General features: G+C 71.0%; 56 protein-coding genes and 1 riboswitch (2 of these 57 cut by a window edge). Of the genes, 32 read left to right on the top strand and 24 right to left on the bottom strand.

Annotated elements, in window-relative coordinates:
- Positions 1-31 carry the 3' end of a carbohydrate kinase family protein gene (locus FXF51_RS30000; RefSeq protein ID WP_148438041.1) on the top strand. Its footprint begins 956 nt before the window's first position, so the window shows 31 of its 987 coding nt (coding positions 957-987); the start codon falls outside the window, past its left edge; it ends in the stop codon at positions 29-31.
- A 95-nt stretch (positions 32-126) separates the two neighbouring features.
- Here FXF51_RS30000 and FXF51_RS30005 read toward each other — a convergent pair whose 3' ends face one another.
- The 3 genes from FXF51_RS30005 to FXF51_RS30015 all read right to left on the bottom strand — a co-directional run bounded on the left by FXF51_RS30005 (position 127) and on the right by FXF51_RS30015 (position 2,032).
- Positions 127-561 (bottom strand): CBS domain-containing protein, encoded by a 435-nt coding sequence (locus FXF51_RS30005; protein ID WP_148438042.1) that lies wholly within the window; start codon positions 559-561, stop codon positions 127-129.
- Between the two features lie 86 nt (positions 562-647).
- Complete coding sequence (locus FXF51_RS30010) at positions 648-893, bottom strand: sulfurtransferase TusA family protein (RefSeq protein WP_148438043.1); 246 nt, start codon at positions 891-893, stop codon at positions 648-650.
- Positions 890-2,032: a cysteine desulfurase family protein gene (locus FXF51_RS30015; protein ID WP_187414643.1), complete on the bottom strand. Its 1,143-nt coding sequence runs from the start codon at positions 2,030-2,032 to the stop codon at positions 890-892. The genes FXF51_RS30010 and FXF51_RS30015 overlap by 4 nt, the downstream gene beginning before the upstream one ends.
- 187 nt (positions 2,033-2,219) lie before the next feature.
- On the opposite strand from FXF51_RS30015, the gene FXF51_RS30020 reads away from it, so the two are divergent.
- The 4 genes from FXF51_RS30020 (at position 2,220) to FXF51_RS30035 (ending at position 6,451) form a co-directional block, all read left to right on the top strand.
- Positions 2,220-3,017: a cytochrome c oxidase subunit II gene (locus FXF51_RS30020; RefSeq protein ID WP_262379926.1), complete on the top strand. Its 798-nt coding sequence runs from the start codon at positions 2,220-2,222 to the stop codon at positions 3,015-3,017.
- 17 nt (positions 3,018-3,034) lie between these two features.
- The gene (ctaD, locus tag FXF51_RS30025; RefSeq protein ID WP_411268387.1) at positions 3,035-4,687 is read left to right on the top strand and encodes a cytochrome c oxidase subunit I; all 1,653 of its coding nucleotides are present in this window, start codon (positions 3,035-3,037) and stop codon (positions 4,685-4,687) included.
- Positions 4,687-5,100, top strand: a complete 414-nt coding sequence (locus FXF51_RS30030; RefSeq protein ID WP_148438045.1) for a cytochrome c oxidase subunit 4 — start codon at positions 4,687-4,689, stop codon at positions 5,098-5,100. Before ctaD ends, FXF51_RS30030 begins: the two co-directional genes overlap by 1 nt.
- Before the next feature lie 145 nt (positions 5,101-5,245).
- Complete coding sequence (locus FXF51_RS30035; RefSeq protein WP_148438046.1) at positions 5,246-6,451, top strand: Ig-like domain-containing protein; 1,206 nt, start codon at positions 5,246-5,248, stop codon at positions 6,449-6,451.
- 128 nt (positions 6,452-6,579) lie between these two features.
- Here the strand turns inward: FXF51_RS30035 and trpD are convergent, their stop codons facing one another.
- Both trpD and FXF51_RS30045 read right to left on the bottom strand, forming a co-directional pair.
- Positions 6,580-7,629: an anthranilate phosphoribosyltransferase gene (trpD, locus tag FXF51_RS30040; protein WP_148438047.1), complete on the bottom strand. Its 1,050-nt coding sequence runs from the start codon at positions 7,627-7,629 to the stop codon at positions 6,580-6,582.
- Between the two features lie 6 nt (positions 7,630-7,635).
- Positions 7,636-8,061, bottom strand: a complete 426-nt coding sequence (locus FXF51_RS30045; protein WP_148438048.1) for a hypothetical protein — start codon at positions 8,059-8,061, stop codon at positions 7,636-7,638.
- Positions 8,062-8,240: 179 nt separating this feature from the next.
- Here FXF51_RS30045 and FXF51_RS30050 point away from each other — a divergent pair, with 179 nt between their 5' ends.
- From FXF51_RS30050 to FXF51_RS30065, 4 genes are read left to right on the top strand one after another with little or no spacing between them, the layout of a single operon-like run.
- Entirely contained in the window at positions 8,241-8,897 is a 657-nt protein-coding gene (locus FXF51_RS30050) for a heme-copper oxidase subunit III (protein ID WP_148438049.1), read from the top strand.
- Positions 8,898-8,911: 14 nt separating this feature from the next.
- Positions 8,912-9,721 carry a c-type cytochrome gene (locus FXF51_RS30055; protein WP_148438050.1) on the top strand — a complete coding sequence of 270 codons (810 nt, stop codon included), beginning with the start codon at positions 8,912-8,914 and terminating at the stop codon, positions 9,719-9,721.
- On the top strand, positions 9,718-10,830 hold the full coding sequence (locus tag FXF51_RS30060) for a ubiquinol-cytochrome c reductase iron-sulfur subunit (RefSeq protein ID WP_148438051.1): 1,113 nt from the start codon (positions 9,718-9,720) through the stop codon (positions 10,828-10,830). The genes FXF51_RS30055 and FXF51_RS30060 overlap by 4 nt, the downstream gene beginning before the upstream one ends.
- Positions 10,827-12,485: a cytochrome b gene (locus tag FXF51_RS30065; protein ID WP_148438052.1), complete on the top strand. Its 1,659-nt coding sequence runs from the start codon at positions 10,827-10,829 to the stop codon at positions 12,483-12,485. The genes FXF51_RS30060 and FXF51_RS30065 overlap by 4 nt, the downstream gene beginning before the upstream one ends.
- A 414-nt stretch (positions 12,486-12,899) precedes the next feature.
- On the opposite strand, the gene FXF51_RS30070 is transcribed toward FXF51_RS30065, so the two are convergent.
- Together FXF51_RS30070 and FXF51_RS30075 are read right to left on the bottom strand one after the other, a co-directional pair.
- Positions 12,900-13,187, bottom strand: a complete 288-nt coding sequence (locus FXF51_RS30070) for an Lrp/AsnC family transcriptional regulator (protein WP_148438053.1) — start codon at positions 13,185-13,187, stop codon at positions 12,900-12,902.
- A gap of 17 nt (positions 13,188-13,204) precedes the next feature.
- Positions 13,205-14,929: a DEDD exonuclease domain-containing protein gene (locus FXF51_RS30075; protein WP_148438054.1), complete on the bottom strand. Its 1,725-nt coding sequence runs from the start codon at positions 14,927-14,929 to the stop codon at positions 13,205-13,207.
- A gap of 75 nt (positions 14,930-15,004) precedes the next feature.
- Between FXF51_RS30075 and FXF51_RS30080 the strand changes: the two genes are divergently transcribed.
- From FXF51_RS30080 to FXF51_RS61040, 3 genes are all read left to right on the top strand, one after another.
- Positions 15,005-16,501 (top strand): protein kinase domain-containing protein, encoded by a 1,497-nt coding sequence (locus tag FXF51_RS30080; protein ID WP_148438055.1) that lies wholly within the window; start codon positions 15,005-15,007, stop codon positions 16,499-16,501.
- A complete protein-coding gene (locus tag FXF51_RS62055) occupies positions 16,491-17,963 on the top strand; it encodes a serine/threonine-protein kinase (RefSeq protein ID WP_222871531.1) in 1,473 nt (490 codons plus the stop codon). The genes FXF51_RS30080 and FXF51_RS62055 overlap by 11 nt, the downstream gene beginning before the upstream one ends.
- A gap of 88 nt (positions 17,964-18,051) precedes the next feature.
- Positions 18,052-19,851, top strand: a complete 1,800-nt coding sequence (locus tag FXF51_RS61040; protein ID WP_187414645.1) for a hypothetical protein — start codon at positions 18,052-18,054, stop codon at positions 19,849-19,851.
- Between the two features lie 176 nt (positions 19,852-20,027).
- Here FXF51_RS61040 and FXF51_RS30100 read toward each other — a convergent pair whose 3' ends face one another.
- From FXF51_RS30100 to FXF51_RS30110, 3 genes are read right to left on the bottom strand one after another with little or no spacing between them, the layout of a single operon-like run.
- On the bottom strand, positions 20,028-22,073 hold the full coding sequence (locus FXF51_RS30100) for a PH domain-containing protein (protein WP_148438056.1): 2,046 nt from the start codon (positions 22,071-22,073) through the stop codon (positions 20,028-20,030).
- On the bottom strand, positions 22,070-22,561 hold the full coding sequence (locus FXF51_RS30105; protein WP_148438057.1) for a PH domain-containing protein: 492 nt from the start codon (positions 22,559-22,561) through the stop codon (positions 22,070-22,072). The genes FXF51_RS30100 and FXF51_RS30105 overlap by 4 nt, the downstream gene beginning before the upstream one ends.
- Positions 22,558-22,800, bottom strand: a complete 243-nt coding sequence (locus tag FXF51_RS30110; protein ID WP_148438058.1) for a hypothetical protein — start codon at positions 22,798-22,800, stop codon at positions 22,558-22,560. The genes FXF51_RS30105 and FXF51_RS30110 overlap by 4 nt, the downstream gene beginning before the upstream one ends.
- 111 nt (positions 22,801-22,911) lie before the next feature.
- Between FXF51_RS30110 and FXF51_RS30115 the strand changes: the two genes are divergently transcribed.
- On the top strand, positions 22,912-24,231 hold the full coding sequence (locus FXF51_RS30115; protein ID WP_262379927.1) for a sensor histidine kinase: 1,320 nt from the start codon (positions 22,912-22,914) through the stop codon (positions 24,229-24,231).
- Between the two features lie 28 nt (positions 24,232-24,259).
- Positions 24,260-24,928: a response regulator gene (locus FXF51_RS30120; RefSeq protein WP_148438059.1), complete on the top strand. Its 669-nt coding sequence runs from the start codon at positions 24,260-24,262 to the stop codon at positions 24,926-24,928.
- A 4-nt stretch (positions 24,929-24,932) separates the two neighbouring features.
- Here the strand turns inward: FXF51_RS30120 and FXF51_RS30125 are convergent, their stop codons facing one another.
- Positions 24,933-26,000, bottom strand: coding sequence for a phosphotransferase family protein (locus FXF51_RS30125; RefSeq protein WP_148438060.1), 1,068 nt, complete (start codon positions 25,998-26,000; stop codon positions 24,933-24,935).
- Positions 26,001-26,144: 144 nt separating this feature from the next.
- Between FXF51_RS30125 and FXF51_RS30130 the strand changes: the two genes are divergently transcribed.
- From FXF51_RS30130 to FXF51_RS30155, 6 genes are all read left to right on the top strand, one after another.
- Positions 26,145-27,467, top strand: a complete 1,323-nt coding sequence (locus tag FXF51_RS30130; RefSeq protein WP_148438061.1) for an NYN domain-containing protein — start codon at positions 26,145-26,147, stop codon at positions 27,465-27,467.
- An 84-nt stretch (positions 27,468-27,551) separates the two neighbouring features.
- Positions 27,552-28,526 (top strand): NlpC/P60 family protein, encoded by a 975-nt coding sequence (locus FXF51_RS30135; protein ID WP_262379928.1) that lies wholly within the window; start codon positions 27,552-27,554, stop codon positions 28,524-28,526.
- A 431-nt stretch (positions 28,527-28,957) separates the two neighbouring features.
- A riboswitch (cyclic di-AMP (ydaO/yuaA leader) is annotated at positions 28,958-29,121 on the top strand.
- 73 nt (positions 29,122-29,194) lie between these two features.
- Complete coding sequence (locus FXF51_RS30140) at positions 29,195-29,719, top strand: C40 family peptidase (RefSeq protein WP_148438062.1); 525 nt, start codon at positions 29,195-29,197, stop codon at positions 29,717-29,719.
- Positions 29,720-29,818: 99 nt separating this feature from the next.
- A complete protein-coding gene (locus FXF51_RS30145) occupies positions 29,819-30,637 on the top strand; it encodes a hypothetical protein (RefSeq protein WP_148438063.1) in 819 nt (272 codons plus the stop codon).
- A gap of 11 nt (positions 30,638-30,648) precedes the next feature.
- Entirely contained in the window at positions 30,649-32,259 is a 1,611-nt protein-coding gene (locus FXF51_RS30150; protein WP_262379929.1) for a M48 family metallopeptidase, read from the top strand.
- Complete coding sequence (locus tag FXF51_RS30155) at positions 32,256-33,365, top strand: glycosyltransferase family 4 protein (RefSeq protein WP_262379930.1); 1,110 nt, start codon at positions 32,256-32,258, stop codon at positions 33,363-33,365. The genes FXF51_RS30150 and FXF51_RS30155 overlap by 4 nt, the downstream gene beginning before the upstream one ends.
- On the opposite strand, the gene FXF51_RS30160 is transcribed toward FXF51_RS30155, so the two are convergent.
- The 4 genes from FXF51_RS30160 to FXF51_RS30175 form a co-directional block, all read right to left on the bottom strand.
- Entirely contained in the window at positions 33,366-34,283 is a 918-nt protein-coding gene (locus FXF51_RS30160; RefSeq protein ID WP_148438065.1) for a carbohydrate ABC transporter permease, read from the bottom strand.
- On the bottom strand, positions 34,280-35,152 hold the full coding sequence (locus FXF51_RS30165) for a carbohydrate ABC transporter permease (protein WP_148438066.1): 873 nt from the start codon (positions 35,150-35,152) through the stop codon (positions 34,280-34,282). The genes FXF51_RS30160 and FXF51_RS30165 overlap by 4 nt, the downstream gene beginning before the upstream one ends.
- The gene (locus tag FXF51_RS30170) at positions 35,152-36,441 is read right to left on the bottom strand and encodes an ABC transporter substrate-binding protein (RefSeq protein ID WP_148438067.1); all 1,290 of its coding nucleotides are present in this window, start codon (positions 36,439-36,441) and stop codon (positions 35,152-35,154) included. Before FXF51_RS30170 ends, FXF51_RS30165 begins: the two co-directional genes overlap by 1 nt.
- A 413-nt stretch (positions 36,442-36,854) precedes the next feature.
- Positions 36,855-37,241, bottom strand: a complete 387-nt coding sequence (locus tag FXF51_RS30175) for a hypothetical protein (protein ID WP_148438068.1) — start codon at positions 37,239-37,241, stop codon at positions 36,855-36,857.
- Between the two features lie 252 nt (positions 37,242-37,493).
- On the opposite strand from FXF51_RS30175, the gene FXF51_RS30180 reads away from it, so the two are divergent.
- The gene (locus FXF51_RS30180) at positions 37,494-37,859 is read left to right on the top strand and encodes a MerR family transcriptional regulator (protein WP_148438069.1); all 366 of its coding nucleotides are present in this window, start codon (positions 37,494-37,496) and stop codon (positions 37,857-37,859) included.
- Positions 37,860-37,958: 99 nt separating this feature from the next.
- Here the strand turns inward: FXF51_RS30180 and FXF51_RS30185 are convergent, their stop codons facing one another.
- Complete coding sequence (locus FXF51_RS30185) at positions 37,959-39,707, bottom strand: AMP-dependent synthetase/ligase (protein ID WP_148438070.1); 1,749 nt, start codon at positions 39,705-39,707, stop codon at positions 37,959-37,961.
- Positions 39,708-39,871: 164 nt separating this feature from the next.
- Here FXF51_RS30185 and FXF51_RS30190 point away from each other — a divergent pair, with 164 nt between their 5' ends.
- The 7 genes from FXF51_RS30190 to FXF51_RS30220 all read left to right on the top strand — a co-directional run bounded on the left by FXF51_RS30190 (position 39,872) and on the right by FXF51_RS30220 (position 45,654).
- Positions 39,872-40,639 (top strand): metallophosphoesterase, encoded by a 768-nt coding sequence (locus tag FXF51_RS30190; RefSeq protein WP_148438071.1) that lies wholly within the window; start codon positions 39,872-39,874, stop codon positions 40,637-40,639.
- A gap of 60 nt (positions 40,640-40,699) precedes the next feature.
- Complete coding sequence (locus FXF51_RS30195) at positions 40,700-41,134, top strand: SRPBCC family protein (RefSeq protein ID WP_148438072.1); 435 nt, start codon at positions 40,700-40,702, stop codon at positions 41,132-41,134.
- Position 41,135: 1 nt separating this feature from the next.
- Entirely contained in the window at positions 41,136-42,344 is a 1,209-nt protein-coding gene (locus tag FXF51_RS30200; protein WP_148438073.1) for an ArsA family ATPase, read from the top strand.
- 48 nt (positions 42,345-42,392) lie between these two features.
- The gene (locus tag FXF51_RS30205) at positions 42,393-42,809 is read left to right on the top strand and encodes a DUF5304 family protein (RefSeq protein WP_148438074.1); all 417 of its coding nucleotides are present in this window, start codon (positions 42,393-42,395) and stop codon (positions 42,807-42,809) included.
- Positions 42,810-42,822: 13 nt separating this feature from the next.
- A complete protein-coding gene (locus FXF51_RS30210) occupies positions 42,823-43,755 on the top strand; it encodes an ROK family glucokinase (RefSeq protein ID WP_148438075.1) in 933 nt (310 codons plus the stop codon).
- A 23-nt stretch (positions 43,756-43,778) separates the two neighbouring features.
- Positions 43,779-44,474: an endonuclease/exonuclease/phosphatase family protein gene (locus FXF51_RS30215; protein ID WP_148438076.1), complete on the top strand. Its 696-nt coding sequence runs from the start codon at positions 43,779-43,781 to the stop codon at positions 44,472-44,474.
- A gap of 76 nt (positions 44,475-44,550) precedes the next feature.
- Positions 44,551-45,654, top strand: a complete 1,104-nt coding sequence (locus FXF51_RS30220) for a hypothetical protein (RefSeq protein WP_148438077.1) — start codon at positions 44,551-44,553, stop codon at positions 45,652-45,654.
- A gap of 7 nt (positions 45,655-45,661) precedes the next feature.
- Here the strand turns inward: FXF51_RS30220 and FXF51_RS30225 are convergent, their stop codons facing one another.
- Both FXF51_RS30225 and FXF51_RS30230 read right to left on the bottom strand, forming a co-directional pair.
- Positions 45,662-46,129, bottom strand: coding sequence for a hypothetical protein (locus FXF51_RS30225; protein ID WP_148438078.1), 468 nt, complete (start codon positions 46,127-46,129; stop codon positions 45,662-45,664).
- Between the two features lie 46 nt (positions 46,130-46,175).
- Entirely contained in the window at positions 46,176-46,934 is a 759-nt protein-coding gene (locus FXF51_RS30230; RefSeq protein WP_148438079.1) for an alpha/beta hydrolase, read from the bottom strand.
- 178 nt (positions 46,935-47,112) lie between these two features.
- Between FXF51_RS30230 and FXF51_RS30235 the strand changes: the two genes are divergently transcribed.
- Positions 47,113-47,826, top strand: coding sequence for a lysophospholipid acyltransferase family protein (locus tag FXF51_RS30235; RefSeq protein WP_148438080.1), 714 nt, complete (start codon positions 47,113-47,115; stop codon positions 47,824-47,826).
- Positions 47,827-47,837: 11 nt separating this feature from the next.
- Here FXF51_RS30235 and FXF51_RS30240 read toward each other — a convergent pair whose 3' ends face one another.
- Positions 47,838-48,299 carry a MarR family winged helix-turn-helix transcriptional regulator gene (locus tag FXF51_RS30240; RefSeq protein ID WP_148438081.1) on the bottom strand — a complete coding sequence of 154 codons (462 nt, stop codon included), beginning with the start codon at positions 48,297-48,299 and terminating at the stop codon, positions 47,838-47,840.
- Between the two features lie 84 nt (positions 48,300-48,383).
- On the opposite strand from FXF51_RS30240, the gene FXF51_RS30245 reads away from it, so the two are divergent.
- On the top strand, positions 48,384-48,812 hold the full coding sequence (locus tag FXF51_RS30245; protein WP_148438082.1) for a DoxX family protein: 429 nt from the start codon (positions 48,384-48,386) through the stop codon (positions 48,810-48,812).
- A gap of 380 nt (positions 48,813-49,192) precedes the next feature.
- Here FXF51_RS30245 and FXF51_RS30250 read toward each other — a convergent pair whose 3' ends face one another.
- Entirely contained in the window at positions 49,193-50,140 is a 948-nt protein-coding gene (locus tag FXF51_RS30250) for a LysR family transcriptional regulator (protein WP_148438083.1), read from the bottom strand.
- Positions 50,141-50,251: 111 nt separating this feature from the next.
- Here FXF51_RS30250 and FXF51_RS63850 point away from each other — a divergent pair, with 111 nt between their 5' ends.
- Together FXF51_RS63850 and FXF51_RS30255 are read left to right on the top strand one after the other, a co-directional pair.
- A complete protein-coding gene (locus FXF51_RS63850) occupies positions 50,252-50,614 on the top strand; it encodes an MFS transporter (protein WP_222871532.1) in 363 nt (120 codons plus the stop codon).
- On the top strand, positions 50,608-51,603 hold the full coding sequence (locus FXF51_RS30255; RefSeq protein WP_222871533.1) for an MFS transporter: 996 nt from the start codon (positions 50,608-50,610) through the stop codon (positions 51,601-51,603). The genes FXF51_RS63850 and FXF51_RS30255 overlap by 7 nt, the downstream gene beginning before the upstream one ends.
- On the opposite strand, the gene mmuM is transcribed toward FXF51_RS30255, so the two are convergent.
- The 4 genes from mmuM to FXF51_RS61045 form a co-directional block, all read right to left on the bottom strand.
- A complete protein-coding gene (gene mmuM, locus FXF51_RS30260; RefSeq protein WP_148438084.1) occupies positions 51,575-52,441 on the bottom strand; it encodes a homocysteine S-methyltransferase in 867 nt (288 codons plus the stop codon). The genes FXF51_RS30255 and mmuM overlap by 29 nt on opposite strands.
- Complete coding sequence (gene otsB, locus FXF51_RS30265; RefSeq protein WP_148438085.1) at positions 52,442-53,260, bottom strand: trehalose-phosphatase; 819 nt, start codon at positions 53,258-53,260, stop codon at positions 52,442-52,444. It abuts the gene before it with no gap.
- Between the two features lie 170 nt (positions 53,261-53,430).
- Complete coding sequence (locus FXF51_RS30270) at positions 53,431-55,902, bottom strand: VIT domain-containing protein (RefSeq protein ID WP_148438086.1); 2,472 nt, start codon at positions 55,900-55,902, stop codon at positions 53,431-53,433.
- Positions 55,899-56,065, bottom strand: the 3' portion of a protein-coding gene (locus tag FXF51_RS61045) for a MerR family transcriptional regulator (protein WP_187414647.1). 583 nt of this gene lie beyond the right edge of the window; 167 of the gene's 750 nt are visible here — the last part of the coding sequence; the start codon falls outside the window, past its right edge — the gene reads right to left on this strand; the stop codon is at positions 55,899-55,901. Before FXF51_RS61045 ends, FXF51_RS30270 begins: the two co-directional genes overlap by 4 nt.

A 56,065-nucleotide genomic window follows, 5' to 3' on the forward strand; every position in this document is an offset into this window, starting at 1 on the left:
CGGCGAGCACGTCCGCTGCTACCACGCCTGAGCACGCCTGAGCACGCCTGAGCACGCCTGAGCACGCCTGAACATATCGAAGGCCGTCCCCCAGGAATACGGGGACGGCCTTCGGGCGTGCTGTGGTCAGTGGAAGGCGTAGACCCGGTGCACGAACTCGGCGAGCTGGTCGTCGGGCAGGTGCCTGGCCAGGTCGGCCTCGCTGATCATGCCGACGATGTGACCGTCGTCCATGACCGGCAGCCGCTTGATCTGGTGCTCCTCCATGCGCGCCAGCGCGTCCTCCACGGTGGCGTCCGACGGGACCCACACCAGCCCGGTGGCCAGCTCACCGGCCGTCACCTGGGCGGGGTCGTGACCGGCCGCGACACACTTCACGACGATGTCGCGGTCGGTGATGATGCCCGTCACGCGGTCGTCGGGACCGCACACGGGCAGGGCGCCCACGTCGCTGTTGCGCATCATCTGCGCCGCCCGGTCGAGGGTCTCGTGCGCGCCGATGCACTCCGCTCCCGTGCTCATGACGTCGCGGGCGGTTTCGTTGGGTTGTCCGCTGATCATGGCTTCCCCTGCATGTAGATGGACTCGTACGGGAAGCCCCTACCCACCGTGCGGAGCTGAATCGGGGATTTGCGGACGACCGGAAATCAGTAGTTCCGCATGACGTGGATCGCCCAGCCGCCGTCGGGCAGCTCGTACGAGCCGACGTGCCGGTGCGACTTCAGCCTGCACCACGCCGGCACGTCCGTGTACGCCGCCGGATCGTCGGCCAGCACGGCCACCACGGCGTTCAGCGGGACGTAGTTGATCTGCTCGGCGAGCATGATGATCGGGATCGGGCACTTCTTCCCGAGCGCGTCGATCGTCAAAGCCGGCTGTGTCACCTCGGTCATGCGACTCCCGCGTCCTGGCGGATGCGGCGCACCAGATCGGGCAGCACGGCGAGGAACGAGTCGACCTCGGCCGCGGAAGTCCCCCTGGGTAGCGACACCCGGACATTCCCATGCGTCAGCACGCCCATCGCCTCAAGGACGTGCGATGGACGAAGCGTACTAGCGGTGCACGAACTTCCGGACGATACGGCGAATCCGGCCTTGTCCAGCTCCGTCAGCAGCGCCTCCCCGTCAACGTACAGGCACGAAAAGGTCACGATGTGCGGCGCCCGGTCAACGGGGTCGCCGATGACCTCCACGTCCGGCACGATCTCCGGGACGGTTCGCCTGATCTTGTCGACGAGCCGGGAAAGCCTGGCCTGCTCCTGCTCCGCCTCGGCCGCGGTCGCGCGCAGGGCCGCCGCCGCGGCGACGACGGCGGGCACGTTCTCGAAGCCGGGCACCCGCCGCCGCTCCCGCTCGTCCTCGGGCAGGTACGAGCGGAACCGCGTGCCCTTGCGCACCACCAGCACGCCCACCCCGGCGGGGCCGCCCCACTTGTGCGCGCTGGCCGTCAGCACCGACCAGCCCTGCGGCGGCGGCATCCGGCCGGCCGTCTGGGCCGCGTCCACCAGCAGCGGCACGCCGTGCTCGCGGCACGCCTCGGCGGCCCGCGCCACCGGCTGCAGCGTGCCCACCTCGTGGTTGGCCGCCTGGAGGCAGGCCAGCGCCGTGCCGGGCCGCGCCACCGCCTCGGCGAACGCGTCGGGATCCACCCGCCCGCTCAGCGTCACGCCGACCGTCTCGACCGTGCCGCCGTCGCGCTCGTGCACCTCGCCCGCGTGCAGCACGCTCGAGTGCTCGACCGCGCTGGTCACGAGATGGCGTCCGGCCCTGCGCCTTCCGTGTAGGGTGCCGAGGACGCCGAGATGCACGGCCTGCGTGCCGGACGAGGTGAACACCACCTCGTCGGGGCGCGCGCCGAGCACCTCGGCCACCTCCGTGCGAGCCTGCTCCAGCAGCAGGTGCGCGCGGCGGGCCTGGCCATAGAGTCTCGCGGGGTCGGCCCAGCCGGTGTCGATCGCCGCCACCAGCGCCTCGCGCGCCTCGGGGTGGAGCGGTTCGCTCGAAGCCGCGTCGAAGTAAGCCACGAGACTCATCGTCCCACTTGCGGCGCCACCGAGGGGTCGCGCGGTGGGGCGAGGCCCCTGCACGCTAATGTGTCTGCTTGTCAGTCTGTGCTTGATGCAGAAAGAAGCAATACGAGCGCCCAAGGGAAAGACTCTTGGGCTTCATCTGTGGGGTAGGCGATCCGTGAGTCCGACTCGCCGTACGACGCGGCGTTCGTTGGCCCGGCGCAGGGTGCCGCGCGCCGCCGCTTTGGCGTTGCTGCTGGCCACTGCTACGGCGTGTGCTAATGACGTCCCCGAGGCCAACTGGTCTCGCGGCCTTCTTCCCGACCACATCACCGAGCAGGGCGAGATCGTCCAGAATCTGTGGAACGGGGCCTGGATCGCCGCACTCGCCACGGGTGCCGTCGTCATCGGCCTGATCATCTGGGCGTGCATCTTCCACCGTAAGCGCAGGGCCAAGGCAGAGCTGCCGCCGCAGGTTCGTTACAACCTGCCGATCGAGATGCTCTACACCTTGATCCCGCTGGTGATGGTGTCGGTGTTCTTCTTCTTCACCGCCCGCGACAGCGAGGCGCTGGCCCGGGTCGACGGGAACGCGCCGGTCAAGGTGAAGGTCGAGGCCTTCCAGTGGAGCTGGCGCTTCACCACCACGGTCCAGGGCAAGGGCACCAAGCCCGTCGCCGGCGTGCCGGTGAGCGACTACAAGGCCGGCCCGCAGCTCGTCCTCCCGGTGAACACGAAGGTCGAGTTCGACCTGCAGACCGACGACGTCATCCACTCGTTCTGGGTGCCGGAGTTCCTGTTCAAGCGGGACGTCATCCCGGGCATCCCCGAGGGTGACCCCGGCCGGAAGTTCCAGATCACGACGCTCAACAAGCCTGGTGTCTACGCCGGCCGCTGCGCCGAGTTGTGCGGTGTCGACCACAGCCGGATGTTGTTCTCCGTGAAGCTCGTTCCGCAGGCTGAGTTCGACCAGTACGTTGCGACCAACCAGGCTGGGAGTGCCCAGTGACCGCCATTCACGAACCCCTGACGACCGCGCCGGTCAGGCCCACGGGTAGCCCCAAGGGTCAGATCATCGCCAAGTGGCTGTCCTCGACTGATCACAAGATCATCGGGCACATGTACTTGATCACGTCGTTCGCCTTCTTCCTCATCGGCGGCGTGATGGCCCTCGTCATGCGGGCCGAGCTGGCGCAGCCGGGGCTGCAGTTCACCAGCAACGAGCAGTTCAACCAGCTGTTCACCATGCACGGCACGATCATGCTGCTGATGTTCGCGACGCCGCTGTTCGCCGGCTTCGCCAACGAGCTGATGCCGCTGCAGATCGGCGCCCCCGACGTGGCGTTCCCGCGGCTGAACATGGTCAGCTACTGGCTCTACCTGTTCGGCAGCCTCATCGCCGTCTCCGGCTTCTTCACCCCGGGCGGCGCGGCCTCGTTCGGCTGGTTCGCCTACACGCCGCTGTCCAACGCGATCAACTCGCCCGGCATCGGCGGCGACCTGTGGATCATGGGTCTGGCCCTGTCGGGCCTGGGCACGATCCTCGGCGCGGTCAACTTCATCACCACGATCATCTGCATGCGCGCGCCCGGCATGACCATGTTCCGGATGCCGCTGTTCACCTGGAACATCCTGCTCACCAGCATGCTCGTGCTGATGGCCTTCCCGGTGCTGGCCGCCGCGCTGCTGGCGCTGGAGTCCGACCGCAAGCTCGGCACGCACATCTTCGCCTCCGACAACGGCGGCGCGCTGCTCTGGCAGCACCTGTTCTGGTTCTTCGGCCATCCCGAGGTGTACATCATCGCGCTGCCGTTCTTCGGCATCGTGACCGAGATCATCCCGGTGTTCAGCCGCAAGCCGGTCTTCGGCTACATCAGCCTCGTGGCCGCGACGATCTCGATCGCCGGTCTGTCCATCACGGTCTGGGCGCACCACATGTTCCCGACCGGGCAGGTGCTGCTGCCGTTCTTCTCGTTCATGACGTTCCTCATCGCGGTACCGACCGGGGTGAAGTTCTTCAACTGGATCGGCACGATGTGGCGCGGCCACCTCAGCTTCGAGTCGCCGATGCTGTTCTCGGTCGGCTTCCTCATCACCTTCCTCCTGGGTGGTCTGACGGGCGTCATCCTGGCCTCGCCGCCGCTCGACTTCCACATCAGCGACACCTACTTCGTCGTCGCCCACTTCCACTACGTGGTCTTCGGCACCGTGGTGTTCGCGATGTTCGCCGGGTTCTACTTCTGGTGGCCCAAGTTCACCGGCAAGATGCTCGACGACAAGCTGGGCAAGCTGCACTTCTGGCTGCTGTTCGTCGGCTTCCACACGACGTTCCTCGTCCAACACTGGCTGGGCATGGCCGGTTTCCCGCGCCGTTACGCCGACTACAGCGCGGCCGACGGCTTCACCGACCTCAACCTGCTCTCCTCCGTGGGCGCGTTCGTGCTGGGCGCCTCGACGCTGCCGTTCTTCTACAACGTCTGGAAGACCTGGCGCAGCGCGCCCAAGGTCACCGTCGACGACCCGTGGGGTTACGGCAACTCGCTGGAGTGGGCCACGAGCTGCCCGCCGCCGCGGCACAACTTCACCTCGCTGCCGCGCATCCGGTCCGAGCGTCCCGCGTTCGACAAGCGGTTCCCGCACGCCACCGCCAAGTCCGACCACCCGGAGGTTGAGTCCTGATGAAGGTGCAGGGATGGTTGTTCCTGCTGTGCGGCGTCTTCTTCGCCGGCGTGGACATCGCCTACTGGTTCTGGACGAAGGCCGCCACGGGCAAGGGTGAGCCGGTCGGCACGACCGCCATGGCCATCTCCGTCGGCTTCGCGTTCATGGTCGGCTACTACCTGATGTTCACCGCGCGGCGCATCGGCGCCCAGCCGGAGGACAACAAGCAGGCCGAGATCAGCGACGGCGCGGGCGAGCTGGGCTTCTTCAGCCCGAGCAGCTGGTGGCCGCTGTTCCTGTGCCTGGCGGCGGCCTTCGCCTTCGCCGGGTTCGTGATCGGCTTCTGGATGTTCCTGATCGGGGTCTTCCTCGTGATCATGGCCATGATCGGGTTCGTCTTCCAGTACTACCGGGGTCACTTCTCGCACTGACCCCCACCTGCCTGGAGCGGGCGTCCTCCCTTGAGGGAGGACGCCCGCTTTTTGGTGTTCTTTGCCAGTGTCCGGATGTGGTGATTCAACCACTCAGGGTAATAAAGGAGGCAGAAGTGGCTCGATCGTGGACGAGGGAGTACTCGTGGGGCGCGGAGCGTATGGAACGGCCGGCCTGCTGGCCCTGGCGCTGCTGACAGCGTGCTCGGCGGCCCCCGCCGAGAAGCCGAGCGGGGTGGCCATGGCAGGCGGGGCGCGTGGCGCCCCTGTAGGCGTCTCTCCGGCGGACAAGAGCGCGAACGTGCCCACGGACCAGCCCGTGGTGGTGTCGGTCCACGGGGGCAGGCTCAAGAGCGTCCAGGTGGACGGCGGCAAGGCCGGCCCGCTGCGAGGCGTCCTGAGCTCCGACGGCTCCCGCTGGCGCAGCCTCGGCACCGCCAGGCCCGGCACCTCCTACACGGTCACCGCCGTCTCCCTGGACGCCTCAGGCCGGTCGCTGGAGACCAGGAGCGCGTTCACGACGGCCAAGGGCGACAAGATCTTCGACATCGAGACCATCACCCCGAACAAGGACGACACCGGCCTGACCGTCGGCGTCGGCATGCCCGTCATGATCGCCTTCGACAAGCCCGTCACCGACCGGATCGCCATCGAGCGCAACCTCACCGTGCACAGCTCCAAGCCGGTCGAGGGCGCCTGGCACTGGTTCGACAACCAGCACGTGGACTTCCGGCCAGAGAAGTACTGGCCCGCGCACACCAAGGTGCGGGTCGAGGCCAACCTGGCGGGGGTGCGCGGCGCGCCCGGCATGTACGGCAAGCGGAACGTCCGCGTCGACTTCAAGATCGGCCGATCGCAGATCACCAAGGGCAGCACCGACGAGCACGTCCTCGTCGTCCGGCGGAACGGCAAGAAGATCCGCACCATGCCGATGAGCGCCGGGCAGGGCGGGCAGTGGAAGTACTACACGACCTCGGGCATCCACCTGGCCATGTCCCGCGAGCCCGTCACCGTGATGACCTCGCCGGGGATCGGGCCCGGGTCGGCGGGGTACTACCGGCTCACCGTCTACAACACGGTGCGGATCTCCAACAGCGGTGAGTACGTGCACAGCGCGCCCTGGTCGGTGGGGTCGCAGGGGAACTCGAACGTCAGCCACGGGTGTGTGAACATCAGCCCGGACAACGCTTCGTGGTTCATCAAGAACACGTTGATCGGGGATCCGATCATCATCACGGGGACGCCGCGGAAGCTGGAGCCGACCAACGGGTGGGGGCACTGGCAGGAGAACTGGAGGCAGTGGCTCAAGTGGAGCTCGCTGAAGGCCGGGCCGACGCTGGCGCTGCGCTGAGGGCCTCCTGACGGCCCTCCGCGTGCCGCGTGCGTGTGCGGCGTGCGCGAGCGCCGTGCGTGTCCGGCGTGTGCGGGCGGCGGGGCCGGGCTCCGGAGCGGTGCGGAGCCCGGAACGGCCGTGTTCCGTCAGGACCCGGGCCGGAAGGACCCGCTGGCCTCGATCCACCGATCGAGCACGGTCGCCGCGGCCCCGGAGTCCACCGCCTGCACCGCCCGCGCGTACCCGTCGATCATCGCCGAGTCGAGATCCTCGCCGGGCCCGTTGAGCGCCACCAGGGCGGCAGCCGTGTTGAGCAGCACGGCATCGCGCACAGGCCCGGTCTTGCCGCGGACGAGATCGTGCACGGCCTGCGCGTTGAACGCCACGTCGCCGCCGCGCAGCGCGCCCACGTCGGCGCGCGGGATGCCGAGCACCGCCGGGTCGAACGTGGTCTGGGTCGCGGTGCCGTCCTTGACCACCCAGACGGTGGAGGTGGCGGCGATGGTCAGCTCGTCCAGGCCGTCGTCGCCGCGGAAGACCAGGGCGGAGACGCCGCGCTCGGCGAAGACGCCCGCGAGGACCGGCAGCATGCCGGCGTCGTAGACGCCGATGGCCTGGGCGGCAGGGCGGGCCGGGTTGGTGAGCGGGCCGAGGAAGTTGAAGATCGTGGGAACGCCGATCTCCTTGCGCGTGGGGCCGGCGTGGCGCAGCGCGGGGTGGTAGACGGGCGCGAAGCAGAACGCGATGCCCGCGTCGCGCGCGACCTGCGCCGTCTGCTCGGGCGTGAGGTCGAGCCGGATCCCGAGGTGCTCCAGCACGTCGGCGGCGCCGCAGGAGGAGGAGGCGGCGCGGTTGCCGTGCTTGACGACCCTGGCCCCCGCCGCGGCGGCCACGATGGCGGCCATGGTGGAGACGTTGACGGTGTGCGCCCGGTCGCCGCCGGTGCCGACGATGTCGACCACGGGCCCCTCGACGGTCAGCGGCGTGGCCAGGTCGAGCATGGTGCGGGCGAGCCCGACGACCTCGGCCACGGTCTCGCCCTTGGCGCGCAGCGCGATCACGAAGCCGGCGATCTGGGACGGCGTCGCGGCGCCGGACATGATCTCCCGCATCGCCCAGGCCGACTCGTCGGAAGTGAGGTGCTCTCCGGACAGGAGAGCGGAAAGCAGGGTGGGCCAGGTCGTCCGGGAGTCCATGGGCACCTACTTAGCGTTGAGACGGGTGGAGTTGCGGCGGCGCATCAGGTCGGCCACGGTGTCGGCCAGCACCATGGGCTCCAGGGGCTGCGACACGACCGCGTCGGCCTTGGACCAGTCGGCCAGCCAGCGGTCGTCGCGCCTGGCGATGATCAGGCAGATGGGCGGGCAGTCGTAGACCTCGTCCTTGGCCTGGCGGGAGACGCCCATGCCGCCGGCGGGCTGCGTCTCGCCGTCGAGGATCGCCACGTCGATCTCACCCGAGTTCAGCCACTGGTGGACCTTGGGCTCGGTGGCGCACTCCACGATCTCCACGAGGGGTACGTCGGCCGCGGGGCGCCTGCCGATGGCCTGGCTCACCTCGGCCCGGGTGGCGGCGTCGTCGCTGTAGACGAGGACCTTCATCTTCTCGTCGGTGCTCCCAGTGGACATCGGTCGCGCTCACTATCAGTCGAAGCGGTATGGTCACCTGGGATCGTACCGGTGTGCCGGGATGCATACCCAGGGCACCATGCCTGGTGGGTGTTATGCGGCAATTATCCCAGCTTGGCTACCGGTTTGGACCTGCTAACGGGGGGTCGTGCGCCGGACCGACCACCGGAGCCGCAATAATGCTGCCCGTGGCGACAGCATCCGCAATAACTTCGACGACGACAGCACAGTCGTACCGCAGACCGAACCTGGTCAGTGTGGGCACGATCGTCTGGCTGTCCTCTGAGCTCATGTTCTTCGCGGCGCTGTTCGCGATGTACTTCACCATCCGGTCGGTGAGCGAGGGCAAGGGCCTCGAGTGGGGCCCCGCGCTACTTCCCGCGGGCACGCATGCCGCAGAGGGAGTCGCTCACCTGAACATCCCGTTCGCGACGGCCAACACGATCATCCTGGTTCTGTCGAGTGTGACGTGCCAGCTTGGTGTGTGGGCCGCGGAGAAGGGGCAGGTCGGCAAGCTCCGCTTCTGGTACATCGTCAGCTTCCTGATGGGCGCCGTCTTCGTCGCCGGTCAGCTGTACGAGTACATGGAGCTGGCGTCAGAGGGCGCGACCTTGTCCGCTAACGCCTACACCTCGGTGTTCTACCTGACGACGGGCTTCCACGGCCTGCACGTGACCGGTGGCCTGATCGCGTTCCTGTTCATGCTGGGACGCACGTACGCCGCGAAGCGCTTCACGCATGAGCAGGCCACCAGCGCGATCGTCGTGTCCTACTACTGGCACTTCGTAGACGTCGTCTGGATCGGTCTTTTCGCGACCATCTACATCATTCGTTAAGGAACGGGATCTCTGTGACTAGGATCACCGCTTGGCGGCGGCATCCCCTCGCGAGATATGCCGTCCTGATTTTGGCGTTGGCGCTGGTCGGGATGGTATACGCCGCCTTTGTCCAGGCGGGTAAGCCTGCCGACGCGGCACTGGCGACAGGCAAGGTCGATGACGTGGCCGAGGGCAGGAGCCTGTTCGAAGCGCACTGCATGAGCTGCCACGGCACCAACGCGCAGGGCACCCAGACGGCGCCCACGCTCATCGGCGTCGGCGCCGCGGCCGTCGACTTCCAGATGAGCACCGGCCGCATGCCGGCCGGCGCGCCCGGCCCGCAGGCGCCGCGCAAGCCGCTGGCCCCCTGGGTCAACGAGACCACGACGCGGCAGATCGCGGCCTACGTGCAGTCGCTCGGCGGCGGCCCGCAGGTCCCGCCCGCGGAGCACGTCGATCCCAAGCTCGGTGACGCCGGCAAGGGTGGCGAGCTGTTCCGCGCCAACTGCATCCAGTGCCACAACTGGGTCGGCGCCGGTGGTGCGCTGACGCAGGGCAAGTACGCACCCAACCTCAACGAGTCGACGCCGACGCAGATCTACGAGGCCATGGTCACCGGTCCGCAGGCCATGCCGGTCTTCAACGACACGACGATCACGCCCGAAGAGAAGCGCAGCATGATCGCCTACATCACCCAGGTTCGCGAGCAGCGGGACCCGGGTGGTTTCGGACTCGGCCGCATTGGCCCGGTCACCGAAGGTCTCGTAGCGTTTGTGGTGGGCATCGCAGCCCTCGCACTAGCCGCCATCTGGATCACCGCGAAGAAGCGACAGAAGTCATGACAGACAACGAGCACGAGATCGAGCAGCCGGATGAGCGCGTGCCCAAGCGCGTCATCGGCACTCCCGCACCGGGCACCTCGATGCTCGGCACCGCGGAAACGGCGGAGGCCGACCAGGAAGTCCCCGGCGTGACGCTGCAGGACCCGGCCAAGGCCCGCAAGGCCGAGAAGATCGTGGCGCTCTGCTTCACGATCACGTTCCTCGCGGCCATCGCGTTCATCATCTCCTACGTGTACTTCCAGGTCGGCAGCCCCGAGGCGACGGGCAACTCCAACCTGGCGCTGGGCAGCTCGCTCACCATCGCGATCCTGGGTCTGGCGGTCGGCATCGTGATCTGGGTCCGCCAGATCATGCCGAAGTACTCCCTGATCCAGGAGCGCCACACGATGGCCTCCGACGAGCCCGACCGCGACGTCGTCGCGGAGACCTTCGTCCGGGGCGCCAACGAGAGCGGCTTCGTCAAGCACAAGCTGCTGCGCCGCACGCTGCTGCTGGCGGCCGCGCCGCTCGGCCTCGTGCCGCTGGTGCTGCTGCGCGACCTCGACAACAGCCCGATGCCGGGCGCTCGGTTCAACGAGGAGCTCCGGCACACGGTGTGGGGCGAGAAGAACAAGGAGGGCAAGCCGCTCAGGCTCGTCGTCGAGGGCACCGGCCAGCCCATCAGGGCCGCCGACTTCAACTCGCCCGGCGGCATCCTGTCGGTCGTCCCCGAGGGCTACGAGCACGATCTGAACGCGCTGGCCAAGGCCACGCTGATCCTGATCAAGTTCCGTCCTGACGAGATCAAGGGCGGCACCAGGCTCAACTGGACCCACGACGGCATCGTCGCGTACTCCAAGATCTGCACCCACGTGGGCTGCCCCGCCGCACTCTACGAGCAGAACACCCACCACATCCTCTGCCCGTGCCACCAGTCGACGTTCGACGCGGCCGACGGCGCCAAGGTCATCTTCGGTCCGGCCGCCCGGCCGCTGCCGCAGCTGCCGATCAGCGTCGACGCCGAGGGCTACCTCATCGCCCAGGGCGACTTCGAGGTGCCGGTCGGTCCCAGCTACTGGGAGCGCGGTGACGCGGAGGCCGCGGCCAGGGAGAAGGGAGGCCAGGCATGAGTGAGCTGAAGGCCGTACCGAAGGCCATCGCCGGGCCGTCGAACTTCCTCGACGAGCGCCTTGGCGGCGCCAACGCCCTCAAGCGCAACCTGCGCAAGATCTTCCCTGACCACTGGTCGTTCCTGCTGGGCGAGATCGCGCTCTACTCCTTCGTCATCCTGCTGCTGACCGGCACGTTCCTGACGCTCTGGTTCAAGCCCAGCATGATGGAGGTCGCCTACGACGGCTCGTACGCGCCGCTCAAGGGCGTCATGATGTCCGAGGCCTACGCGTCGTCGCTGGAGATCAGCTTCGACGTCCGGGGTGGTCTGCTCATCCGGCAGATGCACCACTGGGCGGCCCTGCTCTTCGTGGCCGGCATGATGGTCCACGCGCTGCGGGTGTTCTTCACCGGCGCGTACCGCAAGCCGCGCGAGATCAACTGGATCATCGGCGTGCTCCTGCTGACGCTGGCGCTGGCCGAGGGCCTGACCGGCTACTCCCTCCCCGACGACCTGCTCTCCGGCGCCGGTCTGCGGATCACCGAGGGTGTGGCGATCTCGCTGCCGCTGGTGGGCACGTACATCACGTTCTTCCTGTTCGGCGGGGAGTATCCGGGCGAGGACGTCATCGCCCGCTTCTACTCGCTGCACATCCTGCTCATCCCCGGCATCATCCTGGCGCTGGTCACGGCGCACATGGTGCTCATGTGGGTGCAGAAGCACACGCAGATGCCGGGCAAGGGCCGCACCAACCAGAACGTCGTCGGCGCGCCGTTCTACCCGGCGTTCATGCTCAAGGCCGGCGCGTACTTCCTGTTCACGCTCGGCGTGATCAGCGGCCTGGCGACGTTCACCCAGATCAACCCGATCTGGCTGTTCGGCCCGTACACGCCGGCCGACGTGTCGGCGGGTTCGCAGCCCGACTTCTACATGGGCTTCCTCGAAGGCGCGCTGCGCATCATGCCGCCGTGGGAGATCAACCTCTTCGGCACCTCCCACGCGGGCACGCTGCCGCTGAGCGTCATCATCCCGGCGCTGGTGCCGATGGGCATCATCATGACCGGCCTGGCGCTGTACCCGTTCCTGGAACGGTGGGTCACCGGCGACAACCGCGAGCACCACGTCGCCGACCGCCCGCGCAACAACCCGCACCGCACCTCGATCGGCATCTCCGCGATGACGTTCTACGGTGTGCTGTGGCTGCTCGGCGCCAACGACGAGATCGCGGCCAACTTCCACGTCAGCCTGAACCACACGACCTACGCGGGCCGTGTGCTGATCTTCGTCGCGCCGGCGCTGGCGTACCTGATCACCTACCGCATCTGCCTCGGCCTGCAGCGCTCCGACCAGGCGATCATCTCGCACGGTGTGGAGTCCGGCGTGATCAAGCGCCTGCCGCACGGTGAGTTCATCGAGGTCCACACGCCGCCGTCGGACGACATCGAGGCTCACATGCGCGGCAAGGAAGCCGTGCCGATGCTGCCGGTGGGCGAGGACACCTCGGGCATCCCGCCGAAGGGCATGCGCGGGCCGCTCGGCAAGCTGCGCGGGCGCATGTCCAAGGCCTACGGCGGGGAGAAGATCCCGCTGGAGGACGGGCACGGGCACGAGCACGACGACGAGCACGCCGCCATCGGCAGTGGTGGGGGCGAGGACCGCAGCATCACGCACTGATTCTGACGCCACACACCGCGCGGGCCCGGACGAGTTTCCCTCGTCCGGGCCCGTCGGCGTTCGCGCCCTCCGGCGGCATGGGGCGAGTGCGGCTTGGGCGGCCATCGGCGGTCGGGAGGGTGCGGCACGCGACGGCCGAGTCGTGGCGCAGGGTGGCGTGCGGCGCGATGGCGCGATGGATGGTGGCGTGCGAGGGCGGTGCGCGATGCACGGCGTGCGGCGCGATGCGCGGCGGCGCGGTGCGTGGCGGCCCGAGGCGCGGTACTCGCAGCGCTACGGGTGCGGCAGGCAGCCTGTGGCGTGGCGCACGCGGGGCCTGTGGCGTGGCGCACGCGGGGCCTGTGGCGTGGCGCACGCGGGGCCGGGGGTGCGGCGTGGCGCGGCCCGAGGTGGACGTGAGCCGCGGGAAGGCGGTCAGTCGGACTCGGGGAAGCCGATCGAGAAGGCCGCGTCCAGGTCGTGCTTGGAGTAGGCGCGGAAGGCGATGTGCGTCTCGGTGTGCAGCACCCCGGCGACCTTGTTGATCCGCCCCGGCACCACCTCGGCGATCTCCTCGTACGCCGCGACCCGCACCATCGCCAGCAGGTCGTACTCGCCGGTGATGGAGTAGACCTCGCTGACTCCCTCGATCTCGGCGATCGTCTGGGCGACCTCCGGGATCCGGTCTACCTCTGCATTGATGTGGACGATAGCCGTGACCATGTATCAACTCTATCGTTTCACCTCAAAGGTCGCCCCTCCCGAGGGCGGCGTTGGTCGAGATGCCGGTAAGCGAGGTCAATGCGAGCCTTGTGCCGGCCCGCGCCGTGCACCGGCAGGCTCCACTCGCCGTCCACCTCCACCAGCCGCAGCCCCGGCGACTCCAGCCAGCGCAGGATGCACTCCGTCTCCTCGGCGCTGGCCGCGGGGACGGGGCCCGGGCCAGGGATGACGACCTCGGCGGTGGCCTTCAGCGAGGCGACGAAAGGGGTCGGATGGGCGCCCTTCGGCATGACCCCGGCCGCGGCGAGGCGGCCGTGGCGGACCACGTGGATGTCCCAGCCGCCGCCGAAGGCCGGGCTGGCGGCCACGAGCTGCGGGATGCGGGTGATGGCGCTGAGCCGCTGCATGCGCGCCGCCGTACGGACGAAGGAGGCCAGCCGGTCACGATCGACCGACGCCTCCTCGTAACGCTGCTCGACCGACAGGCGCTCCATGCGGGCCGACACGGCGCTGAAGACGGGGGAGGCGTCGAGGGTCATGGCGCGGCGGGCGCTCTCGACGTGCACGGCGTACTCCTCGGGGCTCTGCCTGCCCTCGCAGGGCGCGCCGCAGCGGCCCATCTCGTGCAGCACGCACGCCGCCCGCCTGGTGCGCAGCGTGACCGGCTGGGTGCACTGGCGCAGCGGGACGGCCTCGTGCAGCGCGATGCGGGCGTCGTCGGCCTGACGGGTGCTGGTGAAGGGGCCGAGGTAGGTGGCGCCGTCGTCCTTGACCTCGCGCACGATCGACAGCCGCGGGAAGACGTCGGTGGTGAGCTTGAGCCACACCATCTTCTCCGGGAAGCGGGAGCGGCGATTGTAGCGGGGCTTGGCGCCGCCGATCAGGCGCAGCTCGCGCACCTCCGCCTCCAGCGCGGTGGAGCAGACGATGTGGCGCACCCGCTCGGCGATGCCGATCATCTCGCGGATGCGGGGGCGGGTCTCGCCGGCGGTGAAGTAGGAGCGCACGCGGTTGCGCAGGTTGGTGCTCTTGCCGATGTAGAGGACCTCGCCGCGCTCGTCCTCGAACAGGTAGACGCCGGGCGCGTGCGGCACCGACTCGGCGAGGTGGCGCTTGCGCTGCTGCTCGGGGGTGGGGGCGCGGACGAACGACTTGAGCTCCTCCAGCGTGTGCACCTGGAAGGACCCGGCCCGCTCGATCAGCCCGTGCAGCACGTCGACCGTGGCCCTGGCGTCCTGCAAGGCGCGGTGGCACGGCTCCGTGGGGCTGCGGAAGAACCTGGCCAGCGTGGCCAGCTTGGCGTTGGGCGTCTCGTCGCGGGTGAGCACGCGCCTGGCCAGATCGACGGTGTCGACGACCGGGTTGCCCGGCGGGGGATAGCCGAGCGCGGCGCACGCGGCCTTGACGAAGCGGGTGTCGAACCCGGCGTTGTGCGCCACCAGCGTGGACCCCCGGATGAACTCCAGGAAGCTCGGCAGCACCGACTCGATCTTGGGTGCGGCCATCACCATGGCGTCGGTGATGCCGGTCAGCACGGAGATGAACGGCGGGATCGGCCCCCCTGGGTCGACCAGCGTCGAGAACTCGCCGAGCACCTCGCCCGCCCGCACCTTGACCGCGCCGATCTCGGTGATGGCGTCCTCCGCCGGCGAGCCGCCGGTCGTCTCGAGGTCGAACACGACGAACGTGACTTCGCTCAGCGGCGTGCCGAGCTCGTCGAGAGTGCCTTGTACCGCGTCCACGAACCAAGACCATAGAGAGAAGGACCGACAGGAACGAGTAAGCACCCCTCTTGATCCTTAGTTACCCTTCCCTTTATGTCCGCGGGAAGACTTGCCGGCCGATACACCCTGCTTCGTCCGCTGGGCGCGGGCGGCATGGGAAAAGTGTGGCTGGCCAGGGACGAGATGCTCGATCGCGATGTCGCGGTCAAGGAGCTCACGCTGCCCGAGGGCATGTCCGACAAGGAGCGCCACGACCTGGTGACCAGGGCCGTGCGCGAGGCGCAGGCGATGGCGCGGCTGCGCCACCCGGGCATCGTGGCGCTGCACGACGTGGTCGTCGAGCACGAGCGGCCGTGGCTGGTCATGGAGCTGCTGCGGGGCCGCACGCTCGCCGACACCGTGCGCGAGTTCGGCCCCATGCCGCCTGAGTACGCCGCCAGGATCGGCGCCGACGTGCTGGAGGCGCTGACGGTCGCGCACGCCCAGGGCATGCAGCACCGCGACGTCAAGCCGGGCAACGTGTTCCTGACCGAGAGCGGCCGGGTGGTGCTCACCGACTTCGGCATCGCCAGGCAGGAGGGCCAGGCCACGCTCACCGAGCAGGGGCTGACGATCGGCTCGCCCGGGTTCATCGCGCCCGAGCGGCTGGAGGGCCAGCCCGGCGGCCCGGCCAGCGACGTGTGGTCGCTCGGCGCGACGCTGCACATGGCGCTGAGGGGCGCACCCGCCTACGAGGGCTCGGCGGCCCAGCGCATCCGCGCCACGCTGACCCAGCCGGTGCCGCCCGTGCAGGGCGAGCTCGGGCCGGTGGTGACCGCGATGATGGCCTACCAGCCCGCCGCCCGTCCCGACCCGCGCGTGGCCGTCGAGGTGCTGCGGCAGGTCGCGGCGGGCCGTCCCGCGCCGCGGCTGCCCGCCGGCGCCGAGGTGACGGCGCCGGTCAAGGGGCGCCGCCGGGCCCTGCTCTGGATCGCCGCGGCGGCGGTGGTGGTGCTCGGGGGAGCGGGCGCGACGGGCTTCGTCCTGATGAACCGCGACGCGGGCGCCGCCGGCGCGTTCACCGTGCCGATGGACGTGTGCACGCTCATCGCCCCGCAGGCGGTCGGCGGGCTGCTCCGCACGCAGCAGCCGCCCGCGGGCAAGCCCGACTCCGACGAGGCGGGCCCCAAGTGCGGCTGGCCGCTGCAGGGCACCGGCGTGGGCCTCCAGGTGCAGCGCGACTCCGACACCGTGGACCCCTGGTCCATGACCGAGGCCTCGGCGCGCAGGCTGTTCACGAACCAGCAGCGCTACTGGGCCAAGTACGACACCGTCGACTGGAACTGGCCCGAGATCGGGGTGACCAAGTCGACGCGGGCGACGCGCACGCCGGTGCGCCAGGTCACCGGCGTGGGCGAGGAGGCGTTCGGCTTCGAGCTGAAGGGACCGACGGGCCGCCTGGTCTCGGCGCACGTCTACTACCGGCTGGCCAACCTGGTGGTGAGCGTCGAGTACACGACGCTCTCCGACAAGCCGACCGACGAGGACATCAAGCAGGCGGCCCTGAAAGCCGCGCAGGCGAGCGAGCAGGCGTTGCGCGATGCCGGGTGACCTCTACCTGCTGGCGGGCCGTTACCGGCTGATCGAGCGGCTCGGGCAGGGCGGCGCGGGCACGGTGTGGCGGGCCATCGACGAGATGCTCGACCGGCAGGTCGCCGTCAAGCAGGTGCGCGTGCCCGACGGGCTGGACCCGCGGGAGCGGGCGGAGTTCGCCGACCGCGCCATGCACGAGGCGAGGTCCGCCGGACGGCTGCGCGACCCGGCCATCGTGCTCGTGCACGACGTGGTGCTCGAAGGCGGCCAGCCGTGGATCATCATGGACCTGACCACCGGCCGCTCGCTCGACAAGGTGATCAAGGAGCGGGGGCCGCTGCCGCCGGGCTTCGTGGCCGCCGTCGGGCTGCGCGTGCTGTCGGCGCTGGAGGTCGCGCACGCGCACGGCCTGCTGCACCAGGACGTCAAGCCCGCCAACATCCTGCTCGACGCCGACGGCTCCGCGATGCTCACCGACTTCGGCATCGCCGCGCCGATGGGCGGCAGGGGCGACATGTTCGGCAGCGCGGGCTCGCCCGGCTACATGGCTCCGGAGCGGCTCAACGAGCAGCCGTCAGGCCCGTCCGCCGACCTGTGGTCGCTCGGTGCGAGCCTCTACACGGCGGTGGAGGGGCGCGCGCCGTTCGAGCGGGCGCTGCCCGCCGCCGTCGCCGCCGCGGTGCTGCTGCACGAACCGCCGTTCCCCGCCAGGGCCGGGCGCGAGCTGGGCGGGCTGCTCATGGCCATGCTCGCCAAGGATCCCGCCGCCCGTCCCACGGCGGTCCAGGTCCGCCAGGCGCTGAGCGGGCTGGCCGGCCCGGGCGCGGCCCCCCAGCGCCCCGTGCGCAGGCGCAGGTGGTGGCTGCTGCCCGCCGTGCTCGCCGCCGTCGTGGCGCTGGGCGCGGGCGGCTGGTACGCCGCCGCCACGCTCGGCGGCAAGGAGATCGGCCGGTACGCCACCGCGCCCGACCCGTGCAGCCTGCTCACCGACGCCCAGGCCATCGGGTTCACCAAGGGCACCCCGGAACGCAGCCGCACCCGGCCCGGCGAGTGCCAGTGGCTCGTCCGCGAGGGCACGAACCCGGTACGCCGCCTGGTCGTGCGCGTCTGGGCCGAGCAGCCCACCAGGGACCTCGACGGCCCCGCCGTGGCCCAGCGCCGCTTCACCAGCGAGAAGAGCACGCGCGCCGCCGCCGAGGGCGTCAGCCAGCGGCAGGCGTACGGGCCGATCCGCGACGTCACCGGCGTCGGCGAGGTGGCGATCAGGCAGAACGGCTTCAAGTTCTACCTCGACTCCGACCAGAGCGGCATGGCCGACAGCATCCTGCTCCTCCGCACGAGCAACCTGCTCGTGGAGGTGGTGTGGCACCGCGAGGACGTGGACGTCGAGGCCGCGCCAGGCAAGTCGGCCGAGGCGGTGGCCGACCCTGAGACGGCCGTGGCCGTGGCCCGGATGATCATGGCGGCGCTGGCGAAATGACAGGTAACCGTCGAGGATGCTGCAAGCACCTTGCAAGGGGTGTGACTACCATGTCTCCCCGCAAGTCAGGGCAACCCCAGGAGTCCCAGTGAACCCCGGTAGCGATTCCGAGCCGCCCACCACCCCTCACCAGGTGCCAGGCAGCCAGTTCGAGCCGCCGGGCCGGTTCGTGGCGCCGCCGGGCATGCAGCCGCAGACTCCCGCGGGCATGCCGCAGGGGCAGGGCATGCCGCAGGGGCAGGGCATGCAGCAGGGCCAGGGAATGCAGCAGGGCCAGGGAATGCCGCCGGGGCAGGGGTTGCCGCCGGGAGCGCCGCCCGGCGCGCCGCCTGGAATGTGGGCGGGCCCGCCGCAGGGGATGCCGCCTGGGACGCCACCCGGAACGCCCCCCGGGATGCCCCCCGGGATGCCCCCTGGGATGCCGCCGAACGTGCCGCCCGGCCTGCCGCCGACCATGCCCCCCATGCCGCAGCCCCCGTCGCCGCGGCGCCCCGTCTGGCTCCTGCCCACGCTCGCCGCCGCCCTCGTCGTGCTGGTCGCGGCGGGTGGTGTGGGGGCCTACTTCCTGTACGGCGGCGTCTCCGGCGGCTCCGCCCCGTCCGGCACCCGCTCCTCGTCGCCCGCCCAGCAGCCCGGAGCCGCCGCGGCGCCTCCCGACGTGTGCGCCATGCTGCCCGAGGACGAGATCGAGCGGCTCGTACCGGACGCGACCGTGGCCAACTCGTCCAGGGACGGCGACTTCACGGTCAACTTCGGCTGCAACTGGATCAACCAGCGCATCTCGTTCGGCGAGTTCTGGCGCAGCAGGGAGATCGACGTCAAGGTCGAGCAGCACAAGGGCGAGGGCGTCAAGACCGGCCGGGCGATGGCGCAGACGTCGTACGAGATGGAATACCGCGGCGGCAAGTACGTCGAGACCGCCAAACCGTCGCTGGACCCCGGCGAGAAGGAGTACGTCTCCCAGATCAAGGACGTTCCCGGCGTCGGCGACGCCGCGTTCGCGCAGTACACCTGGCGCCGCGACGACAAGATGCTCTGGTACGCCTACGGCACCGCGTACGCCCGCGTCGGCGACATGACGATCAAGGTCAGGTTCCAGGCGAGCCAGCAGCGCAAGGACGCGGAGATCCTGTCCAACGAGAGCACGAAGGCGGTCACGGAGGAGAACGCGATCCGCGAGGTCAGCGGGCTCATCGGGCACGTCGCCAAGGGGGTCGCGGCCTGGCAGGCGCAGCACCCCGGCGTGCTGGCCAAGGCCCAGCCGACGGCGGCGGCCACCGTCTCGCCGACCGTCAGCGCCACCCCCTCGCCCACCGTGCTCGCCTCCTTCCCCGCCGACTGCCAGGCCGTGACGGAGACGGCCGCCCGGCTGGTGCCCGAGCCTGTGACCCGCGCGCGCGGCACGTCCGTCGGCGACGACAACCAGACCGAGTGCCGCTGGCTCAACCGCGAACTGTCCGGCGGCCCTGGCATCACGAAGATCCGCAGCGCGCTGATCACCGTGCACCGCTTCACGAACCGGGCCGGCGAGGCGGACGAGCCCGCGGCCAAGGCGTACTACGCGAGCACGTACGGACGTACCAAGAACACCGCGAAGTCCTCCATGGGCGGCATCACCTGGGGCGCGGTCATCGACGTCAAGGGGCTGGGCGACCAGGCGTACCAGCAGTACGTGGAGAGCGAGGGTCGCGAGATCTCCGCCTCCAGCGGCTCCGTCACCATCCGCGAGGGCTCGTTCGTCGTCATCGTCGACTTCTCCGGACACCAGCGGCCCAAGGACGAGGCTCTCAACTCGCCGGAGGTGCAGCTCATGCCGGAGAAGGAGGCGATGGCGGGCTCGCTCACCCTGGCCAAGGCCTACATGGAGAAGCTGGCGGCGGGCAACTGACCCGACGGCTTGATCCCCGCCTATCGTGACCCTGACTCATGATTTGCGGATCCGGTTAATGCGGCTGCAACCCGGTTGCAAGCGGGACAAATACGGTTATGTCTGCAAGCACCTGAGCCGCGCGATCATGTTTGTCCAGTACAGGGGCATGGGCAAACCGTGGGGGATCACGCGGCTCATTGCTTTTCCCGGACCAGGAAGGGCTCCAGCAGGCCGGGGACAGCCTGCGCGGCCATCTCCAAGCCGTCGCCGCGGCCCACGTCCACCACCTCGTAGTGACCCCGGCCCGCCGCCGTCGTCGCGGAGACCGTCAGCAGGCCGGAGCGCCGCTGGAAGAACGACTCGGTGATCGTCCAGCCCGCGATGCCCTTGCGGTCGAGCGCCACCGTGCGCCGCACCACGGCGCCTCTCCTGGACACCAGGTGACGGGGGCTCAGCGCGTGCCCGAGACTCGCGGCGCTCGCCACGGCCAGCCACAGCCCGTACACCAGCACTGCCGCCGGGAGCAGCCACACCCAGCCACCCACCCAGGTGTTCACCCAGCCGCTCACCAGCGGCCACGGCCCCTCGCCGGTCGCCGGCGCAGTGATCGGCCAGGTGATCGGCCAGGTGACCAGCCCGACGACCAGCGTCGTGATCAGGGTCGCCACCATCGCCCGCACCAGCCGCCTGCGCCTGGCCGCCGCGGGATGCGTCACCAGAGCGGGCACGCCGGCACCGGCGATCGTGGTGGCCACCCGCACCGCCAGGGCGTGCGGCATCGGCGGGGTGAGCGCCGCGGCGTCCTCGGTCTCGTCGCCGGCGCTCTTGCCCAGCCCGGTGGCGACGGACCTGAGCCGCGCCGCGCCCGCCAGCCGCAGCAGCAGCGGCTCGTGAATCTCCACCCCGCGTAGCCGGCGCTCCTCCAGCGTCAGCGACCGGGTGGTCAGCAGCCCCCTGCGCATCCGCAGCCGGCCGGGCTCGCGCTCCAGCCGGTACCGTCCCCACGACTCGGCGAACAGCAGCACCGCGCCGAGCACCCCCACCACCAGGTTCACGCCCAGCACCAGCGGGACGGTCACCAGCGGCTGCCCCACCAGCCACTCCCACAACCCCGTCGCCAGCCGCGTCGTGAACGACTTCAGCCCGAACGCGTCGAGCGCCTTGTACAACGCGCCCAGCACCACCGCCGCGCCCGTGAACGTCCACACCGACAGCGGCGCGTACCTGATCCACGACCAGCTCAGCTCCGCCAGCGGCCCGTCACCCGCCTGTTCGGCCGCCTCGCCCTGGTGCAGCAGCACGCGCCGCAACGCCTCGGCGTCGTGCCTGGTCAGCGGGTCCAGCTTGAGCTCCGCGTCCTTGTCCGCGTGCTCGCCCCTGCCTGCCTTGACCACCGTCAGGCCGAACATCCTGTTCACCGGGTCGGCGCGGAGGTCGACGCTGCGGACGCGGTCGCGGGGGATCGAGCGGTGCTGGCGGACCGTGATGCCCGAACGCAGCTCCAGGCGCTCGGGGGTGAGGCGCCAGCGCGTGGTGCGCAGCCTGAGCACGTCGTACGCGACCACGGCGGCGACGATCACGAGCGCCGCGGCCGTGCAGGCGGCCACCATCGCGGCGGGGGGCCAGTCGCGGCCCAGCAGGAAGCGCACCATCCCGGCCGTGACGCCCGCCACGATCGCCAGCGACTTGACGCCCGACGCCCACAGGCTCCGCCGCGCCAGCCCCTCCCACCCGCCGTCGCCCCTACCCGCCTCCGACGGGCTCACCTCCGCACGGGGTGCCGCCCCTCGACGGGAAGCCCGCCCGAAGGCCCCGCCCTCCGCCCGGGCCACCTCGCCCTCCGCCCGGGCCACCTCGCTCTCCGCCCGGGCCACCTCGCTCTCCGCCCGGGCCACCTCGCTCTCCGCCCGGGCCACCTCGCTCTGCGTCCGAGCCGCCTCGTTCTGCGGCCGGGCCGCCTCCCTCTCCGCCCGGGCCGCCTCGCTCTCCGGTCGGGGCCGGTGGTTCTGCGGCGGCGACGCCTCGCCCTGCGGCCGGGACCCGTGGTTCCCCGGCCGCGACGCCTCGCTTTCGGGCCGCAACGCCCCGCCGACCGGCCGGGCCGAGCCGCTGCCGGCTCCGGAGGCGCCGTTCCCGGGGCAGGCAGCCCTGGAGGCGCCGCTCCCCGCCACGGGCGTGCCGCCGTCCGGGAGCCTGCCGTGCCGTCCCACCGGCCGCGCCCCTCCCTCGTACGAACTCACGTCGCATCCCCCGCAGTAGCCTGAGTGATCGCGGTCAGCCGCTCGGCGAGCTCGGCCGCCACCTCGTGATCCAGCGCCTCGATCTTGACGGCCCCCGCCGACGACGCCGTGGTCACCGTGACGTCCGCCAGCCCGAACAGCCGCTGCACCGGCCCCCGCGCGGTGTCGACCCGCTGGATCCTGGACATCGGCGCCACCCGCCAGGTGTGCGTCACCCACCCCTTGCGCGTGTACACCGCCTGGTCGGTGACCTCCCACCGCTCCACCCGGTACGCGGCCCGCGGCGCCACGACGGCCAGCGCCAGGCAGCCCGCCGCGAACACGGCCACGACCGCGCCCAGCCCCGCGGGCCGCTCCGTGAACAGCCAGTACGCCGCCACGGACGCCCCCGCCACCGGCACCATGAGGATCAGCCACTGCACCGTCCACCACGCCACCGCCCGCCGGTCGACCTGGTGACGCGGCGGACGCAGCCTGGTCGCGCTCATTCGAACCCCTCCGTCCTCTCCCCGGACGCCCTGTCCATGGACTCGGCCACGGCCACCAGCGCGAACCCGAGCACCCCCATCACGATGGCCGCGAACACCTCATATCCCTCCAGAAACTGCAGCAGGTTGACCACGAGCAGGTCGTGCGCCCACCGCCACCAGCCGAGCAGGCCGTTCACCAGGCCGCCGACGCCTTGCAGGATCAGCAGCCAGCCGAGCACCTTCAACACCGCTTGCATGCCGTCCAGCCTCGCGCGGGCACCCGGCCGGGCGCGTCGTCCGTTGGTCTCGGCAGGCATCGACTTTGGTCGCTGTCGTCGTACCGGTCGCAGGGCTTAACCTCGGTGAACGTGACGGAACTGCGGGGAGACGGCGCCGCCACCGATTACCACCGGTGGGCGTTGCCGTCGGTGCTGCTCGGCGACGGGCGTGCGGGCGGGCGCGTGCGGCGCTCGACGCGCGACTGGATCGTCGACTTCCTCCTGTTCCTGTTCGCGTGCGGCCTGACCTTCCTGTCGCTGGTGGAGCTGGAGGCGCAGCGCCAGCCGGAGCCGCTGGTGATGATCGAGCAGGTGGCGGGGGCGCTGTCGTGCGCGGGGGTGTGGCTGCGGCGCAGGTGGCCGGTCGGGTTCGCGGCGGTCACCTGCCTGCTGTCGTCCTATCTCGACCTGGTCGGCGGGGCGTGCGTGGTGGCGCTGTTCACGGTGGCGGTGCACCGTCCGATCAAGATCTCCGGGCCGGTCGCGCTGCTCGGCATCGTCACCATCGCCCCTTACGTGGCGCTTCGGCCGCAGAGCGACGAGGAGCGCGCCTGGGCGCTGGCGCTCGGCGTGGCGCTCACTCTGACCGTGTTCGCGTGGGGCATCGTGATCAGGGCCAGGCGGCAGCTCATCTGGTCGCTGACGCAGCGCGCCGCCGACGCCGCCGAGGAGGCCAAGCGGCTCGAACGCGAGCGCATCGCGCGGGAGATGCACGACGTGCTGGCGCATCGCATCTCGATGCTGAGCCTGCACGCGGGGGCGCTGGAGTTCCGTCCCGACGCGCCGCCCGCCGAGATCGCCAAGGCGGCCGGGGCGATCAGGACCAACGCCCACCTGGCGCTGCAGGACCTGCGGGGGGTGATCGGCGTGCTGCGCCACTCCGCCTCCGACGACGACGGTGGCGGCGGTCACGGCGGTGGCGGCGGTGGCGGCGGTGGCGGCGGTGGCGGCGGTGACGGCATGGTGCCGGAGCGGCCGCAGCCGACGCTCGCCGACCTGCCGGCGCTGGTCGAGGAGTGCCGGCACGCGGGCATGGACGTCCGGCTCGACCTGCGGGCGCAGGGCGCGCCCGAGGGGCTGGGCCGCAACCTGTACCGCATCGTGCAGGAGGCGCTGACCAACGCGCGCAAGCACGCGGGCGGCGCGCCGGTGACGGTCAAGGTCGAGGGCGCGGCGGGCAGGGCGCTGTCGGTGGAGGTGCGCAACCCGCTGGGGGTACGCCACCCGCCGGGGGCGCGGTCCGTAGCGCGCATCCCGGGGGCCGGGGCGGGGCTGATCGGGCTGACCGAACGGGCGGAGCTGGCGGGCGGCACGCTGGAGCACGGCGCGACGCCGGAGGGCGAGTTCATGGTGCGGGCCTGGCTGCCGTGGCCGGTGGAGACGACGACAGGGGAGGACGACGACGCATGACCGTGGACGACGACCCGAGGACGAACGCATGAGCGTTGACGGGCGGCCGATCAAGCTGCTGATCGTGGACGACGACGCGATGGTGCGGGCCGGGCTGTCGATGATCCTCGGCGGCGTGGCCGACATCGAGATCGTCGCGGAGGCGGGCGACGGCTCGGAGGTGCCGCCGCTGGTGGGCGCGCACCGCCCTGACGTGGTGCTGATGGACATCCGGATGCCCGGCATCGACGGCCTGACCGCCACCGAGACGCTGCGCCGCGCCCCCGAGCCGCCTGAGGTGGTGGTGCTGACGACGTTCCACGCCGACGCGCAGGTGCTGCGGGCGTTGCGGGCGGGGGCGGCCGGGTTCCTGCTGAAGGACATCGCGCCGGGTGATCTCGTGCAGGCGGTCAGGAAGGTGGCGGCGGGCGAGCCGATCCTGTCGCCGGCGGTGACGCGGCAGCTCATCACGCACGTCTCGGACGGCGGCGGGGCGGACGATCGGGGGGAGCGCGCCAGGAGGCTGCTCGGCCGGTTGAGCGAGCGTGAGCGGGAGGTGGCGACGGCGGTCGGGCAGGGCAGGTCCAACGCCGACATCGGGCGCGAGCTGTACATGAGCGTGCCCACGGTGAAGGCGCACGTGTCGCGCATCCTGACCAAGCTGGGCCTCAACAACCGGGTCCAGGTGGCGTTGCTGGTCTACGACGCCGCTTCGTAGCCGCTCAGTGAGGGCCGGTCAGGAGCTGCTCGATGGTGGCCCGGTGCAGCACCAGGTCGTCGGGGTCGTCCGGCATGGGCTGCTCGCCGAAGTGGATCCTGCGCTGCCAGACCCTGGCCATGATGACGCCGTGGCGCAGCGCCGCATACATCTCGTAGAAGTCCAGGTCGCGGGGCTCGTATCCGGTCAGCTCGCGGTAGGTCGCGCAGACGTCCTCGCGCCGCATGAAGCCGGGCAGGCCGGGCAGGCCCGCACCGAGCGTGATGTCCTGGAAGAAGCGGTGCAGGAAGATCATCCACGACACGTCCAGCTCGCGCGGCCCGATGGCGGCCATCTCCCAATCGAGCACCGCGACCGGCTCGAAGCCCCGGTACATGACGTTGCCGATCCGGGAGTCGCCCCAGGTCAGCACGTCGGGGCCGGGGTCGTCGGGCCAGTGCGCCTCCAGCCAGTCGAAGGCCCGCTCCAGCAGCGGGACGCGGTGCTTGCCGTGCGCCCACTCGTAGTAGGCGCGCTGCGCCTCGACGTGCGCGCGCAGCCCGGGGGCGCCGAACGGGGCCAGCTCGTCCGGGGTGAACGCGGTCTGGTGCAGCGCCGCGATGATGCCGACGGTCGCGTCCTGCAGCCGCCGCTGGTCGGCGGGGGAGGCGTCGTGCAGCCAGCCGCCGAACGTGTACGGCATCACGTCGGGCGGCACCTCGCCGTCGGCCCGCTCCATGACGAAGAAGGGCGTGCCCAGCGGGCCGGGATCCGGCTCGAACCACAGGGCCCTGGGCGCTGGGATCCCAGCTTTTTCCCTGGCCAGGCGCATCATCTGGAACTGGGCCCGCAGGTCGTACGAAGGGAAAACCGGAACGGCTTCCACCGCAGGTGCGAGCCTGGCCACGCAGCGCGTGGCGCGGCCGTCCCAGGTGGCGGTGAAGAACAGGGTCTCGCTTGACAGGCCGTTTTCCGACGGTCTGGACATCTCAGACACCGTGGCGCTCTCGCCGACGCGGGCGCGCAGCCACACGGTGGCGCGTTTCCGCAGTTCTTCCAGGTCACGGGTGGACGTGCGCAGCTGTTCCGTCACAGGGGGCCTCCCGGTTGGACATGTGCCCTTCGACAGTCGTATACCCCCTAGCAAGCGCTTGTCCATATACGGGCGGCCGTTACGGTCAGGTACGCAGCAGCCGTACCCTTGTCTGAAAGGGCATGTCACGAAGGGACAAGTGGGATGAGTTCAGCGGGTGAAGGCCTGTCTCGCCCGCTTCCCGAGCAGGTGCGGCTCAATGTCGTGGATCTGGCCTCCCAGGTTCTCGGCTCGATGCCCGCTGCCACCATCCCGCCGCCGCTGCGCGGCATAGCCAAGTTCGACCCACGCAAACGGGCCAAACTGGGCGGCGCGCCCATCGCGGCGCAGCTTGAGAACGACAAGAAGTTCCGCGAGATCGTCGCCGAGTCGGTGGCCGCCGGCTGGCCCGAGCTGGTCGCGTCGCTGGCCGAGGGCAACGTGCCGCCGGCCGCCGACCCCGTGCTCGTGGCCGCGGCGGCCTATCTCACCCGGCCGCCGGGCTGGGCGGAGATGATCGAGACCGCCCGCGCCGACCTGGAGCAGTCGGCGGTGGCCGCCGAGGACCTGGAGCGCGAGGAGGCGGTCACGCGGCTGCGCGAGCAACTCGCCGCGCAGAAGAGCGCGGCCAAGGAGGAGTCCGACCGGCTGCGCGAGCAGATCAAGGCGGCCCGCGCGGAGAACTCCGACCTGCGCCGCAAGCTGCACGACGCGCGCGAGCGGGCCAAGGCCGCGGCCCGGCGCGCCGAGGAGACGGAGCGGGCGGCCGAGGAGACCAAGTCGGCCGCCACGGCCGCGGGCAGCGCCGGCGAGTCCGAGCTGCGGCGGCTGCGCGAGCGGCTGGCCGACGTGGAGAAACAGCTGGAGGCCTCGCGCCGCGCCGCCCGCGAGGGCAGGAGCATCGAGGACGCCCGCATCCGGGTGCTGCTCGACGCCCTCCAGGACGCCTCGGCGGGGCTGCGCCGCGAGCTGGCCCTGCCCACCACCATCAGCCGCCCCGCCGACTCGGTCGCGGCCGTCACCGGCGAGCGGCCGAACGTGCGCGGGGTGCCCGCGCGGGCCCTGGCCGACGACGACCCGCAGCTCCTCGACCAGCTTCTCGCGCTGCCGCAGGTGCATCTGATCATCGACGGCTACAACGTCACCAAGACCGGCTACGGTTCCCTCACCCTCGCCGACCAGCGCACCCGGCTGATGACCTCGCTGGGCGGGCTGGTGGCGCAGACCAGGGTCGAGGTGACCGTGGTGTTCGATGGCGCGGAGCTCAACGCACCCGTGCAGGTGGTCGCGCCGCGCGGGGTGCGGGTGCTGTTCAGCGCGCCGGGGGAGATCGCCGACGACCTCATCCGGCAGCTCGTCCGCGCCGAGCCGCCCGGCAGGGCCATCGCGGTGGTGTCGTCCGACCGCGAGGTGGCCGAGTCCGTCAGGCGGATGGGTGCCAGACCCGTTCCGTCTGGTTTGCTGCTGCGCAGGCTAGGCCGCGCATAAATTACGAATTGGTAGGTTTGGTGATACCTCGCCTGCCACTTCTGTACTATTTCGCCCCAGGTGTAATCCCTGGGAGGCGATACAGTGAGGTTTGGCCGGGTGCCGATGGCCGCGGGTCTCGCGTTCGGGCTGGTGCTGTCCCCGACGGGGGCCGCTCTCGCTGATCCTCGCCCCACCTTGGCGCAGGCCAAGGCCAAGCTGGAGAAGCTTAACGACAAGGCCGACAAGGTCGTCGATCGCTTCAACACGGCCAACGAGCGCTACAAGAAGGCCAAGGGCACCTACACCAAGCTGAACGACAGCTACAAGCGCAAGCTGGAGACGGTCGCGGACCTGCGTGCGCAGGTCATCGGGATGGCCGTCGAGAGCTACAAGCTCGGTGAGGACGTCACCTCCTGGCCCGGCCTCTTCAACAGCAATGACCCTAACGCCATGCTCTCGGGCTGGGCGGTCGCCGGGCAGCTCTCGCAGGAGCGCGCCGAGAAGCTGGCCGCCTTCGACCGTGAGAACAAGGGGCTGAAGGTCCAGCGCGACAAGGCCGAGGTGGCGCTGGACGAGGCGGAGAAGGAGCGCGACTCCGTCGAGAAGGAGCGCGCCGAGATCCGCAAGCTGATCGCCCAGCAGAAGAAGCTGCTGGACAAGCTGGGTGCGTACAACCCCGGCAACCCCAACAGCACGGGCATCAAGTACACCGGGTCGGCCTCGGGCAGCGCCGCCGCGGCGCTGCGGTTCGCGTACGCGCAGGTGGGCAAGCCGTACATCTACGGCGGTACGGGGCCGCGCGGCTTCGACTGCTCAGGCCTGACGCAGGCGGCCTGGGCGGCGGCGGGGGTCTCGCTGCCGCGGACGACGTGGCAGCAGTGGGCGTGGGGGGCCAGCCGCAAGGTGTCGCTCGACGCGCTGCAGCCCGGAGACCTGATCTTCAGTGAAGGGCTCGGACACGTCAGCATCTACGCGGGTAACGGGCAGATCGTCCACGCGCCGCAGACAGGCGACGTCGTCAAGGTAGTCAAGCTCTCCGCCTACGGCCGTTCTCTGGTCGGAGCGATCCGCCCGTAAGCCGACGGGCTGACAGAGCCCCGTTTCGGCCTGCGGCTGCGCGGGTTTCGGTCCACTACGATCCGGCATCGTAGACGGCGTTTCCATGCGCGGGAGCGCTCCCAGTGGCGTGGCTCACGTTTAAAGCGTGCCAAATGTGACTTAGGTGACAATTGACACCTGACAGCCAGGCCGATCTGGAAGTGTGAGCAGGGTCACATTATGGTAACAGAACCTGGTGTTCCAGCAGGGGTTTCTCTCTTGACTCACCCCCCTGTCTGATCTTTACAACCTGACTCACCTTTTGCCGATCCTTGACCTTTCGGCGTAGCTTCTGGCGTCGTCGCGGTGAACAAGCCATGTCGCCGCGAACCCGCATCGGTCCCTCCCGATGTGCGACAGATAAAGATCCGCCGGCCGCTCCCCCGAGCATCCCCAATCATTCGATCGGGGCACGCGGCCTGCCGAATCCGTGCAGCCAGGAGTACGGAGCCGGGGACCCAGCGATCCCAATTCCCCAAGGGATCAGGGGTGAATCGGCGCGCCCATCGCGCCGTAGGGCGACTTCCACGCCCGAATCCGTCAGCTAACCCGGTAGGCGTTCGTGGAAGACACAAGGAGAAATCCTGTCTAATCCCCTGCAGAACCCCCGCCTGTCCCGCCTTGCCCTGAGTGGCGTAGCACTCACGATGACCGTGACGGCCGGAGGTCTGATCCTCCATGCCCCAACGGCTCAGGCGGAGACGACGAGCGAAACGGCCACTCTGACGACGGTGAAAGCGCGAGCCGGCGCCAAGACGTCCCAGAAGGCCACGGCGGCCCAGCGAAAGGCGGCCAAGCTCGCCCGGCAGCAAGCGAAGGCCCGCAAGGCCATCGCCGTGGCCAAGAACCAGATCGGTGACCCGTACCGGTACGGAGGCACAGGGCCTGGTTCGTTTGACTGCTCCGGTCTCGTCCAGTTCGCCTGGAAGAAGGCCGGCGTCAAGCTCCCGCGCGTGGCGAGCAGCCAGTTCGCCCGCACCAGACAGAAAGTCTCCTGGCGCAACTTGAAGCCAGGTGACCTGATGTTCTTCAGCGGGCTCGGCCACGTGGGCATGTACGTCGGCAAGGGCAAAATGATCCACTCGCCGCGGACAGGTGAACGGGTACGCATCGACAAGCTGAGCGGATGGCGCCGATCGTCCTTCGTCGGCGCAGTTCGTCCCGGCATGTGAAGAAGCCCCGTCCGGATTCTTGGAGGATTTCCTGGATTCGGACGGGGCTCTCGCACGTTCGGCGCCTGCACGCGGGCAGGGGCACTACGATCGGGCATCGTGTTCGAGGTCAGCCGGCGAGCCGTGGTGTCGGGCCTCCTGCTCCTCGTTCCCGCCGCCGCCACTCCGTTGCCGGACGCCCCCATCCTCCCTCCCGAGCTGCGCGACCTGTGGCCGGGGCGGCGCACGGCCGTCAGCCGCGGAGCCCGCGCCACCGTCGTGGCTCCCGGCCCCGCCCGGCGCGAACCGCTCGACGAGCTGGCGCGCGAAGCCGACACCGCGGGCGCGCGGGTCTCGGCCGTGCTCGGCAGGCCCGTACGCCCCCTGATCGTCCTGCCGGAATCGGATCGCGACGCCGCCCGCCTGGCCGGGGCCGCACGGCTCGACGGGCTGGCCGCCGTGGCCGACGGCGGACGCGTGATCGTCGTGCCGGAGGCGTTCGCCACGCTCAGCCGCACCGGCAGGGACGTGGTGCTGACCCACGAGCTGACCCACGTCGTGGCCGGGACTGAAGGGCTGCCCGTCTGGCTGTACGAGGGTTTCGCCGACTACGTCGGCTACCGCGACGCCGGACTGCCCGTGAAGACCGCCGCCGCCGAACTGGCCGCCGAGGTGCGCGCCGGACGGCTGCCGAACGCTTTGCCCGGACCTGCGGCTTTCGCGGCGGACGGGCGCGACCCGGACCGGCTCGCCCGGGCGTACCAGGAGGCCTGGCTGGCGTGTCGCTTCCTCGCTGACCGCTTCGGTGAGGGGACCCTGGTGTGGCTCTACCGTGCGGCCCGGGCCAGAGGCGTCGATCAGGCGCTCGCCTCGCTGGGGCTCTCCGTCGCCACACTGACGGCACGGTGGCGCGCGTACGTGCGGGAGCAGCTCGTGTGAAGGGGAGGCAGATGAGCGATCGAGAAGACATCGGCGACGCGACACGGGAAGAGGAGGTGACGGACGGAGCGATGGCCGCCGTCGGCGCGGCCGGCCATCCGGACGAGGACGCGGCAGGCGGCGAGCGCGCCGGCCCCTGGGAGCCGGCAGCGGTGCCGGAGGCGGCGCTTCACCCGGAGACGGTGGCATCGGGAGGCCGGGCCGAGGGGGAGCGCAGGGAGGAGGCGGCGGAATCGGAGGACGCCGCCGCCCAGCCTGTGCAAGGCGCCGCCCAGCCTGTGCAAGGTGCCGCTCAGCCCGTACCGACGGCTCAAGCAGACGACGCGGACGGTCCCGCGCCAGGGCATCGTGAAGAGGTGCCCGTGACAGGAACAGCCCCGCAGGACGCCGCGCCCGCGCGCCCGGCGGCCATCGCGCTGATCCTCCTGGGCCTGGTGATCCTGGCCGTGACCGCGTTCAGCACCCCCTGGCAGGTCCTGTCCGGCGGCCCGCCCGACCCGGCGCGCGACTTCAGCGCCGCGCAGCTCGCCAGGGCGCGGGCGTTCGACGCGGCCACCACCCTGCCGAGCTACATCGCGCTCGCTCTCACGATCATCATCGCGGGGATCCTGGTCGCCACCCCGTTCAGCGCCAGGGTGCTGGGCAGGCTGAAGGGCCCGTGGTGGGTGCGGGTCATCCTCGGCGCGCTGGTGATCACCGCGCTGGTCGAGCTGGTCAGGTGGCCGCTCGGCATCTGGGTCGAGACGATCCTGCGCGACTACGGCCTGTCCACGCAGGACTGGGCCGCCTGGGCGGGCGACCGGCTGAAGAACCTCGGCGTGGAGGCGGTGCTGCTCTGCGTCATGCTGCTGGCCCTGGTGGCGCTGGCGCGCAAGGTGAAGCGCTGGTGGATCCCGGCCGCGGTGGGCGCGTTCGCGCTGACGGTGGTGACGTCGTTCGTCTATCCGGTGGTGTTCGAGCCGCTGTTCAACGACTTCTCCTCCATGCGGGAGGGGCCGCTGCGCACGAACCTGCTGGAGATGGCCGAGCGTGACGGCGTGCCGGTCGAGGACGTGCTGGTCGCCGACGCCTCGCGGCGTACGACGGCGCTCAACGCGTACGTGTCGGGCTTCGGCGCCACGCGCCGCATCGTCGTCTACGACACACTGCTGCAGGCTCCGCAGCGGGAGGTCGAGCTGGTCGTGGCGCACGAGCTGGGGCACGCCAAGCACGACGACGTGCTGTACGGCACGCTGGTCGGCGCGCTGGGCGCGGCCTTCGGCGCGATCGCGCTGTTCCTGGTCCTCAGGCCGCTGCGGCGGCGCACCGGGGTCGCCTCGATGGCCGATCCGCGGGCGGTCGGCGTGGTCATGGGTCTCATGACGTTCGGCTCGCTGATCATGGGCCCCGCGCAGAACGTGATCAGCCGTCACATCGAGGCCAGGGCGGACGTGCACGCGCTGGACCTGACCGGCGATCCGGCCATGTTCATCGCGATGCAGAAACGGCTCGCCATAACGAATATTTCCGACTTGTCGCCGGATGCGGTGGAATATGTCCTCTATGCCTCCCATCCCTCCGGCCCCGAGCGCATCGCGATGGCTCGCGCATGGGCGAAGCTGAACGGCGTCCCCGAGCCGTGACCCCACCCGTGCGCCCGGCCGACGGCGGCGTGCTCATCGTGACGAACGACTTCCCGCCCAGGCCGGGCGGCATCCAGTCGTTCGTCCACGGGCTCGCGCTGCGCACGCCGGGCGTCACGGTGTACGCCCCCGCCTGGCCGGGAGCAGAGGAGTTCGACCGGCGTCAGCCGTTCAGAGTCGTGCGGCACCCGACGCGGCTCATGCTGCCCACCCCGGCCGTCGCGCGCACGGCGGCCGGGCTGGTGGCCGGGCACGGCGTCAGGACCGTGGTGTTCGGCGCGGCGGCGCCGCTGGGGCTGCTCGCGCCGCGCCTGCGCCGGGCGGGCGCGCGGCGGATGGTGATGCTCACCCACGGCCACGAGGCGTCGTGGGCGAGCTCACCCGGCTTCCGCGCGGTGCTGCGCAGGATCGGCGGGCACGCCGACGTGGTGACCTATCTGGGCGAGTACACGCGTCAGCGGCTGGCCTCCGTCATCCCGGCGGGCAAGCTCGTCCGGCTCGCGCCCGGCGTGGACGTCGCCCAGTTCCATCCCGCGACGGCCGGGGCCGAGCTGGGCCTGGCCGGGCGGCCGGTCGTCGTGTGCGTGTCACGGCTGGTGCCGCGCAAGGGCCAGGACCAGCTCATCAGGGCCTGGCCCCAGGTGCTGCGCTCGGTGCCCGAGGCGGTGCTGCTGCTGGTGGGCGGCGGCCCGTACCGTAAGAAACTGGAGCGGCTGGCGGGCGGGCACGAGTCGATCAGGTTCACCGGCACCGTGCCGGCGGCCGAGCTGCCGGGCTACTACGCGGCGGCGGACGTGTTCGCGATGCCGTGCCGCACCCGGCTCAAGGGGGTGGACGTGGAAGGGCTCGGGATCGTGTTCCTGGAGGCGTCCGCGACCGGCCTGCCGGTGGTGGCGGGCGCGTCCGGCGGCGCGCCCGACGCGGTCAGGCCGGGCGAGACCGGCCTGGTCGTGAACGGCGAGGACGCCGGCGAGGTGGCGCAGGCCATCGTCGAGCTGCTCACCGACCCCGACAAGTGCCGCAAGATGGGCGCGGCCGGCCGCGACTGGATCGCCCGCGAATGGGCGTGGGACCAGGTGGCCGCCCGCTTCCGCCAACTGCTGTAGCTAGCCCTTCGTGGAGCCGAGCGTGAGCCCGGCCACGAACTGCTTGTGCAGGAGCTGGAAGACGATCAGCGTCGGCAACGCCACCAGCATCGAGCCGGCGGCCAGCAGGTTGTAGTCGGTGAAGAACTGGCCGCGCAGGTTGTTCAGCGCCGAGGTGACGGGCAGCTTGTCGCCCGACGACATCAGCACCAGCGCCCACAGGAAGTCGTTGTACATCCAGGTGAACTGCAGCGTGGCCAGCGCCGCCAGCACCGGCCGGCACAGCGGCATGGTCAGCCGCCAGTACCGCTTCCACACCCCCGCCCCGTCCACCAGCGCCGCCTCGTTGATCTCCTCGGGGATGGTGCTCATGAAGTTCGCCAGCACGAAGACGCAGAAGCCGAACTGGAACGCCACGTGGATGAGGATCAGCCCCAGGTGGGAGTCGTAGAGCGACTGCGAGTCCGACAGCCACGCCGGCAGCGGGACGAGCGTGTAGAGCGTGTACAGCGGGGTGATGAGCACCTGCGGCGGCAGCAGGTTGCCCGCGGTGAACACGATCAGCAGCGTCCTGCGGCCAGGGATGCGCAGCCGCGCGATCGTGAACGCCGTGAACGAGGCCAGCAGCAGCACCACCGCCACCGCGGGCAGCACGATGATCAACGTGTTGAGGTAGTAGCGGGGCAGCTCGGCCTGCGTCCACGCCTGTGCGTAGTAGTCGAGCGTGAGGTGCTCGGGCCGCGAGACGTACCCGAGGCGGGCGGTCTCCTCGTACGGGCGCAGCGACGCGTACACGGCCAGCAGGAGCGGCAGCAGCCAGCCCAGCGCCACCAGCACGAGGAAGGCGTGCAGCAGGACCCGCAGCGGCCGCACCGGGCGCCGCCCAGGCGCGCGCCGCGCCTGGGCGGGGGGAGCGGACGCGGGAGCGGTGAGGGTCATCGCTGCTCCCTGAACATCTGCGACAGGTACGCGATGATGAACCCCATCGAGATCACCAGCAGGATCACCGCGATCGCCGAGCCGAACCCGATCCTGCTGGCCTCGCCCACAATGTTCTCGGTGACCAGCACCGACAGCAGCTCCAGCCCGTTCCTGCCCTTGTTGATGGCGTAGACGATGTCGAACGCCCGCAGCGCCTCGATCACCGTGATGACCAGCACGATCACGTTGACCGGCCGCAGCGTCGGGAACACCACCCGGAAGAACGCCTGCCGCTCGTTGGCCCCGTCGATGGCCGCCGCCTCCTTGAGCGCCGGATCGACCGCCTTGAGCCCCGCCAGATAGATGATCATGACGTACCCGGCGTGCCGCCAGCCCGCCGCCACCATGACGACCCAGACGTTGATCGAGCTGTCGCCGAGCCAGTCCACGCTCAGCCCGGTCACCGCGTTCAGCACGCCGTAGTCGGAGGAGTAGACGAGCTGGGCGATGAAGCCCACCACGGCCAGCGACAGCACGACCGGCATGTAAAGGGCGCTCTGGTAGAAGCGCGACAGCCGCAGCCGCCGGTCCAGCAGCACCGCGCAGAACAGCCCGAACGGCGTCGCGACCAGCCCGAGGAAGCCCAGCCACAACACGTTGTTGCGGACCGCCGACCAGAACGGCGGATACTCGGCCGACAGGTCGTGGTAGTTCTGCCCGCCCATCCACTCGATGGGCCCGATGCCGTTCCAGTCGGTGCCGGACAGCCAGACGGAGGCCAGCGTGGGCCCCCAGATGACGCTCACGTTCACGGCGATGGCCACCCCCAGCCCGATGACCAGGACGGTCACGTCGCGGGCGGAGTAGCGACGGGTCTTGACGGCCATCAGCGGAAGATGTTCGCCTTCTGCTTCTCGATGCTCACCAGCAGGGGGTCGATCTCGTCCGGCTCGCTGACGAACGACTGCAGCGACGGGATCATCACCGTGGAGGCGAAGTCGGGCCGCGTGTCACGGTCGAGGAACTGCGCGATGTGCGTGGCCTTGGACACCAGCTCCGCGCCGCGCTTCTGCAGCGCGCTGTAGCCGGAGGTGTCGGCCTTCGAGCCCGCCGCCAGCGTGCCGGGGTCCAGCTCGGTGGCGACGTCCTGCGAGGACGGCTGCGCGAAGTGCTTGAGCAGCGCCTTGGCGCCCGCCACGTTCTTGGCCTTGGCCGAGATCATGTAGCCGTCGATGGGGGCGTCGATCGAGTCCGTCCCGTAGGTCGGGTTGATCTCCGGGAAGGTGAAGAAGTCGAGGTCGTCGCGGTCGGCCTCGGGGAACTGCTGGGCGACGAACATGCCGAGCAGGTACATCCCGGTCTTCTTCTGCGCCAGCGACTGCCCGGCCTCCTGCCACGTCCGGCCCAGCGCGGCGGGCTGGTGGTACTGCATCAGCCCCCGCCAGGTCTCGAACACCTGCTTGACCTTCGGATCCGTCCACGACTCCTTGCCGGCCATGAGCGAGATGTGGAAGTCGTAGCCGTTCGTCCGCAGGTTGAGGATGTCGAACGTGCCCATCGCCGGCCAGCCGTCCTTGTCGGCGAACGCGATCGGGATCAGCCCGTCGGCCTTCATCTTCCCGGCCAGCGCGGTGAACTCGTCCAGCGTGGCCGGCGGCTCGTAGCCCCTCTCCTGCCAGAGGCTCTTGCGATAGAAGACCGCCCACGGATAGTAGGTGAACGGGATGAAGTACTGCTTGCCGTCCACGCCGGTCGATTGGTCCTTGAACGCCTGCGTGTAGTTCCCGCCGATCTCCTGCCAGACGTCGGAGATGTCCACGGCCAGCCCCTGCTCGGCGAAGAACTGCATGCGGTAACCCGCGAACCAGGTGAACACGTCGTCGGGCGTGCCCCGCAGGTAACGGTTGATGTTCTCCTGGAACGTGTTGTGGTCGACTGTGTTGATCTTGGTCGTGGCCTGTGTGAAGCTCTTCACCACCGTCTCAAGGGTCTTCTTCGGGATCTCGTCGGAGGCGTTCGAGCCGATCGTGACCGTGCCCAGCTTCGCGCCCGGCCCGCCGCCTGGCGCGGGCGCCGGCTCGCCGGAACCGCATCCGGCCAGAACCGCCGGGACGCCGAACGCGGCGGCGGTGCCGAGCAGAAGATGGCGGCGTGAGATCGGCGGTCGTTGGTTCATGGTGGGTTCCTCCTTGCCGGACCCGTCAGAATCCCCCGAGTTCGCTCACCTTCCCTCATCGAAAAGCCAACATTTCGGACTGTCAACGCTCGAATCCAAGCCTCCACCGGTTCGCGACCTAGCCTGGCGGTATGAGCTCGACGCGGCGCAGCGTCGCCGAAGCCGCCGAGTTGGTCTGGCGCGCCGGCCCGTTACGGGCGGTGTGCTACGCGTCCGTCACCCTGGTCCAGGCTGGCCTGCCCTTCGCCGTTGGTGGAACTGGGCGGGCATGAGGAGCTGATGGCCGCCGAGGGGCGTATGCGCGGATGTTTCGCGTTCAGGTGAGCGGCTACCAGGGGCACTCACCCGCGGGCGGAGTGGCGGAAGACGGCCCGTGACGTGGTGCCGTCTTCCTTGAGCGGCGGCGCCTGGAGTCAGTTGACGTCGAGGTTGCGCTGGATGGAGACGAGGACGCCCAGCATCTCCTGCTGGAGGGTCAGCATGGACTTCTGTGAGGACTCCAGGGTGTCGAACCGCTTGTCGACCGCGTCGAACTTGGCTTCGAACTTCGTCTCCATCGCCTCGAACCGCTTGTCGACCGCGTCGAACCTGGCCTCGACCTTCGTCTCCATCGCGTCGAGCCGCTTGTCTACCGCGTCGAACCTGGCCTCGACCCTGCTGTCCAGCTTCTTGACCCGGTTGGCGACGTCGTTGATGCGCTCGGTCAGATCCTGAGCCAGCTCGATCTGATTTGCCCTGATCTGCACCAGCTCGTTGTGGATCTTGGTGGCGAACTCAGTCCCGGAGTCCTTGATGGTCATGGAAACATCCCCTAACGTTGGGTGAGGGACCGGGGATATTCCGCATTCCCGGTCCCGTTCTTTGCCCCGACAATACCCCGGAATTGACCGCCTGTAAGCAGGAATCGAAAGAAGATTCCCCAGTTCAAGCGGCATAAATGAGGCCCAATTCGGAATAATCCTCTTATTCTCTTAAGGGGCGCGGCGGCCCCTCCGCGCGGTAAGGTGATCACCGAGAGAAAAAAGGCCGATTTGTGCCGAGAGGGGCGTCACATGAGGATCGGGGCGTTGTCGCGTGAGACCGGGGTCAGCCCCCGCCTGCTGCGTTACTACGAGGAGCAGGGCCTGCTGGCCTCGCACCGCGGCGAGGGCGGCCACCGCCGCTACGACGCGGACGCCCCCGTAGTCGTCCGCCGCATCCGCACGCTGCTCGCCGCCGGCCTGCCGACCAAGGTCATCAAGGACGTGCTGCCGTGCGCGTCCGGCTCGGGCGAGGTCCTGGACGCCTGCACGCTGGGCCACCTGCGCGACCGGCTGTCGGGCCTGGAGGAGCAGCTCGCCGAGCTGCAGGCGACCCGGGACAGCCTGGCCGCGCTCGTGGCGACCACGGAAGAGGCGACGAACCAGAAGGCCGCCTGAGGACGGACGAAGCAGAAGGCCGCCTGAGGACGGACGAAGCAGAAGGCCGCCTGAGGACGGAAGAACCGGGTTCGGCGAGGCGGGCCACCACCTGTGGGCTCAGTGCCCGCCGTAGAGCTCGTCGATCTCCTTGGCGAAGTCCCGCATCACCAGGTTCCGCTTGATCTTGAGCGTGGGCGTGAGATGCCCGCTCTCCTCGGTGATGTCCGCGTCCAGGATCACGAACTTCTTGATCTGCTCAGCCTTGGACACCGTCAGGTTGGCCCGATCCACCGCCCCCTGGATCTCGGCCTGCACCTGGGGATCGCCGCGCAGCTCCGCCATCTTGGCCCCGGCGGGGACGGCCTCCGGGTCGAGCGTGATCAGGGCCGCGACGAACGGCCGCCCGTCGCCCACCACCATGGCCTGGGACACCAGCGGGTGCGCCCGCAGTGCGTCCTCCAGCGGCCCCGGGGCGACGTTCTTGCCCGCCGCCGTCACCAGGATCTCCTTCTTGCGCCCGGTGATCCGCAGGTAGCCGTCGGAGTCGAGCTCGCCGATGTCGCCGGTGTGGAACCACCCGCCGGCGTCGATCACGTCGCCGGTGGCGGCGTCGTTCTTCCAGTAGCCGGGGAAGACGTTGCGGCCCTTGGCCAGAATCTCGCCGTCGTCGGAGATGTGCAGGGTGACGCCGGGCAGCGGCTTGCCGACGGTGCCGATCTTGTTGGCGCCCGGCATGTTGACGGAGACCGGGGCCGAGGTCTCGGTGAGGCCGTAGCCTTCGAAGACCTCGATGCCGACGCCGCGGAAGAAGTGGCCGAGCCGGTCGCCGAGGGCGGAGCCGCCGCACACCGCCGCCGACAGCCGGCCGCCGGTGGCCGCGCGCAGCTTGGCGTACACGAGCTTGTCGAACACGGCCCGCTGGAGCCGCAGGCCGAGCGGCGCGCCGCCGGAGCTCTCCGCCTTGCTCCAGGCGACGGCCACGTCCACCGCGCGGGCGAAGATCTTGCCCTTGCCGCCCGAGATGGCCTTCTGCTCGGCGCTGTTGTAGACCTTCTCGAACACGCGCGGCACGCCCAGCAGGAACGTCGGCTGGAAGTCCTGGAGGTCGGGGGCGACGTTCTTCATGTTCGGGGTGTGCGCCATGACCGCGCCCGCCTCGAACAGCACGACCTGGATCATGCGCGCGAAGATGTGCGCCAGCGGCAGGAACAGCAGCGCGGCCGGGTCCTTGCGGGCGAACAGCGGCTCCAGCGGCCCGCGCAGCACGTTCAGCGCGGTGAACAGCAGGTTGTCGTGAGTGATGCGGCAGCCCTTGGGGCGGCCCGTGGTGCCCGAGGTGTAGACGACGGTGGCCAGGTCGGCGGAGGTGACGGCCTTCCTGCGCTCGTCGACGTCGGAGGCGGAGACGTCGCCGGTCTCCAGCGTGCCGTCCACCCGCCACAGCGACTTCAGCTCGGGCGCCGCCTCCCTGACGGCCTCCTCGTGCCCGTCGAGCTCGACGAACGCCGCCTTGGCGTCGCTGTCGTGCAGGATCCACCTGACCTGCTCGACGGAGGACGTCTCGTAGATCGGCACGGTCACCGCGCCGACGGCCCAGATGGCGTAGTCGACCAGCGTCCACTCGTAGCGGGTGCGCGACATGAGCGCGACCCGGTCGCCGTGCTCGACGCCCGCCGCGATGAGCCCCTTGGCCACCTCGACCACCTGGTCGCGGAACTCGGCCGCGGTGACGACGGGCCAGCCCGTGCCGACCTTGCGGCGCATCACGACCGCGCCCGGCTCCTGCTCGGCGCGCCGGAAGACGGTGTCGGCCAGGCCAGCGGAGGCGGGCACGTCGACCAGGACGGGGACGCTGTACTCGCGCACGAACTCAACTCCTCTTCGGGGACCGCCTGGACGTTACCGCCTTAAGTTACGCGCCGGTAGCTCCGTCATTGAGGCGTTATGAAGGGCATTTCCCACGCTAGCAGCCACCGCCCGCCCGCACGCGCACCGAGATCGGCCGATCCGGGCGGGCTTAGGATCTCCCCATGAGGGTCCATGTCGTCAGTGATGTCCACGGCAGAGCCGACGCTCTGGCCGGCTCGGCGGAGGGCGCCGACGCGCTGATCTGCCTGGGCGATCTGATCCTGTTCGTCGACTACGACGACCACGCCCAGGGCATCTTCGCCGACCTGTTCGGCGCGCGGAACGCCGCGGAGTTCATCGCGCTGCGCACGGCCAAGCGGTTCGACGAGGCCAGGGCCATGTCGGCGCGGCTGTGGGCGACGCTCGACGGCGATCCGCGCGAGCACATCGAGCGCAACGTGCGCGCCCAGTACGAGGCCCTCTTCGCCGCCATGCCCACCCCGGCCTACCTGACCTACGGCAACGTCGATCTGCCGCGCCTGTGGGCCGACTACCTCAGGCCCGGCCACCAGGTGCTCGACGGCGAGGTGGCGGAGATCGGCGGGCTGCGCTTCGGGTTCGTGGGCGGCGGGCTCAAGACGCCGTACCGCACCCCGCACGAGATCACCGACGAGGAGTACGCCGCCAAGGTCGAGGCGGTCGGCGAGGTGGACGTGCTGTGCTGCCACATCCCGCCCGCGCTGCCCGAGCTGCTGTACGACGTGGTGGCGCGGCGCTTCGAACGCGGCAGCGAGGCGACGCTGGAGGCGATCAGGCGCACCCAGCCGCGTTACGTCCTGTTCGGCCACGTGCACAACCCGCTGCGCGCGCGAGCCCGGGTGGGCCGTACCGAATGTGTGAACGTGGGGCATTTCCGGGGGAAGGGCGTGCCGTACGTCCTCGAATGGTGATCTGACCGCCGTCGTGCAGCGGTCCGCCGCGGTCGGCGGTTTGTGCACTACGGTGGTCGCATGTCTGATCGCACCACTTCGAGCATCACCATCGGCGCCCCGCAGGCCGACGTGATGGCGGTCATCGCGGACTTCCCCTCCTACCCGGAGTGGGCCGGGCAGGTCAAGCGCGCCGAGGTCCTCGACACCGACACCGAGGGCAGGCCGCGGACGGTGCGGTTCGTCCTGGACGCCGGCCCGATCAGCGACACCTACGCCCTCGCCTACACCTGGGAGGGCGACGACGTGCACTGGCAGGTGGCCGAGCCGGGAAAGATGGTCTCCGACCTCCGCGGAAGTTACCGGCTGGCCGGCGCGGGCAGTGGCACCGAGGTGACGTACGAGCTGACGGTCGATCTCAGCGTGCCCATGATCGGCCTGATCAAGCGCAAGGCGGAGAAGGTGATCGTGGACACCGCGCTCAAGGGCCTCAAGAAGCGCGTCGAAGGCCGCTGAGTTGAGCCCGCGGGTCCTGCTGTTCACCGGCAAGGGCGGCGTCGGCAAGACGACGGCCGCCGCGGCCACCGCCACGCTCGCCGCCGGTCGCGGCCTCAAGACGCTCATCATCTCCACCGACACGGCGCACTCCCTGTCCGACGCGCTGGGCGCGGAGCCGGGGGAGATCGCGCCGGGCCTGCACCTGCACCAGGTCGACACGCAGAAGACGCTGGAGCGTCACTGGGGCGAGCTGCAGGACTACGCCAGGGGAGTGCTGGCCGAGCTGGGCCTCGACCAGATCACCTCCGAGGAGATCACCGTCCTGCCGGGCGCCGAGGAGATCATCGCCCTGCTGGAGCTGCGCGAGCACGCCCGCGAGGACCGCTGGGACGTGATCGTCGTCGACTGCGCGCCCACCGCCGAGACGCTGCGCCTGCTGGCCATGCCGGAGGCGCTCGACTGGCACGTCAACCGGCTGATGCCGGTCGGGCGCAAGCTGGTGCGGCTGGTCGCGCCGTTCGTGCGCAGCGTCGCCCGCGTGAGCGCGCCCGGCGAGGACGTGCTGAGCGCGGGCGAGCGCTTCCACCGCGGCCTGATGGAGGTGCGCGAGCTGCTCACCGGCGACCACGCCTCCGTGCGCCTCGTGCTCACGCCGGAGTCCGTGGTGCTCGCCGAGGCCAGGCGCACGCTCACCTCACTCAGCCTGTACGGCTACCGCGTCGACGCCGTCATCGCCAACCGGGTCTTCCCCGACGGCGGCGCCGACGAGTGGCGCGCCGGCTGGGTCGCGGCACAGTCGCGGCTGCTGGCGGAGGCGGAGCAGTCGTTCGCGCCGCTGCCCATCCACGTCGTGCCGTACCTGCCCGCCGAGCCCGTGGGCAGGGACGCCCTGGCCGCCCTGGGCGCCGCGCTGTACGGCGAGGCCGACCCGTTCGCCCCGCACGCCGTCGAGCCGCCGCTGCGGATGAGCGCCGACGAGCTGACCCTGGCCCTGCCCGGCGCCGATCGCGGCGACGTGGACCTGGCCCGCAAGGGCGACGAGCTGATCGTCACCGCCGGGCCGTACCGCAGGATCCTGGCCCTTCCCGTGGCGCTGGCCCGCAGGAGGATCAGCGGCGCGGAGCTGCGTGACGGCGTGCTGCGCGTGCGCTGGGCCATCGACGGGAGCCCGCCCGGAAAGGCGGGGTCTGCACTACCGTTCGACTCGGGGAGCGAATCCGCGACCTGAGGAGTTGAACATGGAGGAGCGAGACCCCACGAGCCAGGGAGGGCCAGGATGACCGAGAGCCAGGACAGAGATCCGCTCGGGACCGTCGCCGACGAGGCGCGCAAGCTGTTCGACTCGATCCAGGGGCGGGCCACCCGCCAGGTCGGCAGGAGTGTGTTCAACTCCTTCACCGGCGGCGGGCGCAGGGAGCGCGACGTCTGGGAGGAGGCCGTCTCCGAGCCCCACGACGAGTACATCTGCCGCGCCTGCCCCGTCTGCCGGGCGATCGCGGCGCAACGCGAGTCGGGCGGCGACGTGACGGGCCACCTCATGGCGGCGGGCGGCGAGCTGTTCGCCGCGTTCAGGGGCGCCCTCGACGTGCTGAGCAGGCCTGCCCCGCGCACCAGCAGGCCGCGCGACGACGACCAGCCTGACACCCGGCGTGACGGCGGGCGCGACGACGTGGAACACATAGATCTGAACTAGGGAGACACGGGGCATGCTCACGATCGGTGTCGACATCGGCGGGACCAAGGTGGCCGCCGGCGTGGTCGACGACAATGGCGAGATCGTCGAACACACGCTGAGGCCCACCGCCGCCGACCGTCCCGACGTGGTCGCCGAGACGGTGGCCGACGTCGTACGCGAGCTGTCCGGAGACAGGACGATCGAGGCCGTCGGGGTCGGCGCGGCGGGCTTCGTGGACGAGACCAGGTCCGTCGTCCGCTTCGCCCCGAACCTCGCCTGGCGCGAGGAGCCGCTGCAGAAGAAGATCAGCGACCTGGTCGGCCTGCCGGTCGTCATCGAGAACGACGCCAACGCCATGGCGTGGGGCGAGACCAGGTTCGGCGCGGGCAGGGGCCAGTCGCACGTGGTCTGCCTGACGCTCGGCACCGGCATCGGCGGCGGCATCGTCATCGACGGCGCGCTCTACCGCGGCCGCTGGGGCATGGGCGCCGAGCTGGGGCACATGCAGGTCCTGCCCGGCGGGCGGCAGTGCGGGTGCGGCAACATCGGCTGCTGGGAGCAGTACGCCAGCGGCCAGGCCCTGGTCAAGGAGGCCAGGGAGATCGCCGAGGCGCACCCCGAGCGGGCCGCCACGCTGCTGGGGCTGGCCGGCGGCAAGATCGAGGGCGAGGAGGTGACCGAGGCCGCCCGGCTGGGCGACGAGGCCTCGCTGGACGCCTTCCGCAACCTGGCCGACTGGCTCGGGCAGGGCATGGCCGACCTGGCCGCCGTGCTCGACCCCGGCTGCTTCATCGTCGGCGGCGGCGTCTCCAGGGCCGCCGACCTGTTCATCGACCGGGCCAGGCAGGCGTTCGCCGAGCGGCTCACCGGGCACGGGCACCGGCCGTTCGCCGAGATCAGACTGGCCGAGCTGGGCGCCTCCGCCGGCGTCGTGGGAGCGGCCGACCTGGCCAGGCAGCGCTGAGCGCCGTACCCGACGTTCACGGCATGACGATCAGGGTCGGCACGTACAACCTGCACGGGCTGCGCGACAGCGTGCCCGCGCTGACCAGGGTCATCGCCGCCGCGCGCGCCGACGTGCTGTGCGTGCAGGAGGCGCCCAGGTTCGGCCGCTGGCGGGCCAGGCGCGCGGCGCTGGCCGCCGCGGCGGGCCTCGCGGTCGCCACGCCGGGCAGGGTCGGCGGGGTGGCCGTGCTCGTCGGCCGGCGCGCCCGCGTGCTGCACGCCGAGAGCCACGCGTTGCGCGGCTTCCTCGGCCTGGAACGGCGGGCGCTGGCCGTCGCCGTGGTGCAGGCCGAGGGGGCGCGGCTGGCCGTCGGCTCGCTGCACCTCGACCTCGACGACCCGGCCAGGATGCACCACGCCGCCGAGGCAGTGGCGCTGATGGAGGACGTGGCGGCCAGGCACGGCGCCGCCATCGTGCTGGCCGGCGACGTCAACGAGCATCCTCACCGGCCCGCCTGGCGCTACCTGGCCGGACGGCTGGCCGACTGTTACGCCGTGGCGCCCGAGGGCGACGGGCTGACGTTCCCCGCCGCGGGGCCGTCCGCCCGCATCGACGGGGTGTTCGCCGCGCGCGAGGCGCGTGTCGTGTCGTGCGGGGGAGTGGACGCCGCGATCGCCGATCTCACCGGGGCCAGCGACCATCTCCCAGTCGTCGCAGAGTTGCGAGTTGGGCACTAGCGGGCAAGACAGGCCCTCCAGCCCGTAGCATTTCCTCATGACTCGTCGCTCTCAGCGGCGTGCGCTTTCCTTGATCTTGGCGACGTCCGTGGCCTGGACGCAGGTCACGCCCGCCGCGCATGCCGATCCCCGCCCCGCGCAGATCGAGGCGTGGCAGCAGTCGACCAGCGTGCGGCTGCAGGCCGACGGCTCGCTCTCCGACGTGCTGGCGATCTCGCCGGGCGACGTGTGGGCCGTGGGCCAGCAGGAGATCTGGGACGTCTGGAAGAACCGCGGCACCATCCGCCACTGGAACGGCAGCCGCTGGAGCGAGATCGGCATCCGCGACAACACCGCGGCGGGCAACCTGCGCGGCCTGGCCGCCGCCTCGCCGTCGGACGTGTGGGCGGTCGGCGACGGCCACGACGGGGTGCCCTACCTCGCGCACGGCGACACGGCCGGCTTCGACCGGGTCAGGCCGCTCTGCCCGGCCGGCTCCGACCGGGTCAGGCCGCCCTGCCTGCGGGCCGGCGACTGGCTGGGCGGCATCGACGCCAAGTCGGGCAAGGTCGTGGCGGTGGGCAGCCGCGAGAAGAACGCGCTGATCGTCACCGGCCAGGGCAACGACTGGACCGTCCAGGAGATCGAGGACAAGGGCGCCCTGTACGCGGTGTCCGGCGGGTTCGCGGTCGGCGACACCGGCACCGAGCCGCTGATCGCGCACTACTCGGGCGGCACGTGGAAGTCCATGCCGCTGCCCTCCATCCCCGGCGGCTACCTGCGCGACGTGCAGGTCGACAGCTCCAAGCGGGCGCTGGCCGTGGGCGGCGTCTACCGCGGCCCCGGCGAGATCACGCCGCTGGCCCTGGTCTGGAACGGCAAGCGGTGGCGGGAGCTGCGGCTGCCGCACTCCGAGGCCAGGCTGTACGGCGTGACCGGCGACGGCAAGGGGCGCTACTGGATGACCGGCTACGACCCCTCGCGCGCGGCGGAGCCGTTCATGCTGCGCTGCGAGAAGGGCAAGTGCGAGGTCATCAGGGGCGGCACCCAGCAGGGCAGGAGCAGCGTGCGGCTGCAGGCGGTGGCGTACCTGGCGGGCAAGAGCACGGTGTGGGCGGTCGGGCACGCCGTCGACACCAAGGACCGCTACACCGACGTGGTGGAGTCGTTCGCGCCCAAGGCCACCACGTCGAAGTCGTAGGAGCTGATCAGAGGACGGCGCCGTCGTCCCAGCCGGAGTCGTTGGGCGGGCCGTCGCCCATGCGGACCACCAGCGCCACGAACCCGCCGATGAACGCCGCCACCGCGGTGAACAGCGCCCACCCCTCCATGTGCCAGCTCGCCATCGCCGCGACCAGCAGGTAGGCGGGGCCGCCGAACAGCGCCACCCACGCCAGCTTGGTCGGCAGGTCCAGCTTGGGCAGCGGAGGCGGCGGCGGGGGCTCGAAGTGCCCCTCGTCCTCCTCGTCGGCCCTGCTCTCCCGCGGTTCGTCGTCGTCCGGGGAGGTGTCGTGCGCGGGCTCCTCCTCCGGAGGTTTGACCACCCGGCGGGCCGGCTCGGCGGGCACGTTCTCGCTGTCCGGCCATGGCTGATCGGCCGAGTCGCGCTCGGCCGTGTCGTTGAAGGACGCGACGATCTGCCGCCAGACCTCGTCCTCGTCACTCTGGGGCGTCACCTAGATGGGCCTCTCCGCAGCGATCGCGACTTCCCCCTGGGTGCGATCAGTCCCTCTGCAAGGGTACCGAGGCATGTGTCCGGATGAAGTCGAGGCTCCCGGCAAAGATCCTGTCGGCATCGTTGTCAAGCGTCGCAACATGGTAGCTATCGGTAAGCTCCTCGATCGTGGCCTGCGGGACCTTCGCGCGTATGATCGCGACACTCGTCGGCTTCACCACGTGGTCCTCCGTGCTGTGGAAGACCAGCAGCGGTTGTGTCACCTTCGCCAGATCGGCCTGCACCAGCGACCACAGCCCAGGCAGCGAGGCCGCCGCCTTCACCGGGGTTCTGGAGTAGGCCAGCTCGCGCGCGCCGGGCTTCTTGACGTCGTTGGCGACGCCCGGCACCGACGGCACGAACCATTTCAGCAGCGGAGCCAATCTCATCAACGGCACGTCGTTGGCGATCGAGGGGTTGACCACCATCACACCCCTGATCGCGGAGCCGTGCACCTCGGCGAGTCGCAGCGCCAGGCAGCCGCCGAGCGACAGCCCCGCCACGAACACCTCCGCGCACCGGCCCTGGAGGTCGGCGAACGCCTTTTCCACCTCGGCGTACCAATCCTCCCAGCGCGTCCTGTTCATTTCCTGCCACTTGGTGCCGTGTCCGGGCTGACGGGGGAGCGAGACGCTGACCCCGTGCCCGGCCAGGTACTCACCCCACGGCCGCAGGGACTGCGGCGTGCCGGTGAACCCGTGACACAGCAGCACGCCGATCTGGCCTGCTTCGTGGTGGTAGGGCTCCGCGCCTGGCATGAGCGGCATAACAGCTCCTCTGTGCCGTTTCATTCCGGCAATTTCCGCCGGAACGGCCCGATCGTCGCACGTTCTGGGGTATTTGTGCGAGAGCTGATGTAGGAGCATGGCAGTCGGGATGGGAAGATGACTCTGCCCGCTGCTGACAATGCCCGCCGACGAGAAGTGCGCAGGAAGAGGTGCCAGGGTGTTCTACTGGGTGGTCAAGGCCATCTTGGGGCCGTTCCTCCACCTCATCTTCAGGCCGTGGACCGAGGGCGCGGAGAACGTGCCGAAGCAGGGGCCCGCGATCCTGGCCGGCAACCACCTGTCCTTCGCCGACCACTTCTTCGGCCCGCTGCAGATCCGCCGCAAGGTGATCTCGCTGGGCAAGGCCGACTACTTCACCGGGCGGGGCCTCAAGGGCTTCTTCACCCGGCTGTTCTTCAGCGGGGTCGGCACCGTCCCGATCGACCGCTCCGGCGGCAAGGCCAGCGAGGCGGCCCTGCGCACCGGGCTGCGCGTCCTGCGCGAGGGCAACATCCTGGGCATCTACCCCGAGGGCACGCGCACGCCCGACGGCCGCCTCTACAAGGGCAAGACCGGCGTGGCCAGGCTCGCCCTGGAGTCGCGGGTGCCGGTGATCCCGTGGGCGATGATCAACACGTACGAGATGATGCCGCCCGGGCGGCTGCTGCCCAAGCTGGGCATCAAGCCGGGCGTGAAGTTCGGCAAGCCGCTCGACTTCTCCCGCTACTACGGCATGGAGGACGACCGGCTGGTGCTGCGCGCGGTGACCGACGAGATCATGTACGCGCTGATGGAGCTGTCGGGGCAGGAGTACGTCGACAAGTACGCCGCCAGCGCCCGCGTCGAGATGGAGCGCGCCGCGCGCGCCGCCGCCTCGGGCAAGAGCGAGTGACGACCCGGGGGTCACGCCGAGGAGCGTAAGGCCTCCTCCGTCTTGCGCATGGCGCTCGTCATCGCGCGCAGCTCCTCCCGGCTGAGCCGGTCGATCAGGTACGCGCGCACCACCTCCACGTGACCCGGCGCCACCTGCTGCAGGCAGCGCACGCCCGCGTCCGTCAGCACCGCCAGCACGCCCCGCTCATCGGACGGGCAGGTCGCCCGCTCGACCAGCCCCGCCTTCTCGAGCTGGGTGATCTGGTACGTCAGCGCGCTCTTCGACACCACGACGTCCCTGGCCAGCTCCGTCATGCGCATCTGGCGGCCGGGTGACTCCGACAGGACCACCAGGATCTCGTACTGCGGGTGAGTGAGGCCGGCTTCGGCCTTGAGCTGCTCCTCGATGCGCCGCTCAAGCAAGTGGGAAGTGGACACGAAGGCGCGCCATGCCGCCATCTCGGTCGCGTCCAGCCATCGGGTGTCCGTCACCGATTCAGTGTACTGTCGTTCGAATTTGAACAAATCACTGCTAGAGTCGTTGTTCAAATCTGAACAACCATCGAGGGAGTCCGTATGGTGGATCAGGCGCGTCCCTTCGCCCTGTTGCTGGCGAGGGTCGCCATCGGGGTGATCTTCCTGGTGCACGGCTATCAGAAGTTCGCGACGATGGGGATCGCGGGCACGACCAAGTTCTTCGAGTCCGTCGGCATCCCGCTCGCGGGCCTGGCCGCGCCCGCGGTGGCCGTGCTGGAGGTCGCCGGCGGGCTCGCCCTGATCCTCGGCGTCGCGCTGCCGATCGCGGGCACGCTGCTGGCGCTCGACATGCTGGGCGCCATCGCGTTCGTGCACGGGGCCAACGGGCTGGCCGGTGAGGGCGGCTACGAGTTCGTGCTGGCGCTGGCGGCGGCGAGCCTGGCCGTCGGGTTCACCGGGGGCGGGGCGCTGGCGCTCGACCGCGTCCTGACCCGGCGCCGCGCGGCGACCGCCACGGCGACCGCCTAGCGACCCTCTCACCGCGCCTCGCCGCCCCGCGCCTCGCCCCCCGCCCCGCCCCGCGCCTCGCCGTGCGGGGCTCAGGCGGCCGGGCGTGGTGGCGGACGCCTGGGAACGACGTGCCGGCCGAGCGTGGTGGAGGCCGGTACGTCGGCCGCGCCCGTGCTGCGCCTGCCGCTCGCGCCGTGCCGTGCCACACTCGCGTGCCGTGTCGCCTTCGCGCCGTGCCACACTCGCGTGTCGTGCCGCCTTCGCGCCGTGCCACACTCGCGTGTCGTGCCGCCTCCGTGTCGTGCCACACTCGCGTGTCGTGCCGCCTCCGTGTCGTGCCGCCTCCGTGTCGTGCCGTGCCGGGTGCGTGCCGTGCCCGGGCCTGCGATGCGGCGTGCTCAGGCGGGCCGGTCGGGGGCGTGCCTCGCCGGAACGGGGCTGGGGCTGGGGCCGAGGGACGTGCGGACGCGCTCGCGTAGCCAGGCGTGCGCCGGGTCGGCGTCGTAGCGCGAGTGCCAAGCCTGCGAGATCGTCATCTCCGGCAGCTCGAACGGCAGCCCGAACGTCACCAGCCCCAGCGCCTCGTACATCGGCCGGGTCAGCACCTCAGGCGTCATCCCCACCAGATCGGAAGCGCGCACCGCCAGCAGCATCGCCCCGAAGGTCGGCACCGACCCCGCGACCCGCCGCGACAGCCCCTGAGCGCTCAGCAGCGCGTCCACGGGCCCGGACGCGCGCCCCCGGCGGGTGGCGATCACGTGCTCGTACGCCGCGAACCGCGCCGCCGTGACCGGCGCCCCGGCCAGGATCGGGTGCCCGGGCCTGACGACGCCGATGGCCCGGTCGGTGGTCAGCGGCTCGGTCCGGATCTCCGGCGCGGGGTCCACGATGACGGTCACCTCCAGGTCGGCGCTGCCGTCGCGCAGCGCCTGCTCGTCGCCGTGCCCCTCAGGGATGAAGTGCAGCCGCACCCCCGGCGCCGACCGGCTCACCTCGGCCAGCAGCGGCACGCTCACCGCCGTGATGACGGCGTCCGACGCCAGGATCACGAACCGGCGCTCCAGGGTCGCCGGATCCAGCTCGCCCGGCGGCGTGAACACCTTCCTGGCCGCCTCCACCAGCGTCCGCACCTCGCTCTGGACGGCCAGCGCCCGCGGCGTGGGCACCATCTGCCGCCCCGACCGCACGAGCACGGGATCGCCCATCGCCTTGCGGATGCGTCCGAGCGTGCGGCTCATGGCGGGCTCCGACAGGTGCAGCCGCCGCGCCGCGGCCGAGACGCTGCCCTCCTCCAGCAGCGCGTCCAGGGCGATCAGCAGGTCGAGACTGGGTTGCGTCTGGCGCATATATCACCTGCAGAAGATGCATTTGAGGTAAGGACCGGGCCGAGTCTACGGTGAATGGCGCGGGAGGCCTCCGCTCGTCCCATCACCCATGACCTCGTCGGGGGTTTTCGCATGTCCACAGTCACCCTGGAAGCCGGGCGCGCCGCCCGGACCCGGATCATGGCCGTCATGGCCGCGTCCGTGGTCCTCGCGGTCGCCCTGGTGGCCGCCGTCAACCTCGCCATCCCCACGCTCGCCGCCTCCGGGCTGCGTCCCTCGCAGTCGCAGATCCTCTGGATCGTGGACGCGTACGTCATCGTCTTCGCCTGCCTGCTCATCCCCGCCGGCGCGGCAGGCGACCGGTTCGGCCGCAAGGGGGTGCTGCTGGCTGGGCTGGGCGTGTTCGCGGCGGGCTGCCTGGCGGCGGCGCTCGCCCCTGACGTCGGGACGCTGATCGCCGCCAGGGCGCTGAGCGGCGCGGGCCGGCCATGGTGATGCCGGCGTCGCTGGCCATCACCGTCGGCGTGTATCCGGCCGCCGAGCGCGGCGCCGCCGTGGCCGCCTGGACCGCCGCGACCGGCGCCGCGGGCGTGATCGGCAACCTGGGCGGCGGGCTGGTGATGCAGTACCTGCCGTGGCGGGCGCTGTTCGGCGTGCCGGTGCTGCTCGCCGCCGTCCTCGCGGCGCTGGTGGCGGTGCTGGTGCCGCGCATGCCGCGGCACGCCGCCAGCCTCGACCTGTCCGGAACCGTGCTGCTCACGGCCGCCTCCGTGGCGCTGCTCACCGGGATCATCGAGGGGCCGGAGGCCGGCTGGGGGAGCGGGCTGGTGCTGGCGGCGTTCGGCGTGGCGGCCGTGCTGTTCGCGGTCTTCGTGGGGCATCAGCTGCGCTCCGCCGCGCCGCTGCTCGACCCCCGGCTGTTCGCCGCGGCCCGGCTGCGGGCCGGGACGCTGGGCGTGGCCGTCACGTTCTTCGGGCTGTTCGCGCTGTTCTTCGTCAACGCCCGTTTCCTTCAGGAGGTCAAGGGCTTCTCGCCGCTGCTCACCGGCGTGGCCATCGTGCCGCTCGTCATCCCCATGATCGTGCTGTCGCGCCTGGCGGGCCGCTTCGCGCGGCGCCCCGCCGTCATGGCCGGGCTCGCGGGGAACGTGGCGGGGCTGGTGCTGCTGTCGTTCGCCGACGGTGACATGCCCTACCCGGTGTACGCGATCGGCCTGGTGATCATGGGTACGGCCATGGGGCTCTGCCTGCCCGTGCTCTCGTACGAGATCATGGCCGCGCTGCCACCCGAGCGGGCCGGGCTCGGCTCCGGGCTCAACAGCGCCACCCGCGAGCTCGGCAGCGCGATCGGGGTCGCCGTCATGGGGACGGTGATGACCACCTACGGGATGGGCGCCGGCTACCGCGTCGTGGCCGCCGTCGTCCTCGCCGGAGCCCTGCTGACCGGCTGGTGGCTCAGGTCAGACGCGCGCGGATCTGCCTGATGTGCTCCGGCGTCGTACGGCAGCAGCCGCCGATCAGCGACGCGCCCGCCCGCTGCCACTCCCGGGCGGCCAGGCCGTACTCGACAGGGTCGGCCAGGCCGCGCCAGCGGCGGGCGGCGGCGTCCCACGACTCGCCCGAGTTGGGGTAGACCACCACGGGCAGGCCGCCTGACAAGCAGGAGATCAGGCCAGGGATGTGGCGCGGCGCGGTGCAGTTCGCGCCGACCGCCACCACCCGCGCGTTGCCCGCGAACAGGGCGGCCGCCTCGCGGATCGGCGTGCCGTCGTTGAGCCGCTCGCCGTCGCGGCACGAGAAGCTCACCCACGCCTTCACCCCCGGCGTGCGGTCCAGCAGCGCCGCCAGCGCCCGCGCCTCGGCGACGGACGGGATGGTCTCGCAGGCCAGCAGGTCCGCCCCGGCCGCGGCCAGGATCTCCCAGCGCGGCAGGTGCCAGGCGTACAGGCCGTCCTCGTCCAGGTCGTAGTCGCCGGTGTACTCGGCGCCGTTGGCCAGGTACGCGCCGTACGGGCCGACCGAGGCCGCCACCAGCCCGCGCCCGGCCTCGTCGCGCGCCTGGGCGGCCAGCTCCACCGACAGCCGGATCAGCCGCTCGGCCTCCGTCACGTCCAGCCCGCGCCGCGCGAACCCCGGCAGCGTCGCCTGATAGCTGGCCGTCGTCGCCACGTCGGCGCCCGCGGCGAAGTAGTCGGCGTGCGCGCGCCTGATCAGCGCGGGCTCCTCCAGCAGCAGCCGCGCCGACCACAGCGCGTCGCTCAGATCCGCGCCGAGCTCCTCCAGCCGCGTGGCCAGCCCGCCGTCCAGGACAAGTGTCGTCACTTATCCAGCGTACGGGGCAGCCGGAAATGCGCGGATGACATGGTCGAGCAGGTGCGGGGTGTGCTCGGGGGCGTCGATCGTGAAGTCCGCCCGGCGCGCCAGCTCGTCGCCCGTCTCCCCGTTCGCCACCGCCACCCGCACACCCAGGAACGCCGGATCCCGCTCCTCCCGCCCGCGCAGCGCCTCGAACGCCCGGCCGTCGGACAGGTCGTCGCCGAAGTACCAGGCGCGGGTGAGCGCCTGCGTCTCGCGCTCCACCAGCGTCCCCTTGTCGCCCTCCACCGGGGGTCTCAGCTCGACCACCATGCGCCCGTACTGCTCCCGCAGGCCCAGCTCGGCCGCCTTGGCCGAGGCCCACCGCTCCACCGCGCCGCGCAACGACGGGGACGAACGGTAGTGCAGCGCCACCATCAGCGCCTTGTCCTCCACCAGAACCTCGCCCGGCAGCTCGCGGGCAGCGTCGGCCGTCACCCGCGCGATGACGGGAGCCCAGGCGCCCGCCTCGGCCTCCGTGCGCACCCGGCCGTCCACGACGGTCTGCATGCCGTACAGGCCGAACAGGCTCAGCCGCGGCACGCCGGGGAAGCGGTCGCACAGGAACGCGGCGGGGCGCGCCGAGACGATGGCGACCCTGCCCACCAGGGTCGCCAGCAACCGCAGCCGGTCCAGCGCGCCGGGGACCGGGCGGACGGCGGAGGGATCTCGCATGATGGGGGCGATCGTGCCGTCGAAGTCGAAGAAGAAGCCGGACTTCGTGCACTCGGAGACGGTGGCGGACACCGCCTCGGCGAAGCGCAGGGGGGCGCGAGAGGTCGCCATGCTGGTGACTGTAGAACAGCGTGAGCGGATCGGACAGACGCCCGCGTGCGCGGTGGTGGGAGTGCGGGCGGCGGGAGGGCGTGAACGTCGGGCAGGGGCGTGTGCGCAGGTTCGCGCCGCCACCGCGACATGGCGGTGGCGGCGCGTAGCCTGTGGCCGGGCGTGCTCGATCAGCCTCGCTTCCAGAACGGGCCGCGGCGGCGGCCGTCCTGAGGCGCGGGGCCAGGAGAGGCGTTGCCCGGGCCGGGGGCGGGCGACGGGGAGGCGCCGCCGGTGAGCGCGGTCAGCACCTCGACGGCGCGATCGTGCAGCGCCCGCGCGTCCGCGCCCGGCCGCTCGGCCCCCTCCAGCTCATGCGCCAGCCCCTCCAGGTCCTCGTTCCCGCCGAGGAAGGCCGCCAGCGCGGCCAGCCGGGTGCCGAGGTCCGCCAGGTACAGCAGGTCGGGCGCGGGAAGGGCGTTGAGCCGGTCGAGCTCGGCGGCGAGCTGGGGCCGTACCGACTCCAGCCGGTGCGTGGGCCGGCCGCCGGACTTGCGCCAGGACCCGGCGGGAGCGGACGGCGCCGGCATCGGCGCCCCGCCGTACACGGGCCCACCAGGGACGGGTCCACCAGGGACGGGCCCACCAGGGACGGGACCACCAGGGACGGGACCACCGGCGGCGGGAAGGCCGCGGCCGGGCCCGCCGAACGCGGGGCCGCTCTCCGCGCCGCCCCCGCCCGCGAACCCCTGATCCAGGTCGGCCTGGCTGAGCCCGGCCGACGGCATGCGCATCCTCGGCGCCGCCATCGGCGCGGCGGCCAGCGTCATGCCCGCCCCGAACGTGGCCGCAGGCGCCGCGCTCGGCAGCTCCCACCCGCTCGGCGGCTCGACCGGCTGGATGACGCGATGCTCGGGACCCTCACCGGCGACCTGCCTGGTGTCGACCGCCACGTACGCCGTGAACCGGCAGAGCACGCCGTACTCCAGCGACGTCCGCACGATGCGCGGCTCCAGGTCGTGCTCGCCCATGGCGTAGCGGTCCTCCAGCTCCCGCAGGTGCGCACGCGCCCACACGGCGCGGATGGCCGGGTTGTCCACGGTCACGCCGGGCACCCGCTCCTCCCACGGCGCGCCGGCCGCCGTCCCGCGCACGGTGACGGAGGAGCCCTCGCGGTGCCGCCCGTACGCGCGCAGCGGCACGCCGGGGAAGATCGATCCGAGGTGGGTCACCGTGCCGGGCTCGACGTCGAGGTCCTTGAGCGACAGGTCGGTGACCAGCGGGGCGCCGATCCTGCGGTGGATGGCGTCCATGGCGGCGTCGAGCCGGTCCTCCGACTCGACCAGCTCGCACCGCCCCGCCCCGAGCCCGGCCAGCCGGCCGAGGAACCCGGCGTTCACGGCCCGGTCGATGCCGACAGTGTGCACGCGCATGGCCGACAGCGCGCCGCCCGCCTGCTCCAGGATCTGGTCCTCGTTGCCCACCTGGCCGTCCGTGACCAGCACCACGACGCGTTCGCGCCCGCTCTCCGCGCCGCCCAGCAGGGCAGTGGCCTGGCGCAGCGGTTCGAGCAGCTCGGTGCCGCCGCGCGCGTCCACCCTGGCCAGATGCTCGACCGCGCGGTACCGGTTGCGGTCGGACGCCTCCACCAGCCCCTCGAACGCCTGCTCCACCACCGAGTCGAAGGTCAGCACCGCGAACCTGTCCTGCGGCGTCAGCGTGTCCACGATGCGGGCGGCGGCCCGGCGGGCGCAGACCATCTTCCAGCCGCCCATGCTGCCGGACCTGTCGAGCAACAGCACCAGGTCGCGCGGCGTCCTGGCGGCCTGCAGCGGCGGCGGCAGCACGGTGAGCGCGAACGTGCCCCGGCCGTCGAGCTGCAGCGCCGTGGAGGCGTCGAACGACAGGCGCAGCACGAAGTCGCGGTCGAGCCGCTCGCCGGGGCGCAGCCGTACGGTGTGGCCCTCCTCCTCGACCACGTGCAGGCTGGAGGCCAGCTCCCGCAGCTCCAGCCCGGCCGCGTCCACGGTGGCCGACAGCGACAGCCGCACCGGGCCGGGGAAGCCGGGCAGCAGCACCGGCGGGCTGATCCTCGACGCGTCGGGCACGGCGTCGGTGTCGGGCGCGGTGCCGTCACCGGCCGGCGGGCCGTCGATCGGGCTGCCCGGGATGTAGCGCGGCGCCACCACCAGCGGGAACCTGAACGTCGCCGCCCCGTCCTCGTACGGCAGGGGCTGGCTCATCGTCAGCCGCACCGAGACGCGCTCGCCGGGCAGGATGTTGCCCACCCTGATCGTGAACACGTCGGGCCGGTCCTCCTCCGCGATCGCCGCCCGCCTGCCCTCGCGCAGCGCCCGGTCGTAGTCGGCCCTCGCCTCGGCCCGCTCCTTCAGCACCCCCTCGATCACCCGGTCGTCGGCCTCCATCCGGAAGCCGGTGACCGCCGCCCTGTCGGGCAGCGGGAAGACGTACGTGGCCTCCAGCGTGACGTCGAACGGGTTCCTGAACCCCTGCGTGACCTCGACCCCGGCGATCAGGCCCGAGATGCCGGCGGTCACGTCCACGCTCTCCAGCGGCAGGTTGCCGCGCTCGGTCAGCAGCGCGCCGAACCCGGCGTCCGGCACCGGCCGGCACCGTGCGGGCTCCAGTGAAGTGATCCTCATGTCAGCTCCCTCTCTTCGAGCACCGCGAGCAGCGGTAGCGCCGCCGCCAGTACCGCCTGGACGTCCTCCTCCGACGGGGGCCGGGTCGTGTCCAGCACGAGCCGTACCCCGTCCGCCAACCTGATCCCGGTCACGAGCCGGGCGGGTGATGTGCCCGCCCGGC

This window comes from Nonomuraea sp. PA05, assembly GCF_008086045.1.
Classification (GTDB): Bacteria; Actinomycetota; Actinomycetes; order Streptosporangiales; family Streptosporangiaceae; genus Nonomuraea; species Nonomuraea monospora.

Excerpts from the sequence above, each read along its gene's own strand:
- FXF51_RS62055 (WP_222871531.1), top strand. The coding sequence starts at position 16,491 with ATGCCGGGTGACCTCTACCTGCTGGCGGGCCGTTACCGGCTGATCGAG.
- FXF51_RS30245 (WP_148438082.1), top strand. The coding sequence starts at position 48,384 with ATGGTGGATCAGGCGCGTCCCTTCGCCCTGTTGCTGGCGAGGGTCGCC.
- FXF51_RS30210 (WP_148438075.1), top strand. The coding sequence starts at position 42,823 with ATGCTCACGATCGGTGTCGACATCGGCGGGACCAAGGTGGCCGCCGGC.
- FXF51_RS30150 (WP_262379929.1), top strand. The coding sequence starts at position 30,649 with ATGAGCGATCGAGAAGACATCGGCGACGCGACACGGGAAGAGGAGGTG.
- FXF51_RS30175 (WP_148438068.1), bottom strand. The coding sequence starts at position 37,241 with ATGACCATCAAGGACTCCGGGACTGAGTTCGCCACCAAGATCCACAAC.
- otsB (WP_148438085.1), bottom strand. The coding sequence starts at position 53,260 with ATGGCGACCTCTCGCGCCCCCCTGCGCTTCGCCGAGGCGGTGTCCGCC.
- FXF51_RS30140 (WP_148438062.1), top strand. The coding sequence starts at position 29,195 with ATGACCGTGACGGCCGGAGGTCTGATCCTCCATGCCCCAACGGCTCAG.
- FXF51_RS30080 (WP_148438055.1), top strand. The coding sequence starts at position 15,005 with ATGTCCGCGGGAAGACTTGCCGGCCGATACACCCTGCTTCGTCCGCTG.
- FXF51_RS30160 (WP_148438065.1), bottom strand. The coding sequence starts at position 34,283 with ATGACCCTCACCGCTCCCGCGTCCGCTCCCCCCGCCCAGGCGCGGCGC.
- trpD (WP_148438047.1), bottom strand. The coding sequence starts at position 7,629 with ATGGACTCCCGGACGACCTGGCCCACCCTGCTTTCCGCTCTCCTGTCC.
- FXF51_RS30205 (WP_148438074.1), top strand. The coding sequence starts at position 42,393 with ATGACCGAGAGCCAGGACAGAGATCCGCTCGGGACCGTCGCCGACGAG.
- FXF51_RS30005 (WP_148438042.1), bottom strand. The coding sequence starts at position 561 with ATGATCAGCGGACAACCCAACGAAACCGCCCGCGACGTCATGAGCACG.
- FXF51_RS30250 (WP_148438083.1), bottom strand. The coding sequence starts at position 50,140 with ATGCGCCAGACGCAACCCAGTCTCGACCTGCTGATCGCCCTGGACGCG.
- FXF51_RS30010 (WP_148438043.1), bottom strand. The coding sequence starts at position 893 with ATGACCGAGGTGACACAGCCGGCTTTGACGATCGACGCGCTCGGGAAG.
- FXF51_RS30230 (WP_148438079.1), bottom strand. The coding sequence starts at position 46,934 with ATGCCGCTCATGCCAGGCGCGGAGCCCTACCACCACGAAGCAGGCCAG.
- FXF51_RS30190 (WP_148438071.1), top strand. The coding sequence starts at position 39,872 with ATGAGGGTCCATGTCGTCAGTGATGTCCACGGCAGAGCCGACGCTCTG.
- FXF51_RS30120 (WP_148438059.1), top strand. The coding sequence starts at position 24,260 with ATGAGCGTTGACGGGCGGCCGATCAAGCTGCTGATCGTGGACGACGAC.
- FXF51_RS30110 (WP_148438058.1), bottom strand. The coding sequence starts at position 22,800 with ATGCAAGCGGTGTTGAAGGTGCTCGGCTGGCTGCTGATCCTGCAAGGC.
- FXF51_RS30215 (WP_148438076.1), top strand. The coding sequence starts at position 43,779 with ATGACGATCAGGGTCGGCACGTACAACCTGCACGGGCTGCGCGACAGC.
- FXF51_RS30255 (WP_222871533.1), top strand. The coding sequence starts at position 50,608 with ATGGTGATGCCGGCGTCGCTGGCCATCACCGTCGGCGTGTATCCGGCC.
- FXF51_RS30180 (WP_148438069.1), top strand. The coding sequence starts at position 37,494 with ATGAGGATCGGGGCGTTGTCGCGTGAGACCGGGGTCAGCCCCCGCCTG.
- FXF51_RS63850 (WP_222871532.1), top strand. The coding sequence starts at position 50,252 with ATGTCCACAGTCACCCTGGAAGCCGGGCGCGCCGCCCGGACCCGGATC.
- FXF51_RS30060 (WP_148438051.1), top strand. The coding sequence starts at position 9,718 with ATGACAGACAACGAGCACGAGATCGAGCAGCCGGATGAGCGCGTGCCC.
- FXF51_RS30170 (WP_148438067.1), bottom strand. The coding sequence starts at position 36,441 with ATGAACCAACGACCGCCGATCTCACGCCGCCATCTTCTGCTCGGCACC.
- FXF51_RS30015 (WP_187414643.1), bottom strand. The coding sequence starts at position 2,032 with ATGAGTCTCGTGGCTTACTTCGACGCGGCTTCGAGCGAACCGCTCCAC.
- FXF51_RS30065 (WP_148438052.1), top strand. The coding sequence starts at position 10,827 with ATGAGTGAGCTGAAGGCCGTACCGAAGGCCATCGCCGGGCCGTCGAAC.
- FXF51_RS30130 (WP_148438061.1), top strand. The coding sequence starts at position 26,145 with ATGAGTTCAGCGGGTGAAGGCCTGTCTCGCCCGCTTCCCGAGCAGGTG.
- FXF51_RS30195 (WP_148438072.1), top strand. The coding sequence starts at position 40,700 with ATGTCTGATCGCACCACTTCGAGCATCACCATCGGCGCCCCGCAGGCC.
- FXF51_RS30045 (WP_148438048.1), bottom strand. The coding sequence starts at position 8,061 with ATGTCCACTGGGAGCACCGACGAGAAGATGAAGGTCCTCGTCTACAGC.
- FXF51_RS30070 (WP_148438053.1), bottom strand. The coding sequence starts at position 13,187 with ATGGTCACGGCTATCGTCCACATCAATGCAGAGGTAGACCGGATCCCG.
- FXF51_RS30270 (WP_148438086.1), bottom strand. The coding sequence starts at position 55,902 with ATGAGGATCACTTCACTGGAGCCCGCACGGTGCCGGCCGGTGCCGGAC.
- FXF51_RS30165 (WP_148438066.1), bottom strand. The coding sequence starts at position 35,152 with ATGGCCGTCAAGACCCGTCGCTACTCCGCCCGCGACGTGACCGTCCTG.
- FXF51_RS30050 (WP_148438049.1), top strand. The coding sequence starts at position 8,241 with ATGCTGCCCGTGGCGACAGCATCCGCAATAACTTCGACGACGACAGCA.
- FXF51_RS30030 (WP_148438045.1), top strand. The coding sequence starts at position 4,687 with ATGAAGGTGCAGGGATGGTTGTTCCTGCTGTGCGGCGTCTTCTTCGCC.
- FXF51_RS30105 (WP_148438057.1), bottom strand. The coding sequence starts at position 22,561 with ATGAGCGCGACCAGGCTGCGTCCGCCGCGTCACCAGGTCGACCGGCGG.